This is a genomic window from Salinimicrobium profundisediminis (assembly GCF_026241755.1).
Lineage (GTDB): Bacteria > Bacteroidota > Bacteroidia > Flavobacteriales > Flavobacteriaceae > Salinimicrobium > Salinimicrobium profundisediminis.
Genome location: NZ_JAPJDA010000024.1, coordinates 1 through 57,671 on the forward strand (window position 1 = coordinate 1; position 57,671 = coordinate 57,671).

At 42.4% G+C, this 57,671-nt stretch carries 51 protein-coding genes and 1 other RNA gene (1 of these 52 running past the window's edge); 16 read left to right on the forward strand and 36 right to left on the reverse strand.

Translation table 11 applies throughout. The annotated features are described in order from the left end of the window. Positions 1-114 precede the first annotated feature (114 nt). The 3 genes from OQ279_RS13970 to OQ279_RS13980 form a co-directional block, all read right to left on the reverse strand. The gene (locus OQ279_RS13970; RefSeq protein WP_266070611.1) at positions 115-1,320 is read right to left on the reverse strand and encodes a DEAD/DEAH box helicase; all 1,206 of its coding nucleotides are present in this window, start codon (positions 1,318-1,320) and stop codon (positions 115-117) included. Between the two features lie 192 nt (positions 1,321-1,512). Next, positions 1,513-2,085: a pentapeptide repeat-containing protein gene (locus OQ279_RS13975; RefSeq protein ID WP_266070612.1), complete on the reverse strand. Its 573-nt coding sequence runs from the start codon at positions 2,083-2,085 to the stop codon at positions 1,513-1,515. 5 nt (positions 2,086-2,090) lie between these two features. Continuing rightward, positions 2,091-2,474, reverse strand: coding sequence for a hypothetical protein (locus OQ279_RS13980; RefSeq protein WP_266070613.1), 384 nt, complete (start codon positions 2,472-2,474; stop codon positions 2,091-2,093). Between the two features lie 268 nt (positions 2,475-2,742). On the opposite strand from OQ279_RS13980, the gene OQ279_RS13985 reads away from it, so the two are divergent. Further along, entirely contained in the window at positions 2,743-3,708 is a 966-nt protein-coding gene (locus OQ279_RS13985; RefSeq protein WP_266070614.1) for a L,D-transpeptidase, read from the forward strand. Positions 3,709-3,777: 69 nt separating this feature from the next. Here the strand turns inward: OQ279_RS13985 and OQ279_RS13990 are convergent, their stop codons facing one another. The 12 genes from OQ279_RS13990 to OQ279_RS14045 form a co-directional block, all read right to left on the reverse strand. Then, positions 3,778-4,683 (reverse strand): alpha/beta fold hydrolase, encoded by a 906-nt coding sequence (locus OQ279_RS13990; protein ID WP_266070615.1) that lies wholly within the window; start codon positions 4,681-4,683, stop codon positions 3,778-3,780. A 248-nt stretch (positions 4,684-4,931) separates the two neighbouring features. Then, positions 4,932-5,381, reverse strand: a complete 450-nt coding sequence (locus tag OQ279_RS13995) for an OsmC family protein (protein WP_266070616.1) — start codon at positions 5,379-5,381, stop codon at positions 4,932-4,934. 31 nt (positions 5,382-5,412) lie between these two features. Further along, the gene (locus OQ279_RS14000) at positions 5,413-5,637 is read right to left on the reverse strand and encodes a hypothetical protein (RefSeq protein ID WP_266070617.1); all 225 of its coding nucleotides are present in this window, start codon (positions 5,635-5,637) and stop codon (positions 5,413-5,415) included. Then, positions 5,634-5,951 (reverse strand): rhodanese-like domain-containing protein, encoded by a 318-nt coding sequence (locus OQ279_RS14005; protein WP_266070618.1) that lies wholly within the window; start codon positions 5,949-5,951, stop codon positions 5,634-5,636. The genes OQ279_RS14000 and OQ279_RS14005 overlap by 4 nt, the downstream gene beginning before the upstream one ends. A gap of 1 nt (position 5,952) precedes the next feature. Continuing rightward, positions 5,953-6,237, reverse strand: a complete 285-nt coding sequence (locus tag OQ279_RS14010; protein ID WP_266070619.1) for a rhodanese-like domain-containing protein — start codon at positions 6,235-6,237, stop codon at positions 5,953-5,955. Positions 6,238-6,373: 136 nt separating this feature from the next. Further along, the gene (locus tag OQ279_RS14015; protein ID WP_266070620.1) at positions 6,374-6,763 is read right to left on the reverse strand and encodes a DUF302 domain-containing protein; all 390 of its coding nucleotides are present in this window, start codon (positions 6,761-6,763) and stop codon (positions 6,374-6,376) included. A gap of 218 nt (positions 6,764-6,981) precedes the next feature. Continuing rightward, positions 6,982-8,586: a GMC oxidoreductase gene (locus tag OQ279_RS14020; protein ID WP_266070621.1), complete on the reverse strand. Its 1,605-nt coding sequence runs from the start codon at positions 8,584-8,586 to the stop codon at positions 6,982-6,984. A 27-nt stretch (positions 8,587-8,613) separates the two neighbouring features. After that, positions 8,614-9,822: an MFS transporter gene (locus tag OQ279_RS14025; protein WP_266070622.1), complete on the reverse strand. Its 1,209-nt coding sequence runs from the start codon at positions 9,820-9,822 to the stop codon at positions 8,614-8,616. Between the two features lie 41 nt (positions 9,823-9,863). Further along, complete coding sequence (locus tag OQ279_RS14030) at positions 9,864-10,112, reverse strand: YgaP family membrane protein (protein WP_266070623.1); 249 nt, start codon at positions 10,110-10,112, stop codon at positions 9,864-9,866. A gap of 214 nt (positions 10,113-10,326) precedes the next feature. Next, complete coding sequence (locus tag OQ279_RS14035) at positions 10,327-11,814, reverse strand: SDR family oxidoreductase (protein ID WP_266070624.1); 1,488 nt, start codon at positions 11,812-11,814, stop codon at positions 10,327-10,329. Positions 11,815-11,963: 149 nt separating this feature from the next. Further along, positions 11,964-12,341: a methylglyoxal synthase gene (locus OQ279_RS14040; protein WP_266070625.1), complete on the reverse strand. Its 378-nt coding sequence runs from the start codon at positions 12,339-12,341 to the stop codon at positions 11,964-11,966. Continuing rightward, positions 12,338-12,493: a hypothetical protein gene (locus tag OQ279_RS14045; protein WP_266070626.1), complete on the reverse strand. Its 156-nt coding sequence runs from the start codon at positions 12,491-12,493 to the stop codon at positions 12,338-12,340. The genes OQ279_RS14040 and OQ279_RS14045 overlap by 4 nt, the downstream gene beginning before the upstream one ends. Positions 12,494-12,635: 142 nt before the next feature. Between OQ279_RS14045 and OQ279_RS14050 the strand changes: the two genes are divergently transcribed. Further along, on the forward strand, positions 12,636-13,400 hold the full coding sequence (locus tag OQ279_RS14050; RefSeq protein ID WP_266070627.1) for a sterol desaturase family protein: 765 nt from the start codon (positions 12,636-12,638) through the stop codon (positions 13,398-13,400). Here OQ279_RS14050 and OQ279_RS14055 read toward each other — a convergent pair whose 3' ends face one another. The 3 genes from OQ279_RS14055 to OQ279_RS14065 all read right to left on the reverse strand — a co-directional run bounded on the left by OQ279_RS14055 (position 13,401) and on the right by OQ279_RS14065 (position 17,223). After that, positions 13,401-13,925 carry a hypothetical protein gene (locus OQ279_RS14055; protein ID WP_266070628.1) on the reverse strand — a complete coding sequence of 175 codons (525 nt, stop codon included), beginning with the start codon at positions 13,923-13,925 and terminating at the stop codon, positions 13,401-13,403. Between the two features lie 106 nt (positions 13,926-14,031). After that, positions 14,032-15,288 carry a hypothetical protein gene (locus OQ279_RS14060; RefSeq protein WP_266070629.1) on the reverse strand — a complete coding sequence of 419 codons (1,257 nt, stop codon included), beginning with the start codon at positions 15,286-15,288 and terminating at the stop codon, positions 14,032-14,034. Between the two features lie 66 nt (positions 15,289-15,354). Beyond that, positions 15,355-17,223: a DUF389 domain-containing protein gene (locus OQ279_RS14065; RefSeq protein WP_266070630.1), complete on the reverse strand. Its 1,869-nt coding sequence runs from the start codon at positions 17,221-17,223 to the stop codon at positions 15,355-15,357. Between the two features lie 159 nt (positions 17,224-17,382). On the opposite strand from OQ279_RS14065, the gene pyrR reads away from it, so the two are divergent. The 5 genes from pyrR (at position 17,383) to OQ279_RS14090 (ending at position 20,801) form a co-directional block, all read left to right on the forward strand. Beyond that, a complete protein-coding gene (gene pyrR, locus OQ279_RS14070) occupies positions 17,383-17,925 on the forward strand; it encodes a bifunctional pyr operon transcriptional regulator/uracil phosphoribosyltransferase PyrR (RefSeq protein ID WP_266070632.1) in 543 nt (180 codons plus the stop codon). Positions 17,926-17,927: 2 nt separating this feature from the next. Then, a complete protein-coding gene (locus OQ279_RS14075) occupies positions 17,928-18,854 on the forward strand; it encodes an aspartate carbamoyltransferase catalytic subunit (protein WP_266070634.1) in 927 nt (308 codons plus the stop codon). A 2-nt stretch (positions 18,855-18,856) separates the two neighbouring features. Continuing rightward, entirely contained in the window at positions 18,857-19,189 is a 333-nt protein-coding gene (locus OQ279_RS14080) for a ribonuclease Z (protein ID WP_266070635.1), read from the forward strand. A 28-nt stretch (positions 19,190-19,217) separates the two neighbouring features. Further along, complete coding sequence (locus OQ279_RS14085) at positions 19,218-20,126, forward strand: ribonuclease Z (protein ID WP_266070636.1); 909 nt, start codon at positions 19,218-19,220, stop codon at positions 20,124-20,126. 174 nt (positions 20,127-20,300) lie between these two features. Next, positions 20,301-20,801, forward strand: coding sequence for a CAP domain-containing protein (locus OQ279_RS14090; protein WP_266070637.1), 501 nt, complete (start codon positions 20,301-20,303; stop codon positions 20,799-20,801). A gap of 375 nt (positions 20,802-21,176) precedes the next feature. Here OQ279_RS14090 and OQ279_RS14095 read toward each other — a convergent pair whose 3' ends face one another. The 4 genes from OQ279_RS14095 to OQ279_RS14110 form a co-directional block, all read right to left on the reverse strand. Next, on the reverse strand, positions 21,177-22,988 hold the full coding sequence (locus OQ279_RS14095; protein ID WP_266070638.1) for an OmpA family protein: 1,812 nt from the start codon (positions 22,986-22,988) through the stop codon (positions 21,177-21,179). An 85-nt stretch (positions 22,989-23,073) separates the two neighbouring features. Next, complete coding sequence (locus tag OQ279_RS14100) at positions 23,074-23,979, reverse strand: PorP/SprF family type IX secretion system membrane protein (RefSeq protein ID WP_266070639.1); 906 nt, start codon at positions 23,977-23,979, stop codon at positions 23,074-23,076. A gap of 9 nt (positions 23,980-23,988) precedes the next feature. Continuing rightward, entirely contained in the window at positions 23,989-33,258 is a 9,270-nt protein-coding gene (locus OQ279_RS14105) for an HYR domain-containing protein (protein WP_266070640.1), read from the reverse strand. A 28-nt stretch (positions 33,259-33,286) separates the two neighbouring features. Further along, positions 33,287-33,793: a hypothetical protein gene (locus OQ279_RS14110; RefSeq protein WP_266070641.1), complete on the reverse strand. Its 507-nt coding sequence runs from the start codon at positions 33,791-33,793 to the stop codon at positions 33,287-33,289. 495 nt (positions 33,794-34,288) lie between these two features. On the opposite strand from OQ279_RS14110, the gene pdxH reads away from it, so the two are divergent. The 4 genes from pdxH to OQ279_RS14130 are packed head-to-tail and all read left to right on the forward strand — an operon-like array spanning position 34,289 to position 38,435. Beyond that, positions 34,289-34,933 carry a pyridoxamine 5'-phosphate oxidase gene (gene pdxH / locus OQ279_RS14115; RefSeq protein WP_266070642.1) on the forward strand — a complete coding sequence of 215 codons (645 nt, stop codon included), beginning with the start codon at positions 34,289-34,291 and terminating at the stop codon, positions 34,931-34,933. A gap of 2 nt (positions 34,934-34,935) precedes the next feature. Beyond that, complete coding sequence (locus OQ279_RS14120; RefSeq protein ID WP_266070643.1) at positions 34,936-35,421, forward strand: SixA phosphatase family protein; 486 nt, start codon at positions 34,936-34,938, stop codon at positions 35,419-35,421. Further along, a complete protein-coding gene (gene ppk1, locus OQ279_RS14125; RefSeq protein ID WP_266070644.1) occupies positions 35,422-37,530 on the forward strand; it encodes a polyphosphate kinase 1 in 2,109 nt (702 codons plus the stop codon). It begins immediately after the preceding gene. Beyond that, positions 37,527-38,435, forward strand: coding sequence for a Ppx/GppA phosphatase family protein (locus tag OQ279_RS14130; protein ID WP_266070645.1), 909 nt, complete (start codon positions 37,527-37,529; stop codon positions 38,433-38,435). The genes ppk1 and OQ279_RS14130 overlap by 4 nt, the downstream gene beginning before the upstream one ends. Here the strand turns inward: OQ279_RS14130 and OQ279_RS14135 are convergent. Both OQ279_RS14135 and OQ279_RS14140 read right to left on the reverse strand, forming a co-directional pair. After that, positions 38,422-39,003, reverse strand: coding sequence for a MiaE family protein (locus OQ279_RS14135; RefSeq protein ID WP_266070647.1), 582 nt, complete (start codon positions 39,001-39,003; stop codon positions 38,422-38,424). The genes OQ279_RS14130 and OQ279_RS14135 overlap by 14 nt on opposite strands. Then, positions 39,003-40,892: a DNA polymerase III subunit gamma/tau gene (locus OQ279_RS14140; protein ID WP_266070649.1), complete on the reverse strand. Its 1,890-nt coding sequence runs from the start codon at positions 40,890-40,892 to the stop codon at positions 39,003-39,005. Before OQ279_RS14140 ends, OQ279_RS14135 begins: the two co-directional genes overlap by 1 nt. A gap of 150 nt (positions 40,893-41,042) precedes the next feature. On the opposite strand from OQ279_RS14140, the gene rnpB reads away from it, so the two are divergent. Then, positions 41,043-41,385: RNase P RNA component class A (gene rnpB, locus OQ279_RS14145), an RNA gene on the forward strand. Between the two features lie 388 nt (positions 41,386-41,773). On the opposite strand, the gene OQ279_RS14150 is transcribed toward rnpB, so the two are convergent. From OQ279_RS14150 to OQ279_RS14160, 3 genes are read right to left on the reverse strand one after another with little or no spacing between them, the layout of a single operon-like run. After that, on the reverse strand, positions 41,774-42,307 hold the full coding sequence (locus tag OQ279_RS14150) for an RsmD family RNA methyltransferase (RefSeq protein WP_266070650.1): 534 nt from the start codon (positions 42,305-42,307) through the stop codon (positions 41,774-41,776). Continuing rightward, positions 42,304-43,134, reverse strand: coding sequence for a DUF3822 family protein (locus tag OQ279_RS14155; protein WP_266070651.1), 831 nt, complete (start codon positions 43,132-43,134; stop codon positions 42,304-42,306). Before OQ279_RS14155 ends, OQ279_RS14150 begins: the two co-directional genes overlap by 4 nt. Further along, positions 43,118-43,768 carry a hypothetical protein gene (locus OQ279_RS14160; RefSeq protein ID WP_266070652.1) on the reverse strand — a complete coding sequence of 217 codons (651 nt, stop codon included), beginning with the start codon at positions 43,766-43,768 and terminating at the stop codon, positions 43,118-43,120. Before OQ279_RS14160 ends, OQ279_RS14155 begins: the two co-directional genes overlap by 17 nt. A 116-nt stretch (positions 43,769-43,884) precedes the next feature. On the opposite strand from OQ279_RS14160, the gene OQ279_RS14165 reads away from it, so the two are divergent. The 3 genes from OQ279_RS14165 (at position 43,885) to OQ279_RS14175 (ending at position 47,073) form a co-directional block, all read left to right on the forward strand. After that, a complete protein-coding gene (locus tag OQ279_RS14165) occupies positions 43,885-45,324 on the forward strand; it encodes an ATP-dependent DNA helicase (protein ID WP_266070653.1) in 1,440 nt (479 codons plus the stop codon). Between the two features lie 48 nt (positions 45,325-45,372). Next, on the forward strand, positions 45,373-46,134 hold the full coding sequence (kdsB, locus tag OQ279_RS14170; RefSeq protein WP_266070654.1) for a 3-deoxy-manno-octulosonate cytidylyltransferase: 762 nt from the start codon (positions 45,373-45,375) through the stop codon (positions 46,132-46,134). Positions 46,135-46,227: 93 nt separating this feature from the next. Next, positions 46,228-47,073 carry a DUF2911 domain-containing protein gene (locus OQ279_RS14175; RefSeq protein WP_266070655.1) on the forward strand — a complete coding sequence of 282 codons (846 nt, stop codon included), beginning with the start codon at positions 46,228-46,230 and terminating at the stop codon, positions 47,071-47,073. 103 nt (positions 47,074-47,176) lie between these two features. Here the strand turns inward: OQ279_RS14175 and OQ279_RS14180 are convergent, their stop codons facing one another. The 9 genes from OQ279_RS14180 to OQ279_RS14220 all read right to left on the reverse strand — a co-directional run bounded on the left by OQ279_RS14180 (position 47,177) and on the right by OQ279_RS14220 (position 56,243). Next, the gene (locus tag OQ279_RS14180; protein ID WP_266070656.1) at positions 47,177-48,148 is read right to left on the reverse strand and encodes a Gfo/Idh/MocA family protein; all 972 of its coding nucleotides are present in this window, start codon (positions 48,146-48,148) and stop codon (positions 47,177-47,179) included. Further along, positions 48,145-49,845, reverse strand: a complete 1,701-nt coding sequence (locus OQ279_RS14185; protein ID WP_266070657.1) for a sodium:solute symporter family protein — start codon at positions 49,843-49,845, stop codon at positions 48,145-48,147. Before OQ279_RS14185 ends, OQ279_RS14180 begins: the two co-directional genes overlap by 4 nt. Positions 49,846-49,953: 108 nt before the next feature. Continuing rightward, positions 49,954-52,485: a PIG-L family deacetylase gene (locus tag OQ279_RS14190; protein ID WP_266070658.1), complete on the reverse strand. Its 2,532-nt coding sequence runs from the start codon at positions 52,483-52,485 to the stop codon at positions 49,954-49,956. 55 nt (positions 52,486-52,540) lie between these two features. Continuing rightward, entirely contained in the window at positions 52,541-53,080 is a 540-nt protein-coding gene (locus tag OQ279_RS14195) for a mechanosensitive ion channel domain-containing protein (protein WP_266070659.1), read from the reverse strand. 64 nt (positions 53,081-53,144) lie between these two features. Beyond that, positions 53,145-53,732: a Maf-like protein gene (locus OQ279_RS14200; protein WP_266070660.1), complete on the reverse strand. Its 588-nt coding sequence runs from the start codon at positions 53,730-53,732 to the stop codon at positions 53,145-53,147. Positions 53,733-53,734: 2 nt separating this feature from the next. Continuing rightward, entirely contained in the window at positions 53,735-54,637 is a 903-nt protein-coding gene (locus tag OQ279_RS14205) for a geranylgeranylglycerol-phosphate geranylgeranyltransferase (protein ID WP_306419791.1), read from the reverse strand. A gap of 22 nt (positions 54,638-54,659) precedes the next feature. Beyond that, positions 54,660-54,986, reverse strand: a complete 327-nt coding sequence (locus tag OQ279_RS14210; RefSeq protein ID WP_266070662.1) for a DMT family transporter — start codon at positions 54,984-54,986, stop codon at positions 54,660-54,662. Then, the gene (locus OQ279_RS14215) at positions 54,983-55,495 is read right to left on the reverse strand and encodes a KdsC family phosphatase (protein ID WP_266070663.1); all 513 of its coding nucleotides are present in this window, start codon (positions 55,493-55,495) and stop codon (positions 54,983-54,985) included. Before OQ279_RS14215 ends, OQ279_RS14210 begins: the two co-directional genes overlap by 4 nt. After that, positions 55,479-56,243 (reverse strand): Rossmann-like and DUF2520 domain-containing protein, encoded by a 765-nt coding sequence (locus OQ279_RS14220; RefSeq protein ID WP_266070664.1) that lies wholly within the window; start codon positions 56,241-56,243, stop codon positions 55,479-55,481. Before OQ279_RS14220 ends, OQ279_RS14215 begins: the two co-directional genes overlap by 17 nt. 126 nt (positions 56,244-56,369) lie before the next feature. Between OQ279_RS14220 and OQ279_RS14225 the strand changes: the two genes are divergently transcribed. Then, a protein-coding gene (locus OQ279_RS14225) for a cytochrome c biogenesis protein (protein WP_266070665.1) crosses the window boundary here: on the forward strand, positions 56,370-57,671 show its 5' portion. It continues 1,899 nt past the right edge of the window; 1,302 of the gene's 3,201 nt are visible here — the first part of the coding sequence; the start codon lies at positions 56,370-56,372; its stop codon lies beyond the right edge, outside the window.

The following is a 57,671-nucleotide window of genomic DNA, read 5'->3' on the forward strand; positions in this document are numbered from 1 at the left end:
GAAAAAGGAAAAACCCTCCTTGAAAATCTTATCATGAAAAAAGGCCACCTAAAAATTACTTTTTAGACGACCTCTTTCATTTAAAAATATTTTTGCGGGTTGTTTCCCTCTACACTACCTTCTTCTCCTTTGCCTGTTGTTATTGCGGTTGCGATTGTTTCCTGTAGCTACCGGTGCAGGTTCAGCGTTTAGATCCATAGGGTAGGGGTGTTCCTCTACCACCGGGATTTTAATAGCTGCCAGTTTTTCAATATCTTTTAATTCCTTGCGCTCATCGGCGGCACAAAACGAGATGGCAATACCTTCGTTTCCGGCACGGCCGGTACGACCAATTCGGTGTACGTAAGTTTCGGGAACGTTTGGGAGGTCGAAGTTAAACACATGTCCTAACTCATCAATGTCGATTCCGCGGGCGGCAATATCGGTTGCTACCAGTACATTCAGTTTTCCACTTTTGAAGTTCTTTAATGCGTTTTGCCTCGCATTCTGACTTTTATTCCCGTGAATAGCTGCCGAATTGATCTTTGCTTTATCCAGGAACCTCGCAACTTTATCAGCACCGTGCTTTGTACGGGTAAAGACGAGGGCGCTTTCAATGCCATTGCTTTCCAGGAGATGGAGCAGTAACTTTCTCTTATCAGGTTTGTTGGTAAAATAAACCCTTTGATCAATTTTATCTACTGTTGAAGACGGCGGAGTAACTTCTACTTTCACCGGATTTTTCAGCATCATCTTAGCCAGATTCTGTATTTCATCGGGCATAGTGGCCGAAAAGAAAAGGGTCTGCCTTTTTTCTGGCAGGCTCTTAATAACCTTTTTTACATCGTGAATAAAACCCATATCCAACATCCTGTCGGCTTCATCAAGAACAAAGATCTCGAGGGTTTTAAGGTTGATAAAGCCCTGGTTCATAAGATCCAGTAAGCGGCCTGGGGTGGCGACAAGAATGTCTACCCCTCGTTTAAGCTTTTCGACCTGCGAATGTTGTGAAACACCTCCAAAAATAACCGAATGCTTAAGCCTGGTATGCTTGCCGTATGCTGCAAGGCTCTCGTCTATTTGTATGGCGAGCTCCCTTGTTGGGGTAAGGATTAGGGATCTTACTCCTTTTCCAGAGAATTTTTTCTCATTTAATAACTGGAGGATAGGAAGGCCAAAGGCGGCTGTTTTTCCTGTTCCGGTCTGGGCTACTCCTAAAAGATCTTTTCCTGAAAGAACTACTGGAATGGCTTGTTTTTGTATTGGGGTGGGCGTATCATAACCCTGAGTTTCGAGCGCCTTAAGTAAGGCCTCATCTAAATTTAATTTTTTAAACGACATTAAATTGTTTTATGTGAAATGTTGGAAAAGACGTTGCACTTTCTTGAAACAGCTGCTGTTTTTTATTCTGAACCGGCTTACAACCTGCCGTGTATCTTGTAAAGAAGATGGCAAAGATAAGCTTTTTATCTGCCGGTTTTACAATCAGCAAGAATCGGGCCGCTAATAACAGGTTCAAAAATGGCAGAAAAGCTATAAGATCTGGATTTGATACTTCTCCAAAAGGCCCCGAATATTTTCTGCAGAAAAATGAGCCCCCTTGATGTTGTTATTTTCAGGATCTATGCTGAAGTTCCTGGAAGTGCTAAAATCGGCTTTTTCAAGCCTGGTATCTATAAAGGTGGCACCGCTAAGATCACAATTCTGGAAAGTGGCTGAAGTTAAATCGGCTTCAGAAAAATCTACCTGAATCAGCTTGCAATCTTCAAAAGAAATATTCTTCAGTTTTAATCTTGAGAAAGAAGAAAAGTTTAAAAGGCAGTTTTGAAAGGAAAATGAGAGCAAAAAAGGATCAAGCTCATGAAAATTTAAACCCATCAGTTTACAGTCTATAAACTCTGTGTCCCTGATGCAGGTTCCTCTGGTAATGCAGTTGCTAAGGTCACAGGCTTCAAAAACACATTCCGAAAATGTCATTTTTGACAGGTGAGCACCGGAAAAATTAATGGCTTTAAAAGTACAGTTGTCATATTCGCCTTCGGGAAGGTTGCCGTCACGAAGATTTTCTGAGGTGAAATCTTCGTCTCTAAAATAAGCTTCGTTCATGAATTTTAGCAGCCTTTGCCTTTCCCGCCTTTACAATTTGTAGATTCGGCTACCAGGTATGCAATGCTGCCACCAAGATCGATCTTTAGGGTTGTAGAGCCTAAATCTGAAGCCAGGCGTTTTTTTCCGTTTAGCATAAGCTCATTGAAACCGCTAATTGTAAATGTTTTGGTGTTCTTATCGTAAACTATTTTTTCGGCTTTCTCAATCTCTACTATAGAGGTAGTGAAATGTACATTGCCGGTAAGCTCTACAATTTGTTTATTCTCGCGCGTTACACTTTGATCTCCAGAGAAGGTAATTCCCTTACTTTCAAAAGTGACCGGGCTCTCCTGCGCCATTGCTCCCGTTCCTAATAGGGTGAAGAAAAGAAGGAAAAGAAATTTCATAATCAGCATTTTTTTGATGTTGACAAGGTAATTATTTATTGCTAAACATTTTAGTTTATTTTAAGGTTTTTTCAGGGAATACGGAGTATTTTCATCATGAGAAATGAACCTTTAAAATGACATTTTTCAGAAGAATTGATTTTCAGTTCATACAGGGAATGACCCAAAAATTGTCGAAATTAGTAGTAATAGAGTTAGGGGAAGTAATCTTATTAATATTTGATTATTAGTATCTTATAATTGTTTTTAATGCTTTGAGCAGAAGACCATGAAATGCATCCGGAAAAATATCGCTCATTTTCTTTTAATCCTTCTTGTACTTACAGGATGGACTTCCTGTGAACGATCTGAAACGGCTCTTCAGTCTCAAAATTCTAATCAACCAGCGGCTACAATTGAACCAACGGTCAGCCAGGAAGTCGAAAAGTTGCCCCTGTTCGTTACCTATCATCGCGACAGCCTTGAAAATACTGCCCAGATTGATAGTTTTAAAACCAGGTTCAACGAACTGGAGCAGGAATTTATTTTTGCTATCAACCGCGTGGACGCCTATCGGCTAAGGGCAGGTGATGTTTTGGTGATACCCGATACGCTCACCAAAAACTTTTTAGATTATTCTCCTTTTCCCCAAAGACTGGAAATGCTCGATTCCATACCCAAGACCGTGCTTATCTCGAGAAGAATACAGGGGTTTGCATTGTACGAGAATGGAAAACTTCTAAAATGGGGACCCGTGAGCTCGGGAAAAAAGTCTACACAAACTCCCGCCGGTCTCTTCTACGGAAACTATAAGGCCCGCAGTAAAATTAGCACGGTAGATGATTCCTGGCTTATGCCTTACTACTTCAATTTTATGAACTTTGAGGGCGTTGGTGTGCACCAATATTCCCTGCCTGGTTACCCTGCCAGCCACGCTTGTGTGAGATTGCGAAAAGATGATGCCATTAGCATTTACAACTGGGCCAAACAGTGGAAACTTGATGCTACAGGCCAAATTGTAGAACACAACGGCACTCCTTTTATGGTTTTTGGAGATTACAACTTTGAAGGGCCCGTGCCCTGGCTGCAACTGGTAGAGAAGCCTAACTCCAACTACCTGAATGCCCGGGAACTGGAAACCCTGAGCCAATATGTTGCGGAATATAAAAAGGATAAAAGAAACTTTGATCTTCCCGAACCTGATCTCGAGGAACTTGCTGTAACGCCACCCGAAGGGTTGGAGACGATCCGCTAAAATTGACCGGAATAAGAAAGGTTGCCAAAAACGCATTTTTGACAACCTGTTCTCCTCAAACAATTATTTTTAAACCCTGTACTTTTCTTTGTATGCCAGCACGGCCTTTTCGAGATCGTTACTGTCTTCTATGAACGGCACATGCCCGCCATTATTTTCCCATAAAAGTAGATTCGAAAATTCAAGATCCTTATAATGTCGCGGCCCCACCATATAATCATTGGTGCCGTAGAAGTAGAGCACCGGCATCTTCATACCACCACTAAGCAGTTTAAAGTTTTGCCAGTATTCGCTTCTGTTCATGATATTGTTGCTTAGGTCGTAATTGAAATTTTCGATTTCTCCAGACATTTGGTCGAGCTTTGGAAAAGTTTCAGGATCTCTGGAGCCCATTTTCCAGAAAAGGCCTTTTTCCTGCAGCTTTCCGCCATACTCATTCATTCTTTGTGCCAGGGTAACTGTGTCTCCCGCACAGCTATAGGTTTCCCCAACATATTCTGCTGCCTTTGGAAGCCAGCTTTCGCAAGCCGATTCTATAAGGTTGAGCGTGCAATTTATCATGAGCATTCCTTTTTGTGCTTCAGGATACCTTTCGGCATAACCCATTTGTAAAACGCCTCCAAAGGAGTGACCCAGGGTAAGCCAGTCTTTAAAACCCAAAGCTGCCCTTACTTCTTCAAAGTCGAGCGCCATACGGTCAAGGGAATAATCCTGGGTGGGTGAACTTTGTGATCTTCCAACCCCGCGTTGGTCCAGGTAGACTACGGTAAAATGCTGTTCTAAAAATTCACCAGTTAATTTCTCAAACCAGTAGCTGCCCGATCCCGGCCCGCCGTGAATATAAAGCAGTGGAGTGCCCTTGCCTTCTACTTTCACGTAAAGGTCAACCCCGTCTGAAGTAGTAATGGTCTTTTCACCGGCCAAAACATTCTGGCTTAAGAGCAACGTGACGATAATCAGGAATAATCTATCCATTTTTGAAAGGTTTACCTGCCTTAGAAAAGTGAGCAGGTTTTTGATTTGAAAAACCTGCCCTTAATATTTCTTCTTCAGCAATTTCTCCTATAGACTTTTCTGGAGATCATTTGTTACAGTCAGCCTTGTTGAAAATGAAATTATTTCTGGATTTGCCTATAATAATGGCTGAAACTGCGCAAAAAAAAAGATCCCGAAGAAGACAAAAAATCTTCAGACGGGATCTCCAGTGTAGGGGGACTGGAAACTTAGGATACCAAAGATTCTGCCAGATTTATCTTCGGAATTAAAATAACTTCAGCTTTTATAGAATTCGTGATGAGACAGGCTTTTTCGGCTTTAAAAAGGATCTTTTCGGCCTTCTCTTTATCTTCTTCATTGTAGATAGTAAGCACTGGCTCAAGTACAATTTGAGACATTATAAACTTACCTTCCTGTGTGCTCAGCTTTCCTTTTGCAGGGCAACTTAAACTTTCAAATTCCAGTTTTGAATTTTCGGCAATTGCCAAAAAAGTAGTCATAAAACAGCTGTTCACTGCAGCTGTATAAAGATGTTCCGGAGACCAGATGCCGGCAATTCCCTTCGGAAATTCGGGAGGTGTGGCCACTTCGATTTTCTCATCGAGTTCAGGAGAAGATATTTCCCCTTTGCGATCTGTTTTCCAGTGTAAATCGACGTTATAGATATGTTCTTCCATAAGTGTAATTATGTGGTAAATATAATTCTGTTTATTTTCTTAATTCCTGATCTCGATCAGGTTCCAGTGCACAATTTGTCCCCGTACAATTTCCTGCTGCACACCCAAAGCTAAAAAGCCCCATAGCAGCAACGTAAATACCTAAAGCAAGCCCCCACCACTGTGCTGCACTGGCAGCCTGAAAAATTATAAGCATTCCAATAATGAGGTAAGCAGCTCGTACCCATGTCCAGTTTTTTAAAAACCTGTTTTTCATCCTATTTTATTCTGAAGGTTTCTCCAGCCGCCGCCGTTATGTACTTCTGTGAATCCTGCCGATTTCAATATATTTTTTGCCGAAGCACTTCTCATGCCCGAAGCACAACAGGTAATAACTGGCTTATTTTTATCTCCAACTTTCTTCAGGTTTTGGGCCAGGCTGTTCAACGGAATGTTCTTTGACCCATTGATATGCCCGCTGCTAAATTCCCCTTTGGTGCGCACGTCAACAATAGTGGCGCCCTGTTCAAGTAATTGGGCATAATTTGTTTTCGGGCCAAGTCCCAGAATTCGTTTTAAACTTTCTATCATTTTAAGATGCTTTATTTTGTAGGTAATTTACTTCGAGCCAGGAACCCCCGTTCACACAATCAATTCCGGCACGTGTGAGATATTGTTCTGCTTGCGAACTTCTCATCCCCGATGCGCAACAAAGTATGATTGGGGCTTCCCATGATCTCAAATTCTCCATTTCATCGGGTAATTCTGTAAGGGGTATATTTTTGGAACCTGCTACATGGCCACCAGCGAATTCTGCTCTTGTTCTAACATCCAGTATGGTTCCTTTTCCTGCTTGTATGATCTTTTCCGTTTTCATAAGTGTTATCATTTAAAAACAGGACAAAAGTAATTCCTAAGTTGCGCCCGTACAGTTACTTTTGTTACACAGGGTGGTAGCAAAAAAATCCGGAGAATTTAGAAGTCCCCGGATTTTATTCATTTCTTTTTTCAATTTAGTTGATACTATCAATTACCTTTTTCAGCTTTTCCCGTACCTGCGTGGCAACATCCCCTAAAGTGTCATTTTTAACGGCTTGCATGGAAGCCACAGGATCAACGGCTGATACTTCAATCGTGCCGTCGCCGGTTTCCTGCACTATCACATTGCAGGGCAACATAGTTCCAATCTTGCTCTCGGCTGAAATAGCCTGGTGCGCCATTTGCGGATTGCAGGCACCCAGAATTCTATACTTTCTGAAATCTACATCCAGTTTCTTTTTAAAGGTTTCCTTCACATCGATCTCTGTTAGAATACCGAAACCTTCTTTTTTGAGTTCTTCGGTAACTTTTTGAATGGCTGTGTCAAAATCCTGTTTTAAAGTAGTGGTAAAATAGTAGCTCATGACTGTAGTTTTATCTGATTATCAATATACTACAAAAAAAGCTCTTTTGGAAGGAATAAACAGTGACAATTGTTACAGAAGGAAAAATGAAAAACCTGAAGGGAAAGGTGTGTAGGGGACATCCTAACCCTAAAGGTTTTCGATGTAAAAATACTTCAGTCTATTCTATTGAATATTAAACTTCTATAGATTTATCTTATTTAACTAACGGTCGTTTTTTAGCCTTTAATCTCTTCGGAATGATGGTTCAAAAATGCCATTTTTGACACCTCATTTTTCTGCGGAATAAAAGACATTGCCCTTTCGGCTATTGCAGTGATGGAAAGACTGGGGTTCACACCCGGGTTTGCCGAGATCATTGATCCGTCTATGACGTAGAGATTTTCATAACCAAAAACTTCATTCCTGGAATTGATCACGCCTTCTGAAGCATTTTTGCCCATCACCGCACCGCCTAAAATATGGGCTGTAGTGGGAATTCCGGCAATGCTTTCCAGTACAAAAGAAGTGGCTTTCCCATTGATGGCTTTGCTGTACCTTTTGGTGAGGTCTTTTGAGGCAGGAATGTCTGAAGTAGGTTTTTCTCCCGAACTTATCCCGCTGGACATACTTCCGAAGAAATTTCTCTTCAGTTTTATGGTGCTGTCAATGCTTTGCATAAAAAGCAGTACCGCAGTACTTTTTGACCAGCCATTGATAAAATATGTTTTAAACCAGGAAACCGGGGAACTTATTAGCTGAGAAATAACATTCAATATACGCTGCGGGGGAGTCTTTCCTGTGGCCATTGGCAGGTGTAATAACTTCCAGAAACCCGAACCTCTGGAGTAACGCACTACCTCAAGATGGCTGTTGTCATCTGTGTGCAGCAGGCTTCCTATGGCTACGCCTTTTGAAAGATCTTTGTCTTTATCGGCTGTAGAAACGCTGATGAGGGTCTCGTTATTTGTTCTGATTTCGTCTCCCACTTTATCGGATAACTTCGGAAGACTTTTCTGCTTCAGCTTGAGCAAAAGTTTTACCGTACCCAAAACTCCGCCGGAAAAGATCACTCCCTTGCTCCGCAGTTTTTTGGTCTTCCCGAAGTAGGAGGTACTCGATTTGAGTGTCACTTCATAAGCTTCCGAAGCAAGCTTTTTTACATCAGTGACTTCATTTTCTGCCAGTATTTTTGCCCCCAGCTCTTGTGCCAGCCAAAGGTAATTCTTGTCAAGGGTGTTTTTTGCATTATACCTGCAACCGGTCATGCAGCCGCCACAAAAATTACAGCCGGTTCTATCTGGCCCTTTGCCGCCAAAGTAGGGATCCTCTTTGGTTTCTCCCTCTTTTCCGAAGTAAACAGCTACATGAGGGTGTTCAAAATGCTCTTTTCTGCCCATGTCCTCAGCCATTTTCTCAAGGGCTTTGTCGGCATCAAACAATCGTGGATTAGGCACTGCCCCCAACATCTTTAAAGCAGTCTGGTAATGTGGTTTGAGATCCTCTTCCCAGTCTTCCAGCTGCCTCCACGAACCAGAGGTGTAAAATGCCTTTTTTGGCACCGGAAGGGTGTTGGCGTAGACCAGCGAACCGCCACCCACACCTGTGCCCGAAATTACTGCCACATGCCTGAAGATGCTCAGTTTCATGATGCCAAAAAATTTCAATGCCGGTATCCAGAGCCATTTTTTCAGGTTCCAGTTGGTTTTGGGAAAATCTTTGACTTTAAACCACTTTCCTTTTTCGACTACGAGTACTTTATAACCTTTTTCTGAAAGTCTCAGCGCACTCACCGAGCCTCCAAAACCACTGCCAATAATAATATAGTCGTAATCGTATTCCATTTGGTAATAGATGCTTACTGTATAAATTTAAACTTTTTCGGGGGAAATTGTAGGCAATTGATTTCTTGTTTTTCTGAAAAGAGCCAGCAGGCCCAGTAGAGGCCCGGGTGCCAAAAATAAAAGGAGATAAACCGGATCGAGGACTTCAAGCACAAAACCTGTCAATTCGATGCTCACAATAGTGATAGCAAAACCTATGCAGTTCACCACGGTCAATGCAGTACCCCTTGCTTCGGAAGGTGCATGTTTTGCGACAAGGGTAGAAAACAGGGGAGAATCGGCCACTACAACCATGCCCCAGAAAAGGAGAAAAATAATAAAGAACGTTTCTGAAGTTTGCAGAAACATAAGGGGAGAAATGATACAACACGCAGCCGAAAGTAGTAAAGCACCTGCAGCACTTCTCTTAGTGCCCCAACTTTGGGAAAGAAGACCAATGACCGCACAGGCGAGTCCGCCGGAGCCAATGATGAAAAAAGAAAGTAAAGGAATATTGAAATTGCTGTGAGGGTGAAGGACGCTGTACACCTTGAGTACCACAGGGACAAAGGCCCAGAAGGTGTATAATTCCCACATGTGCCCAAAATACCCAAATGCCGCTGCCCTAAACTTCGGAATTCTAAAAACCCTGAGCATGGCTGAAAAATCCTTTTGTAACATTGGGTTTCGGTAGGGGCCATCCTGCACAAGCAGTAAAATGAGGCTCCCTCCCAAAAATGCCAGAAATGAAGTAGTAATTAGAACGCTTTTCCACGGTAAACCCTGCAGCCCAGTTACTGTTAAGAGTAAGTGCGGGAGTGCTGTTCCAAGAACCAAAGCACCTACCAGGAAACCGAGAGATTTGCCAAGGCCTTCCCGATAATAATCGGATGCGATCTTCATTCCCACGGGATAAATTCCTGCAAGGGAAAATCCTGTAAGAAACCTAAGCATTAGCAAACTGCCGGAGCTGTTGCTTTCCACAAGCATCCCCAGGTTAAAAAAGGCGCCAAAAATAGCAGAATAGAAGAACACTTTTGAGGGGGAATACCGGTCTGCAATTCCCAGGAAAGCAAAACCCAGGGTGCCGGTAATAAAACCGAATTGTACTGCCGATGTAAGGTGCCCGAGTGCGGCAGGACCGAGATCAAAAGTCTGGATGAGATCGTTCATCACGCCATTACCTGCAAACCATAAGGAGGTGCAGCAAAATTGTGCAAATACAATGACCGGTAAGCTTAGCCGCGACGTGCCCATTCAGGAATTATCTACAGCTAAGAAACGAAAACTCCGCTAAATTAAACGAGGGCTTCTTTGATCTTTTTAATCGGACTTTTTTTCTTCTCCCTGGTGTCAACACCAAGAAATTCGTTTACCGGGCATACCCTGGTGATGGAACTTTCAGCAATCAGGGTTCCTGTAACTATGGCCGCAAGACCTGCAAGTTTTCCCTTGTTCCCGCCAAGGGCAAAAAAGCCTATTCCCATAAGGGCAGGGCCTGCAATACTTCTAATGAGCTGATCTTTTTTACCTACATTTTCTTTCATAATTCTTTTTTTCTGAATTTTCTATTTAAGATAACGTAAACCTGCTACTTTTCCAAGTTTTGGAGCACCTAAGTTCAGAGGGAATTCCGAATTTTAAAGACTTCAGGGAAGGTGAATTTTCAATTGAAAGAGAAGACTTCAGTTAGAGCTGAATTTTTCCGAAGTAAAAATCTTTAAAATGGCATTTCAGAAAGAAATTTTAGCGACCGGGTTTCTAAAGATTTTGTTCAGGATATTTTGTTTTTTCCTCTAAGTCTTTGTCAATGAATTTCACGAGGTTGCCGGCCATGCCTTCAAAAACAAAAAAGTGGAAGGGAAGCACGGTGTACCAATAGAGGCGACCCGCAAGGCCATGGGGTCGAAAGGTCGCGGTTTGTTGCAGAAAATGTTCCCCATTTCTTTCAGTGATCTTAAACTCCAGCCATGCTTCGCCGGGTAATTTCATTTCGGCATATAGCAACAAGCGGCGGTTCTTTTCATCGGCTGCCAGTACCCGCCAAAAATCTAAAGTGTCACCCGTATTGATATGGTATGGATGCGTGCGCCCGCGCCTAAGGCCTACGCCACCTACCATTTTATCCATAAAGCCTCTTATTTTCCATAGCCTGCTGCCGTAATACCAGCCACGTTTTCCGCCAATCGCCCAAATATTTTTTAGAACTGTATCGGGATCACCTGTGATCTTCTTTTCCCGGTAATCTTTAAAGCAGCCATCGGTAGGTACATTGATATGCTCCAGTAGCGAATTGTCTGAATAACTGGAGGCCAGCGAATCTTTCCAGCTGGAGATAACGCTGTTTTGCTCAATTTTTTGGAAAGCCAGCGCTACAGCCTCTTTATATGGAATGGATTTTATTCCCAGCATCTTTTCCAGATCATTGTCTTTGGCAATGACCTCAACTTTCATGCTATCTACGAGGTTTATGGCTAGCTTGTAAGAAGTTGATGTAACAAAATACAGCCAGTAGGAGGAAAGGCGGGGAGTCATTACGGGAACTGTAATGATCTTGCGTTTAAAACCTCTTACATCTGCAAACTGCAACATCATTTCTTTGTAGGTAAGCACATCGGGCCCACCAATGTCGAAAGCTCTATTGAAGGTGTCTTCCCGCAGAAGAACCCCTTCTAAATATTCGAGTACATTTCTTATAGCGATAGGCTGACTCTTGGTGGTGACCCACTTGGGAGTGATCATCACCGGCAGTTTTTCAACCAAATCGCGCATGATCTCAAAGGAGGCACTACCCGAACCAACAATAATCCCGGCTTTAAGAGCCGTAAGTGGCACACTGCTTTTGCCAAGGATCTCTTCTACATTTTGGCGGGAAGAAAGATGTTTGGAAAGTTCTTCTTCATTAGTGATCCCGGTGAGGTAGATGATCTGTTTAACCGAAGTTGGCTCCACAAGCTTTAAAAAATTGTGGGCCGAAGCAGCTTCCATTTCTGCAAAATCTCCGGTACCTGCACTCATAGAGTGGATGAGGTAATAAGCAGCATCAATATCCTTTATGATTTCCGATGAAGGCAGCGGCTTCAAGAAATCTACTTCGAGCAGAGAAATCCTGTCGTGTGCATATATCCCATCGGTAGGAAACCTGTTCCTGTCCCTAACGCAACACACCACCTCGTGGCCGCGGGAAAGCAGTATAGGAAGGAGGCGCTTTCCAATATATCCTGTGGCGCCGGTAAGGAGTATTTTCATAGCTTCAGCTTAATTTTTACTGAAGATATGAAAAGATAAGCAAAAGCGCTTTTTAGATCTGTTTCAATTCTTTAGCAGCCCTAAATGCACCAGGAAAGAATAACCGGTGGGGTGTGAAAAATGGCATTTTTCTTCCCTGATTTTCAGATCTATTCTTCCTGATCTCTTTCGTCAAGAATCAGTAAGTCGGCCGATGCCCGGTTTAGTGCGATTGGGATATTGTTGATCACTGCAGTCCTTATGAGGGTCTGGATATCATGTTCGTGACCGTGGGGAGTTTCGGCATCAATAAAAAAGATGATCATGTGCACTTCCCCCTGAAGTATTTTAGCTGCCAGGAGAATGTCGCCGCCGCTGGGGCCGTGGCCAAAACCCTTTACTTCAATGTCGAGCATTTCACTAAGTAGTTTTGAAGTGTTTGAAGTGCCTATGAGTTTGTATTTTAAGAGCGCTTCACGATGTACTTTGGCCCAGTTAAGCAGGTCGGTTTTGCGGCTGTTGTGGGCAATTAATGCAATGGTTTTCATGTTGTTGGTATAGTTTTATCAATAAAAAATTCAAGGGTATAATGAGCATATTCCGGTTGGCTAATGCCTTCGGAATAAAATATATTTTCTGGCTGATTGTATTTCCGGGTATATGCAATGAATTCTGAAGGGAATTCGGTTGATGTTGCCATTTATAGTGCTTGATGTATGTAAAATTAAAGAATAAAGGTTAAGCAAAGATGAAGGACTTGCTGAAAATATCGGGAAACTTAAAAAAATAGCTTCGGAATATTTTGACAGGAATTTAAGATTGTAATTAGTATTTTTATTGCTATGACTGAAATGCTTGTACCTGAAACAACCACCCCCGGAATTCTCCTGGTTTATACCATAATCTTCTTTTTTGCAATCCTCTTCAGGTATTTTGTGGCAGCAGGGGTCTTTTACTACTATTATTACGTCAAAAATTTTAAGAAATATGACGAAAGAAGGTTAAGTAAAAGGCTGGCTAACAAAAAGCAGTTGAAAAAGGAGATTGTGTGGAGCATAAAATCATCGGCAATTTTTGCCCTGGTGGGGGCGGCTACTTATTGGTTGTGGTTAAAGGGATATACCGCTGTTTACCTGGAACCCGATCTTTATGGCTACTGGTATTTGCCGGTGAGCCTTTTAGCCATTTTACTCATTCATGAAACCTATTATTACTGGGTGCACCGCTGGATGCATCATCCCAAAGTGTTCAGGATTGTGCATAAAGTTCACCACGATAGTCGAATTCCTACACCATGGACGGCTTTTTCCTTTCATCCGTGGGAGAGTTTGATCGAAGCGCTTATCCTGCCATTGATCCTCATCTTTTTACCTGTGAATATCTATGTTTTGGGTTTTTACCTGTTGGTCATGACGGTGAGTAGCGTAGTGAACCATCTGGATATAGAGATCTATCCGCTGTGGTTCCAAAAAAGCCGTTTTGGCAAACTATTTATTGGCGCCACCCATCACCACCATCACCACACAGAATTTATGACCAATTACGGCCTATACTTCACGTTTTGGGATAAATTAATGGCTACTGAAAGCCGTAAAATGAAATCCTGATTACTTTAACCTCTTAAAAATCTTTTTTTCTGAAAAAAGGTTTTTTCGCAGGAGTTGCCGAAACTCTTTATCTGTTGGTGCAAGTAGATAGTATTCGAATTTACCATCTTCAGATGTTATTTCTCTAACAGGTCTGGATTCCTGTACCTCCATTATGAGTTGTTCAGATTCTGAAGTTAAATTGGCGCAGTGGGTAACAATCTTATTCTTGGAAGCCTTAAAGGGGAAAACATTCCAGTTATCCTTATCATAAAGGTTTAAAATATAACTGCTATTCATTTTCTTTAGCACAGTTTGTGGCTTAGAAAGGTCTCCGTCAACACCTGTTTCTGTACCTCCGGAATATCGAAAATAATGCTTTTCGATAAAAAGGGTGTCTTCATTATTTGAAACAAATATGCCATGCATTTTTGAAGGAAATTCTGAAATTGAAGGAGCAGTAGATGGTTGTGGACTTTCAAATTTTACGGCTGTACATGATGAAAGAAATAAAGCCAAGATCGGAAAAAGGATCAGCTTTTTCATGGGGAGAGAATTTAGAAAAATATGAGGTATAAATTTACTGATTTAAAAAAAGATGGGGTAAATATTAAGTGCTTTTTTACTGTAAATTTTACATTTAAATACCTGGCTATCTACATTCAAAACACTTCTGCAAGTTTGCAGGTAGCTCAACATCTTCACTTCCCTTTAAAGGCCCTGAAAGGGGTTCTTTTTTATTGATCTCCTCATGAAATTCTATGGCATATTCCTGCAGTTTGTCCCTGCGATGTTTCAGTTTTGAAGCTATCTCATTCCCATTGAGTTGCACCAGGCTTTGAGGCCATGCTTCAAGGGCTTTATTGATTTCAGTGTCTGTTAAGTGTTGTTGCAGGTATTGTGCTTCCTCTATGAAAATCTGCCGGGGCACATCTTTCAGGAAGTAAACATCAAAAGGATACACAAACCCCGGTATATGATCAATATCCTTCTCAAAAGGCCTCACCATGGGCTGTACCAGGTGATTGGTGAGGATGGTGGGAATAACGCCATTAATCCTGAAAAAAGCATTATCCCTGTCTCCGGGCAACGGAATTGCCACTTTATTTTGCCCCCGTTGTTGTATCACCCAACCCCATTGTTTTGTATGCCGGTCCCAATCACCAATAAGGAGGTCGAAAAGCCGTGCCCGCACCAGTTTTTGGTGGTCAATGTGCAGAGCCTCCTTCAGGTTGATCTTCATTTCCTGGAGTTCATCGGTCTCCACGATTTTATCTACGTTATTATAAGAGGTCCAATTGACTTTACCTTCGGTTTCATATTCGCGAAGGAACAGACGATTTCCGTATTTTTTGGAATATTTTCCCATCGCATCGTGCCGTGGCACAAAGACAATTTTTGGGTGGGTATGGAGAATGCCTGCAGCATCGGCAAGAGCGGCTGCAAGAACAGCTCCATAAGGATGTTGTGCAGAAATACCATCTACCACAATGTTTTCGAGGCCAAGGGTTTTTGCAACTTCTGGAATTAAAGGGGAAGGATCTTTGTTGATACTGCGTAGACTGTAAAGAGCGCCGTCTTTACCTACAATTTTAAGAGACTTTGTTTGATTACCGCCGCCTTCTTCCTGGATTGTAAAAGAATCAAGAAGAAAAATTTCGGCCTGTACCGGGGCCTCCCAGGCCTCGCGGTAGTTATCGCCTTGCATAAAACGCTTAATGGCGTTGGCTTCGTATCTATTAGTCGCTACTGCCGTTACCCTGTCTCCATCCTGGAACCTGCCCGAAGAAATTTCGGAAGGAATGACTTTTGAAATAAATAATTCCGAAGGGCCTATTGAAATAGACCAGTAAGTGAGGCCAAGAAATACAAGGAGAAGAATTAGCAGTGCAAGTAAAAATTTTTTCATTTCAATTTTCTTCTGCGAAGAAAGTTTTATGCCATCACAATTGATGACTAAGTTCATTATCAAAGATTAAAATTCCATGGCCGAAACTACCTCGAGTCTTACAGGCTGGTCTATTTTCTTTTCAATTTCCTTTTTAACTTCCTGTATACGTTGAGGCGCAATATCTTGAGGGCCTACCAGCCGCAGTGATACTACCATGGGTGAACCGAATCTTATGCGCACATCTCTCAAAACCACATTCTGAATTGTTGCGCCTTCAAGAGCACGGGTGATATTGGCCTCTTGCATAATCCTGTCAAAAGAAAGGGTGAGGGGAACAGCCACCAGAACTACGATGACGAGGGTATAAACGAGTCCCATTTTTGCCCTTTTAAAGGGGGCAAAGCCCAGAAATAGGAAAGTGAGGCCTCCAAACAATATAATGCCCGCAAGGTTTGTGGCATATAATAAAATTGCACCCGAAAATACTTCCCAATCCCACCAGCCAATACCAATCCCGGCTACCGCAAGTGGCGGAACTAATGCAACTGCAATGGCTACTCCTGCCAGGCTTTTTGCAATGCCTTCATTGGCGTGGGCATAAGCTGCCGCAATACCCGATGATACTGCAATTCCCATATCAAGTAAAGTAGGGGAGAGCCTGGCTTCAATTTCGGGGGTGAGTACTTTAAGAGGGATCACAAGACTTACCCCCGCAGCAAAAGCGAGCGAAACCAGGGTGCCGGCGGTAATGGTGACAAAACTTTCCTTTAACATAGGTACATCATATCGCACCATTCCCATAGAAAAGGAGACAATAGGCGATATTACCGGTGCCAGTATCATAGCGCCAATAATTACCGGTGAGGAATTCCCAAAAAGCCCAAAAGTTGCAATAAGGGTAGATAAGATCATCATCACCATGAAAGAGGTGCTTATTGTCGAGTTGTTTCTAAGTACCTTAAACAGGTCCTGGAATTGCTCTGTGCTGGCACGGGGCAGGATTGGCAGGCTCCTTTTAATGAGTTCCTTTCGGGTTTCCCCTGTTGGCAGTCCTTCAATTTTTATACTTTTTCTTCCGTTTTCCTTTTCGGTTTTATCACTGTAAACACTTTGCTGTTTAAGAATAAGCGTTTGTTTAAGAACTTCAATATTGAGTTCTTCAGCTTGTTTTTTCTCTCCATCAATGGTGTAATCAACGGGTTCTTTCCCGGCCACCTGCAGGTTTGAAGTTTTTATTTTTCCGATGAAAGAAGGGAGCTTGGTGAGCGTCTTTTTGCTAGGCACAAGACTTCTAAGGAAGAACCACAACAGTACCATAAGGTTTTGCGGTGCAAGTACGAAAGCCTGAAAAGCCCCGTCGTTTATAGAGCTTTCCTCAAGCAGGCGTTTTGAAATTAGAGAACTCGATGCATGTTCTACTACAATAATTCCTAAAGCAGAGGTGTGAATTACCTTTTCTCCGTCTGTACTTATTTGATAGGAATGGTGAGAAAGCGAGGAAGCTTTGCGAATATTGCGAATAATATTCACCACCTCCTGAAAAAAGTTCTTTTTGCCGTGCCTTTGGGAAAGTAAAAAGATGTCTCCAATATTTATGGAGCTAAAAACTGGTATGTCGTTACAAAACAGGAGGTCAATATGATAAGGGTTATCACACTCGGTAAATTGAGTGATCACGTCTTCAATATCTTCTGAAACTCCCAGCCCTTTTGAGGTGAATTTATTTTCGGGATGAGGTAAGATGGCAATAGGCCATTTGTTTTTTGCTGCCACGGGAATGATCTCTCTCAATGCAGAATCGGGCAAAAAGAGGAGAAGGCATGAATCTGCGTCAATATCGAATTCTTTGTCCAGCGGAAAAGACACCGGTTCATATTCAATGTTCTTTAAAACCGGGAGGATATTTTCCTCTACAGATTCTTTTTCCTGGGATTCGTGTAAGAGGTAGAGCATTAAATTTTTACTGCAAGATAAACTTTAATTTGCCTATTTCTGAAGAAGGAAATTATAAAAAACTCTTTATTTATAGGTGTAGCCTAAATTTTATTTGATCCTTGCAGATGCAGTTCTCACAAAAAAAATCATACTTTTGTTATGTTAACTTCAGTTATTATGAGCCAAAAAGTGTTGCTTGCTTCAAAAGAAATGAACATCATTTTACAACGTTTGGCCTGCCAGTTGATTGAAAATCACGATACCTTCAAAGATTCGGTGATCATTGGCATACAACCACGGGGTGCTTTTCTCGCAAACCGCATCTATAAGATCCTTAGGGAAGACTATGGTATTACCACGATTAAGATGGGGCAGCTGGATATCACTTTTTACCGGGATGATTTCAGAAGAAGCGATAAACCTCTTGAGGCCAATAAAACCCATATAGATTTTGTAGTAGAAGATAAGCGGGTGATCTTTGTGGATGACGTGCTTTATACCGGAAGGAGCATTAGGGCGGCACTTACCGCGGTGCAATCTTTTGGAAGGCCACGTGAAATTGAGCTTCTTACGCTCATAGACCGCAGGTTTAGCAGGCATTTGCCCATTCAGCCCGATTATAACGGGAGACAGGTAGATGCTATAAATGAGGAAAAAGTTAAAGTGAACTGGAAAGAGAATGAAGGGGAAGATGCCGTATACCTTATTAGTAAATTATAAACATGAGTGAACTAAGTGTTAAGCATTTACTGGGGATAAAATACCTGAATAAAGAAGATATTGACCTCATATTTGAAACCGCCGATCATTTCAAGGAGGTGATCAACAGGCCCATCAAGAAAGTACCTTCCCTTCGTGATATTACCATAGCCAATTTATTTTTTGAGAATAGTACCCGAACCCGGCTTTCTTTTGAGCTGGCCGAAAAAAGGCTGAGTGCCGATGTGGTAAATTTCTCGGCGGCCTCTTCTTCAGTAAAAAAGGGGGAAACCCTTATAGATACTGTGAATAATATCCTCTCTATGAAGGTAGACATGGTAGTGATGAGGCATCCAAATCCCGGCGCAGGAATTTTTCTATCAAAACATGTAAATGCCAGTATCATCAATGCCGGGGATGGAGCGCATGAACATCCCACCCAGGCTTTGCTGGACAGTTATTCCATTCGTGAAAAGCTGGGCGAAGTGCAGGGTAAAAAAGTTGTGATAGTAGGTGATATTCTGCATAGCAGGGTAGCCTTATCAAATATTCTGGCATTAAAACTACAGGGTGCCCAGGTAAAAGTTTGCGGCCCTTACACCTTACTTCCTAAATATATAAGTTCGTTAGGGGTAGAGGTAGAACCAAACCTGCGCAAGGCTCTCGAATGGTGCGACGTGGCAAATATGCTGCGGGTACAAAATGAAAGAATGGACATAAGCTACTTCCCCAGTACGCGGGAATACGTGCAGTTGTTCGGATTAAATAAAGAACTCCTCGATTCCCTTGGCAAGAAGATCGTGATTATGCATCCCGGCCCAATTAACAGGGGAGTGGAGATAACCAGTGACGTGGCAGATTCCGATCAGGCTATTATCCTTGATCAGGTGCAAAATGGAGTGGCTATTAGAATGGCAGTGATCTATCTCCTTGCGTCAAAAATTAAATAGTTATGAAAATAACAGAAAAGGAGACTTATAAAATATTTGAAGACGAAAAAGATAATGTGACCCGGTTTGCCGCATTTTTGGAAAGTATTCATCCAAAGTTTAAAGATGACAATGTGGTGATAGATATCTTAAAATATGGGGAGCTGCGGCTTGATGAACTCCTAAAGTTCCTGGAGCTTTCAAATAGGCATAGAGAGGGAAACAGGTCTTTTGTTATTGCAAACGATACGATTAACATAGACCAGGTACCCGAGGAACTGCTGGTAGTGCCCACCCTCACAGAAGCCGAAGATATTATACAAATGGAAGAGATTGAAAGAGACCTGGGATTCTAGGTCTTTTTAATTTTAAAGACCCCAAGACATGAAATTGACCGTGCTGGGCTGTTATGCGGCTACACCAAGAACTTTTACAAATCCTACCTCCCAGGTGCTGGAGATCAACAATGAAGTTTTTCTTATTGATTGCGGAGAAGGGACTCAGGTGGAATTGCGCCGGCACAAGATCAAGTTCGGAAAGATTAAACACGTTTTTATTTCCCATCTTCACGGCGATCATTTTTATGGTTTGATTGGTCTAATTTCAACTTTTATGTTGTTGAACCGAAAAACCGAACTCCATATCTACGGCCCCAAGGGCATAAAGGAGATCGTGCTGCTGCAACTTAAATATGCTAACTCCTGGACCGGCTATCCGCTTTATTTTCATGAATTATCTTCTACCGGGCCTCAGGTAATTCTCAACACCCGTAAAGTTACTGTAGAGACCATTCCTTTAAAGCACCGCATTTATGCTAATGGGTACCTCTTTCGGGAAAAGCCAAAACCCAGGAAGCTGTTGATGGAAGAAGTTGAGAAGTACAATATTGATGTAGCTTATTATAAAGGCATCAAAAAAGGTAAAGATGCTGTTCTTGAAGACGGCCGAATCATCCCCAATGTTGAGTTGACCGAAGATCCCGAACCTCCCGAAAGTTATGCCTTTTGCAGTGATACTTCCTATACTCCCTCGCTGGCTGAGCAATTAGAAAATGTTACGGTGTTATACCACGAATCTACTTTTCTCGAGGAACACGCATATCTTGCTGCGCCCACGGGCCATTCTACTGCACGAGAAGCAGCTGCTATTGCCAGGGCGGCTAAGGTTTCTCATCTCGTGCTGGGTCATTATTCCACCCGTTATGAATCTATAGAGGCATTTAAAAAGGAAGCTAATGAGGTTTTTGACAGCGTGCATCTTGCCGATGATGGCAAAGTTCTTCACTTTGAATAGCTGCACTTTATCGATCTAATACGTCTTTTATCTTCAGAGTTTTAGCGCTATTTTTGTAGGGTTTGGAACCCTACTGTGTTAAATTTACCTTAATTTGTGTAGTTCATCGATTAAATGGTTTGTTAATCGGAAATAATTCTTAATTTTCCTATCCCAAACCTACTGACTACCATTATGAAGAATTTAACCTACTTGACATGGTTAATGTCTATTTGTGCGATTACTCTTACATCTTGTTCCAAAGAAAGTGTAGATGAAGTAGAATCGGCCAACCTCACCACTAAACTCGCTCCTGTTAAATATTCCTCAATTGAACTTGATGTACTCGAGCTGGTCAACGCCTACAGGGAACAAAATGGATTGAACAGTTTATTATACCTGGATGAAGGATCCCTCGAGGCTGCCGGTCATAATAAACATATGATTGAAGACGATGAGGTATGTCATCATTTCTTCGGAAGCAGATACCAGTCACTTGTTAAATCGGTTAATGCCAAGGCTGTGAGTGAGAATGTTGGGTTTGGTTATAGAACTGCCGAAGCTGTAGTTAATGCATGGATTAAAAGTGACGGCCATCGTGAAAATCTTGAAGGTGATCACACTCATTTTGGCATCTCGGTAAAGGAAGGAAAAGATGGTAAATTCTATTTTACCAATATTTTTGTAAGAAAGTAATAGTAAGATTTCATATCATAAATAATTTACGGTTGGTTAGGAGAGCCTGTCTTAAAATTTATTCAAGACAGGCTCTCTTTTTTATAGGCTAACCTTAAGGTAGATTATCATTTTATAGAATCACTCTAAGCTTCCTTTTCTTCTACTTCTCAAGCTACATACAAGCCATTTACTTTTTCTGAAGGTAACATTCCACCTCAATTTCCTGGAGGTATAGTACAAGAAAAGAGGCTGTCAAAAAGCCTCTTTTTGTTATCCTTTCGGTTCTTTTAACTTCTGATGTTCAGATTTAAAAGAATCTGAAAAATTACTTTCAGAATAACATTTTAGGAGCTTATAAGACAGCCTCTTTAATGGTTGGTTAGTTTGGTCGATCTATTCCATTTTAACCACTTTAAAAATGGATCTTCTGTTCAATTGGTGTTGAACTTCATTACAATTATTACAGTCTATCTCTGGCTGCTCTTCTCCATAACCTTTGTAAGTTACAATTCTTTCGGGAGCTATACCGTGTTGGACCAGGTAATCATATGTAGACTGGGCCCTTCTTTCTGCAAGGCGACGGTTATATTCAAGAGATCCTCTCCTGTCTGTATGTGAGCCAATTTCAATAACCAGTTCAGGGTAATCATTTTTCATCAGGTTCACCAGCTTATCCAGTTCGGCGGCAGCATCTGGGCGAATATTGTGCTTGTCAAAATCAAAATAGATCTTGTTAATTTCAGCTAAATATTCCACATCATTAACAGGCGACAGTTCGATATCGTAAACAAGTTCGGTTTGGTCATCCATCTCAAAAGTGTTTACTGTACCCAGTTTTTGGTCGTATTTAATATGTTTCGCTTCAATAGGATATTTAACATCTCTGCGAATTTCCAATTCATAATACCCAACACTGTCAGTCTTTAAAAAAGCTATTTGTTGCTCGTTTTCATCCATTAAGCGTACGGTTGCGTTGGCGATAGGTTTCCCATTTATAGAGTCGGTCACTGTTCCTTTTAGCACTAAAGGTGCCAACACACTTAGCTGGTAAATGTCATCACTTCCCTTTCCGCCGGGTCTGTTGGAAGCCACAAATCCTTCAGAAATATCTTCGGAAGAAATTGTAAAAGAAAAATCATCGAGATTGCTGTTGATGGGTTCCCCCAGATTGTAGATCTTTTCCTGATTTTGAAGATCTACTACAAAAACGTCCAGTAGGCCATAGCCTTTATGTCCGTCAGAAGAAAAGTAGAGCTTGCCATCTTCAGCAGCAAAAGGGAAAACCTCATTTCCGGGAGTGTTTATTTGTTCTCCAAGATTTTCGGGGGTTCCAAAAATGCCATTTTTGACACTGACTTTATAAAGATCCGATCCTCCAAATCCTTCAGGAGCTTCCGAAGCAAAATAAAGGGTTTGTCCGTCCTTCGAAAGGGCTGGATGGCCCACCGAATAATTGTCGTTATTAAACGGTAGCTCTTCAATATTCGTCCATTCCCCGTTTACCAAAGAAGCTTTGTAGATCTTAAGGTGATTAACACCTTCGCTGTCTTTTTTGCCGTTTTTATTGTTGATGTAATTATTGCGGGTAAAGTACATGGTCTTTCCATCTTTGGAGATCACCAGCGGACCTTCATGCCTTACGCTGTTCACTTCTCCGGAAAGCGATTCCAAAATGCCATTTTTGGAAGGTATGGAGTAAATATCCAGAAAAGGTTCACCGTTCCAGTCATAGATTTTAGGATTCCTGGCATCTTTGGCCCTGGCTGAAGTGAAATAGATGGTCCCGTTGCCTTTGTATGCACCAAAATCACTGAATTCCGAATTAAAATCGGCATTTTTAAGCCTGAAGGTTTCCAGTCCCGGGTAAATTGCAATTTTCTCCTCGTTAAGGAGGTCTTCTACCAAATTCTCATTTTTTCCCTCTTCAAGGTACTTTTTGAGCCACTGCCTTGATTCATCATAACGGCGCACGCCGCGTAAAGCCTGGGCATATTTGTAGTAATATTCGGGAGATACGCCGGGTTGCTCAACGACTTTAGCGTAAAGTGGCGCTGCATTTTCGGGATCCCTCAACAAAAAGTAACTATCGGCCAGCTTTCTTTGATTGTGTTCAACCTTATAGTCCTTTTCCAGCAGATCTTTGTAAACATCTATGGCTTTCGCATAAGCGAAACTTTCATATAACCTGTCTGCTTTTTTTTGCATGCCCGACTGAGCCGAAAGGAACAGGGACTGACAGATTAAAAGGAGGAGTAAACAGTAGTTTTTTTTCATCATCCTGGTAGTTTAATTAAAAGAACCTTGGGGATCTATATTTGGTGTTTTGTCTTCGGAATTCATATATCAACAGGATCTCGTGGGTGCCTGAAGTATAGGGCTGTAAGTCAGAAACAGAGTATTCATAGGCATACCCAACCCTAAAGGAAGGAAGGATTTGAAAATCAACAAATCCGCCTATGGCATCATCCAGCCGGTAATTTGCCCCCAGGTACACTTTTTCGTCATAAATGAATGTACTGGAAATATCTACAGAGAGCGGGGCTCCATTTGTCGCTTTCAGCAAAGTACTGGGGCGAAGCTTCCAGCTATCGTTGAGATCAAACACATACCCACCGGTTAAATAGTAATGCACCTGTTCAAGGGCTACATATTCGCTTTTTATGTTATTATCATTATTTAGCAGCTTTGGTGCAGAAAGCCCTACATACCAATCTTGAGAAGAGAGGAATAGCCCGGCTCCAAAATTGGGTGTCCACCTGTTAAATACATCATCATTAAAAAATGGATCATCTACATCTTGCAGCAAATCTTCATCTAGGTTGTAGTAGCTCATTCCGGCTTTAAGTCCAAAAGATAAAGTAGTGAGGGCATTCACATTGATGGTGTAAGAAAAATCTCCATACGCATAGGTGTAATTCTCATAACCGGCTTTGTCGTTGATCACCGAAACCCCAAGCCCAATTTTTTCGTTGCGAAGAGGGGAGTGGATAGACAGGGTCTGCGTTTGCGGTGCCCCTGCGAGTCCTGACCACTGACTCCTGTGAAGCCCAACTACCGAGAGAGCATCTCTATTTCCAGCATAAGCAGGATTTATCGAAATAGTGTTGTACATGTACTGCGTAAATTGTGGCAGCTGCTGTGCATTGGCACATACACCAATAAGTAGAAGAATTATGACGGGGTAGATTTTTTTCATGTTCATCGATTATTTGGTTCCTAAGTAGATATATCCCTGTATTGGTTCAAGTCCACTTTGTTTTATCTCAACAATGTAATAGTAAGTTCCTGCAGGTAATTGATCTCCGGTTATAGAGTTACTTGAACTTCCATCCCAGCCATCAGTATAATTACTTGATTTATAAACTTTATTCCCCCAGCGGTTAAAGATTTGAACAGCATAAGTGAAGCCACAGTCAATACCTTTCCCTACTTCAAATTTGTCATTAATGTTATCTCCGTTTGGAGTTACAGTTTTGGAAATGCTGTTTCGCACATCTTCTATTTCACAGGGAAGAACAATACAGTCATCGTTAATGCTAACCTGTACAGTTGTAGTTGCAGTACAGCCACCTTCGTTGATCACATAATCAAAGCTGTATAATCCCACCTGAAGTAGGCCCGGATCTATTGTTCCATTTTGTAGTGCACCTGTTTGATTGCTGTCTACCCAGGTTCCGTTCTCGTTGTATTCTCCTATTAAAAGATCAGAGAGTTCAAAAATGACATCTTCAGTACAAAGGTCTGCAGTGGTAGTTTCAATTACAGTTGAAGTTGGATTTACATTAATAGTTTGTGTAAACACCGCCTCATTCCCTGCACAGTCAGATGCGAACCAGGTTCTGGTGATTACAGAGCTTCCGTTTTCCCCGTCGGTTGTACTCTCATCAAACTCCACAGTAACCTCAGGAGAGCAATTATCGGTAAAAGTTAACTCTGGTGTTGCGGGGATTTCCTCACAGCTAATGTTGATCACTTCCTGAAGTTCGTTCGCCAATGTTGGTGCCGTATTATCTTCTACGGAAATGATCTGCGTATGGGAAATAGCATTTCCATTATTATCAGTCGCAGTCCAGGTTCTGGTTAAAATATATTCTGAAGCACAATCTGAAGCGACCATTTCTTCGGAAAATTTCACGTTCACCCCGCAGGCATCGGTCGCAGTTAAAGTAGCTGCTGCCGGAACCTCATTACATTCTACAGTTGCATCTGAAGGTAAAGCTGAAGCCCATACCGGTGCTTCATTGTCAGTTACAGTCACGGTAAAGCTGCAGGTAGCAGTGTTTCCTGAAGCATCTTCTACCTGAAAAGTCACAGTGGTAGTTCCCACAGGGAAAACTTCTCCTGACACCGGACCTGCAATCTGGGTAACAGTCACCTCACCTGAATTGTCAGAACCTTCCGGAGTTGAGAATTCTACCACAGCGCCACAGATGGCAGCATGAACATTTACATTGATAGGAGCAGGGCACTCAAGCGTTGGATCTTCATCATCTGTAATGGTCACGGTAAAGCTACAGGTAGCAGTATTTCCTGCACCGTCAGTCACTACAAAAGTGTTTGTTGTAGTCCCAAGAGGGAACTCAGCACCAGAAGGAAGTCCTGCAGTTTGTTCAACAGTAAAGGAACAGTTATCAGAAGCTACCGGTGCGTCATAACTCACTACAGCAGTAGTTCCATTCTCACCTACGGTGTCAAAAATGTCATTTGTGCAGGAGATTTCAGGAGCAATGTTGTCAACCACGGTTACGGTGAAAGTAGTGGTTACTTCATTTCCTGAAGCATCGGTCGCAGTGTAAGTCACTGTAGTTTCCCCTAGCGGGAATTCACTTCCTGAAGCTAATCCTTCAGTTAAAGTTACTTCCACACCTTCGCAATTATCAGTTGCAGTCGGTAGTTCATATTCCACAGTTGCTGAACAAGAATCAACATCTACATTCTGAGTAATGTTTGATACTGAAGTGATTGTTGGAGCTTCATTATCAGTTACAGTTACGTCAAAACTACAAGTTGCAGTGTTTCCTGAAGCATCTTCTACCTGGAAGGTCACAGTAGTAGTTCCAACTGGGAAAACAGCACCAGATACCTGACCTGCAATCTGGGTCACAGTCACCTCACCTGAATTATCAAAACCTTCCGGAGTTAAAAATTCTACCACAGCGCCACAAATTCCTGCATCAACATTTACGTCGATGTTATTAGGACAAGTGAGTGTTGGATTCTCATCATCAGTAATAGTTACATCAAAGCTACAGGTAGCAGTGTTTCCTGCACCGTCGGTCACAACAAATGTATTTGTTGTAGTTCCAAGCGGGAACGCACTTCCTGAAGCCAAACCTGCTGTTTGTTCAACTGTGAAAGAGCAATTATCAGAAGCTACAGGTGCGTCGTAAGTCACAACGGCAGTAGTTCCGTTTTCACCTACAGTCTCAAAAATGTCATTTACACAGGTGATTTCAGGAGCAATGTTGTCAACCACAGTTACAGTAAAAGTGGTGGTAACAGTATTTCCTGAAGCATCGGTTGCAGTGTAAGTCACGGTAGTTTCTCCAAGCGGGAATTCACTTCCTGAAGCTAAACCTTCAGTTAAAGTTACTTTCACACCTTCACAATTATCAGTTGCAGTCGGTAGTTCGTATTCCACAGTTGCAGAACAAGAATCCACATCTACATTCTGAGTAATGTTGGCCACTGAAGTAATTTCAGGAGCTTCGTTATCTTTTACAGTCACATCAAAGCTACAGGTTGCTTTGTTTCCTGAAGCGTCTTCCACCTGGAAAGTCACAGTTGTGGTTCCGACAGGGAAAACAGAACCAGACAGCGGACCTGCAATCTGAGTTACAGTCACGTCTCCTGAATTGTCAAAACCTTCCGGGGTTGAGAATTCTACCACAGCGCCACAAATACCGGCATCAACATTTACATTGATAGGAGCAGGGCACTCAAGCGTTGGATCCTCATCATCAGTAATGGTCACGGTAAAGCTACAGGTAGCGGTATTTCCTGCAGCATCGGTCACAACAAAAGTGTTTGTTGTAGTTCCAAGTGGGAATTCAGAACCAGAAGCCAAACCTGCTGTTTGTTCCACAGTGTAAGAGCAATTATCAGAAGCAATAGGAGCGTCGTAAGTCACCACGGTAGTAGTTCCATTCTCGCCTACAGTCTCAAAAATGTCATTTGTGCAAGAGATTTCTGGAACGACATTATCAACCACAGTTACAGTGAAAGTGGTAGTAACTTTATTTCCTGAAGCATCAGTTGCGGTATAAGTCACAGTGGTTTCGCCAAGAGGAAAAGTTTCTCCAGAAGCTAAACCTTCAGTTAAGGTAACCTCAACTCCTTCACAGTTATCAGTTGCAGTTGGTAGTTCGTATTCAACAGTAGCAGAACATGAATCCACATCTACATTCTCAGTAATGTTGGCCACTGAAGTAATTTCAGGAGCTTCGTTATCTTTTACAGTCACATCAAAGCTACAAGTTGCTTTGTTTCCTGAAGCGTCTTCCACCTGGAAAGTCACAGTTGTAGTTCCGACAGGGAAAGTTTCTCCTGACATCGGACCAGCGATTTGAGTTACAGTCACGTCTCCTGAATTATCAAAACCTTCGGGAGTTGAGAATTCCACCACAGCGCCACAGATTCCAGCATCAACATTTACGTTGATTGGAGCAGGGCACTCAAGCGTCGGATCTTCATCATCGGTGATGGTTACGGTAAAGCTACAGGTAGCAGTATTTCCGGCACCATCAGTCACAACAAAAGTATTTGTTGTAGTTCCAAGCGGGAATTCACTTCCTGAAGCTAAACCAGCGGTTTGTTCAACTGTGAAGGAACAATTATCTGAAGCAACAGGCGCATCGTAAGTAACCACGGCAGTAGTTCCATTTTCTCCTACGGTGTCAAAAATGTCATTTGTGCAGGAGATTTCCGGAGCGACATTATCAACCACAGTTACAGTGAAAGTGGTAGTAACTTTATTTCCTGAAGCATCGGTTGCGGTATAAGTCACAGTGGTTTCGCCAAGAGGAAAAGTTTCTCCAGAAGCTAAACCTTCAGTTAAAGTTACTTCCACACCTTCGCAATTATCAGTTGCAGTTGGTAGTTCGTATTCCACAGTTGCGGAACAGGAATCTACATCAACATTCTGAGTGATGTTGGCAACTGAAGTTATTTCAGGTGCCTCATTATCATTTACGGTTACATCAAAGCTGCAGGTAGCAGTGTTTCCTGAAGCATCCTCGACCTGGAAAGTCACCGTGGTAGTGCCCACAGAGAAAGTTTCTCCTGACACCGGACCTGCAATCTGGGTCACAGTCACCTCACCTGAGTTATCAAAACCTTCCGGAGTTGTAAATTCTACCACCGCGCCGCAAATTCCTGCATCAACATTTACATTGATAGGAGCAGGGCACTCAAGCGTTGGATCTTCATCATCGGTAATGGTCACGGTAAAGCTACAGGTAGCAGTATTTCCGGCACCATCAGTCACAACAAAAGTATTTGTTGTAGTTCCAAGCGGGAATTCAGATCCTGAAGCTAATCCTGCAGTTTGTTCAACAGTGAACTCACAGTTATCAGAAGCAACAGGAGCGTCGTAAGTCACCACGGCAGTTGTTCCGTTCTCGCCTACAGTGTCAAAAATGTCATTTACACAGGTAATTTCCGGAGCGATGTTGTCAACTACAGTCACAGTGAAAGTAGTAGTCACTTCGTTTCCTGAAGCATCAGTAGCAGTGTAAGTCACTTTAGTTTCACCTAATGGGAATTCAGAGCCAGAAGCTAAACCTTCAGTTAAAGTAACTTCAAATCCTTCGCAATTATCAGTTGCAGTCGGTAGTTCGTATTCTACAATTGCAGAGCAGGAATCCACATCTACATTCTGAGTGATGTTAGCTACTGAAGTAATTTCAGGAGCTTCATTATCAGTTACAGTTACATCAAAACTACAGGTAGCAGTGTTGCTCGAAGCATCTTTGACCTGGAAAGTCACAGTGGTAGTCCCAACAGGGAAAACAGTACCAGACACCGGACCTGCAATCTGGGTCACAGTCACCTCACCTGAGTTATCAAAACCTTCCGGAGTGGTGAATTCAACCATAGCGCCACAGATTCCAGCATCAACATTTACGTTAATTGGAGCAGGACACTCAAGGCTTGGATCTTCATCATCAGTGATCACTACATCAAAGCTACAGGTAGCGGTGTTTCCGGCAGCATCGGTCACTACAAAAGTGTTGGTAGTGGTTCCTAATTGGAACTCACTTCCTGAAGCTAAACCTGCTGTTTGTTCAACTGTGAAGGAACAATTATCTGAAGCTACCGGTGCATTGTAAGTAACAACAGCAGTAGTTCCGTTCACACCTACAGTGTCAAAAATGTCATTTGTACAGGAGATTTCAGGAGCGATGTTGTCAACTACAGTCACAGTAAATGTAGTGGTTACTTCGTTTCCTGAAGCATCGGTTGCAGTGTAAGTCACGGTAGTTTCTCCAAGCGGGAATTCAGATCCTGAAGCTAATCCTTCAGTTAAAGTAACTTCCACACCTTCACAATTATCAGTTGCAGTCGGTAGTTCGTATTCCACAGTTGCAGAACAGGAATCTTCATCTACATTCTGAGTGATGTTTGCCACTGAAGTAATTTCAGGAGCTTCATTATCAGTTACAGTTACGTCAAAACTACAGGTAGCAGTGTTTCCAGAAGCGTCTTCCACCTGGAAAGTCACGGTTGTAGTTCCCACAGGGAAAACAGAACCAGAAACCGGACCTGCGATCTGGGTAACAGTTACGTCACCAGAATTATCAAAACCTTCCGGAGTTGTAAATTCTACCACAGCGCCACAAATACCTGCATCAACATTTACATTGATAGGAGAAGGACACTCAAGCGTCGGATCTTCATCATCGGTGATCACTACATCAAAGCTACAGGTAGCAGTGTTTCCTGCACCGTCAGTCACAACAAATGTATTTGTTGTAGTTCCAAGCGGGAACGCACTTCCTGAAGCTAAACCTGCTGTTTGTTCAACTGTGAAGGAACAATTATCTGAAGCCACAGGCGCATCGTAAGTCACAACAGCAGTTGTAGAGCCTGAAGCTACAGTGTCAAAAATGTCATTTGTACAAACAATTTCCGGAGCGATGTTGTCAACTACAGTCACAGTGAAAGTAGTAGTCACTTCATTTCCTGAAGCATCGGTCGCAGTGTAAGTCACTTTAGTTTCACCCAGTGGGAATTCAGATCCTGAAGCTAATCCTTCAGTTAAAGTAACTTCCACACCTTCGCAATTATCAGTGGCAGTCGGTAGTTCGTATTCCACAGTAGCTGAACAGGAATCTACATCAACATTCTGAGTGATATTTGCAACTGAAGTAATTTCAGGAGCTTCGTTATCTTTTACAGTCACATCAAAGCTACAGGTAGCAGTGTTTCCTGAAGCATCTTCCACCTGGAAAGTCACAGTTGTGGTTCCCACTGGGAAAGTTTCTCCTGACACCGGACCAGCGATCTGGGTTACAGTCACGGCTCCTGAGTTGTCAAAACCTTCCGGAGTTTCAAATTCTACAACAGCACCACAAATTCCTGCATCAACATTTACGTTGATTGGAGCAGGGCACTCAAGGGTTGGATCTTCATCATCGGTGATGGTTACGGTAAAGCTACAGGTAGCAGTATTCCCGGCACCATCAGTCACAACAAAAGTATTGGTTGTTGTTCCAAGCGGGAACTCAGAACCTGAAGCTAAACCTGCTGTTTGTTCAACTGTGAAAGAGCAATTATCTGAAGTAACAGGCGCATCGTAAGTAACCACGGCAGTAGTTCCATTTTCTCCTACGGTGTCAAAAATGTCATTTGTACATGTGATTTCGGGAGCGATAGTGTCTTCAATAATCACTTTTTGAATTGCAGTGGTTTTGTTTCCACTTTTATCTGTGAAGGTCCAGGTTATACTATGTATTCCCTGTTCAGTGTAAGAAACAGGATCTGTTGTGGTTGCAGTAAGGTCCCCGTCGCAATTATCGGTAGTCACGGGAGCTTCAACATCGGCAGCACATTGTGCAGTCACGTCCTGTAGGCTTATGGCTTCAGGCGCAGTAGTGTCTTCGACCTTAATGACCTGTTGTACTTCAACGCTTCCGCATTCAGAAGTTATTCTGAAGGTCCTTGTAATAACAGTGGGTAAAGTACTTTCAGGATTGTCAAAATATTCAACTTTTTGGATATCTTTTTCCGAAGTAATTGTACCGCCAAGGCTTTCAAAAACATTTTGCGTTATTGCAGTCAGCTGAGTGGAATATCCGGGAATTGTGGAGCTTTCAAATTCAGTTCCGCAGCCTTCAATCTCTATATTGGAGGGTGGAGTTGCTTCAGGTTTACCGGTAACACTTACAGAAATTGTGGTTTTGTTAGGGCTTATACAGCTTAAAGATTCCCCTTCGGCTACGTAATAGGTAAATTCTCCTGCTTCTAAAGTAGATGGAGTGATAGAGCTTTGAGGCTCACCATCTTCCGAAGTATAATAGAAGAGCAAATAATTAGATTTACTTGGCGTGGCAGTGAGCGCAACCGCTTCTTCGTTAATACAATAGGAGATATCTTCGGCTGCAGGGATTGAAGTTATTTCGTCAATGGTAATACTGAAGGGAATGTAACAGGAATTTGAGCCTTTTAAAATGGCGTAATATTCTGTAGTTCCAGCAGTAGCAGGGAAATTTCCTGTAATTTGAGTAGAGCCTGAAGTTACAGGATAGCTATCGTAAAACCTGCTGCCCTGAGGGAAATACGACTGAATATCACTCACCGAAAATCCGCTTTGGGTATCGCAGGTTGAGAAACTCAGCTCGTCGGGGGTCGCCTGACAGTTATTCTGAATGAAATTTGATGCATCAATGTCGATAAGCAACGGACTGGTAATGGGTTGCATTTCACAGGTGCCGTTGTTCTGGTACCCCTGAATTAGGCCTTTATCTGTGAAGGTGGCACCCGTAATTGCCCCTTTTCCACTTAAAGTGCCTGTAAAAGGAATCTGGAATTGATGCCCGCAGCTGGAGTTTTTCAGAATGGCACAATCTTCAGTAACCTTAAAATTGAGGTTTAGGTTCCCCAGGATGTTACTCCTGTCGGCTGGAAGTTGAAGCGTACCAATACTCCATATTATAGAACCATTTGCCCCAAGTGACGGGTCATAGGTTACATTGTTGGGAGACGGAACCTGCCCGTTAAAATGGGTTTCGTTGCCCACATATTCCAGGTTGAAAGGTACCGGAATGATGATTTTCGCATTTTCAATTTCTTCGGAACCCTTGTTGTAAAGGTCTATATTATAAGTAATTTCTTCACCAGGTACTGCAGTTGTTTGGCCAATAGAGGTAACAGCTTCAAAATCGGGCGTGTAAGCGTCTACAGACATCGCCATGTTAAGAATGATGTAAGTGTCTTGTGTAGAACCATAACGGAAAGTAGTCGAAGTCTGGTTGTTTCCAATCACCTGGTTGTTCTGGTTGTCGATATTAAACATGCTGATGTCAACACCGGTATTGTTCAGGCGGTTTGGATTTCTGGCACCGCTGGTTTGTATAGAAGAATTAAAGAAGTTATCGGTAGAGTTCAAACTGTGACTTAGCGACTGCCATGAATTTCCATTTCTCTTTTTTATGCTGAAGTAATCCCCGCTAATTCCTCTATCGCCTTCACCGGCCATCATCCCAAGCTTCATGTTAATATCCCCGGCCTGGGCAGTATTAAATCCTGATACAGGAATTTCATACTGGCGGGTCGCATTGCCCTGCACATAAGCATACCCATTAAAAACAGTAACGTCCCGCAAGTTCATTTGCTGGTTCTCATAGATCACGATCATTCCCCAGCCGCCATAATAACCGGTAGAACCACCATTACCTTCAGAAACAGCCATATCGGCCACCCAGTATTCACCGGTACCTCCTGCTTTGACAATGTCGGTTACTTCGGCATAAGCGGCATACATATTATTGTCTCCCGGAACATTATAGGTAATAGCCTGTATATCTTGATAAGAAGAGCCAGGCCCCCTGAACTTTACTTTGCTTTTTTTGTAGTTTGGCACATTATCACTGGTTCTTCCGGTCCAATACAGTCCTGCAAAAAGTACGTTTGAGCATTCGGGACTGGCGCCATTTTCGTTAGAAAATGTAAGAGTGGCACTAGATGAATTGGAAGTATTTCCAACCTCATCGGTATCTACTTCCACCATGTAGTTGTTACTATTCATCCTCTCATTAGAGTAATCCCACAACGTCATGTTGGTATTCCCTATCATGGTAAAATCCCCCTTGATATTGTAGATCTTCCTGTTGGGAGAGTCTTCCGAAGTTGTCTGAATAAAAGGCTGTCTTACCTGGGCACTCATTTGAAGTACTGAACCAAATAAAACAAGGAACAGGGTAAAAAGGTTCCCGGGGTTTATTGCAGAAAATTGTTTTGCGTATTTTTGTTTCATAATGCCAAATTTTGGTGCCAGCGTCGTCTTATTCGGGGGTTGAGATTATATACAGGACCTTCAGGTTCCCAATATTCGAGAACATGTTTTCAATCCTTGTTGTACTACATTCAAAAGTGCACTCCACAAAAACATATTCAAGGTTTTCAAAACCCTGCAGCCTGCTTAAGTCAAAAGATGCATTGAAGTCTGCTTCACTTTCTATTTTCATTTTCAAAAGCTTCACATTATTAAAACCGGGATTGGCAGTAGAAAGCCTGTTGAAGTTGCCCGCACTTAATTCTGCTTTCACAGGAGCTTCTTCCCCTAAAATCTTGTACCCCGAACTTCCAATAAAAATGGTAGGGTTTAGGTCGTAGATCAAGCCTGAAAGCTCTTCGACATCATTTTTGCTAAACTGGCCCGAAGAGGTAACAGGTGAATTTAAGAGTTCACCAAAGTTTACTGCTGTATTTTGACTTAAGGCACTAAAAGATGCCGAAAAACAAAGGATGGTGAGTCCGATAATTTTACTAAAGGTTATATTCTTGATCATAGAATTGTATGTTATAATTGAAAAGAAAAAGGGAGCCATAGGTTGAAAGGAAGGAGTGAATATCTCCTGTAGGTGGTAGCCAAAGCTTGTAGGTTTTTTTTGAGGTTATAAATAAGTTTTGAAATAGATCTGGGGGGGAGGAATCTTATTTCTGAGGTAAATGTATTTTCTAATTTCTGTTAAAAAAAGAAAATTCAAATGTTTTAGATGTAGTGTGAGGTTTTACGGACAAACTGCACACGGACAGTAAATTATAGCAGGGATTAAGAGGGGTGTTGATTATATTTAATACTGCGTTATCTTTAATATAACTGTGAAATAAGTAAGAAAAATAATATTAAAAACATCTTATATTTTTAGGGGGTTATCCCATGAAATTAATGGGATGAAAGGAAAATTGAAGCCAGGTTTTAGAGTCAAATAATTCTTACAGGATTTGCCATTTTTGACCCTGTGTACTGGCGTTATAAAACCTATATTTTGTAAATTGGCAATATGAAAAATAAGCTTCACGATTACCGTAAACTCTATCAGAAACATGAGTTACTGGAAGAGGAAATCCCTAAAGATCCCTTTGAATTATTTCATGTTTGGATTAGGGAAATTGAAACAAACAAAGAAGTTGACGAAGTCAATACAATGAACCTCTCTACCGTTGGGCTGGATGGTTTTCCCATGTCACGCGTAGTGCTTCTTAAGGAATATGATGACGAAGGATTTGTGTTCTACACCAACTATGAATCTGAAAAGGGTAGATCTATAGCTAAAAATCCCCGGGTTTGTCTTTCTTTCTTCTGGCCAAAATCTGAACGACAGGTGATGATAAAAGGGCTGGCTGAAAGAACTTCTGAAGAAGAATCGACTACCTACTTTCATTCGAGGCCACGTGGCAGCCAACTGGGAGCCTGGGCTTCGCAGCAAAGTTCTGTAATTCCTTCCCGCGAATACCTTCAGAAAAAACTGGAGCTTCTTGAAGAGGAGTTTGATGGAAAAGATATTCCAAAACCTGTATATTGGGGAGGTTATAAAGTCATACCTTCGGAATTCGAATTTTGGCAGGGCAGGCCAAACCGCCTGCATGACCGTATCTATTACAGTAAGGAGGGAGAGGCATGGAAAATGGATAGATTAGCACCATAATTATGAAAAAACTGATTCTTGTTAGACATGGTAAATCTTCATGGAAAGAAGATTTACCCGATGCTGAACGCACTTTAAAAAAGCGGGCCTTCAAAGATGCCGGCCTGGTTTTGAATGCCTTTTCAGGTTTCCGGGAAAAACCATTGAAGATATGGAGCAGTTATGCAACGCGTGCGCTAGATACCGCCAGGATCTTTCAGAAAAGACTGGAGGTTGAAGACAAAGATTTTAAAGTTAAGAAGGAGCTTTATACTTTTGATGCCAAAACACTTCTAAACATTATTACTTCATGTGAAGATGATGTGGATTCTCTTATGGTGTTTGGTCATAACCCGGCGATTACGGGGGTTGCAAATCAATTAGGAGATCAGCATTTCTCTAATGTGCCCACTACAGGATTATGCGTGATAACATTTGAAGCTGAAAAATGGCAGGAGATAAAAGACGGGCAAACAATTTTATACCTGTTCCCAAAGAATTTAAGATAAATGGAAGAAAATCAGTACATCAACAGGGAGTTGAGTTGGTTGCAGTTTAATGCAAGGGTGTTGCAGGAAGCTGCAGACAAAACAGTGCCATTGATTGAGAGGCTGAGATTTCTTGGAATCTTTTCAAATAACCTCGATGAGTTCTTTAAGGTACGGTATGCTACAATTAAACGGATTGATCTCGCCGGAAAAGGCGGAAAGAATGTTTTGGGAGGAATAAAAGCCAACCAGCTTCTTGAAGAGATCACCGAAATTGTAATTGAGCAGCAAAGCCAGAGTTTAAAGATCCTGGATGCCATTCAGAATAAGCTGAAAGATCACAATATCTTTATTATAAACGAGAAGCAGGTTGCTAAACCTCAACAGGCTTTTCTTAAAAATTTCTTCCTTCAAAAGGTGAGTCCTGCCCTGGTAACCATCATCCTGAACGATCTTGATGAATTACCACGGTTAAAGGATAGCGCGGCATACCTTGCCGTAAAGATGACCATGAAAGATCCCGTTCCAAAAAGGGCAAATTCGGACGTGCTTCCAAATCAGGCGAAAGAGAAGAAATATGTACTTATAGAAATACCCCGGAGTATAGAACGCTTTGTTGTGCTCCCAAAAGATGGAGACAGGCAGTACATTATTCTGCTCGATGATCTTATCCGCTATCATTTGCATTCCATTTTCAACATTTTCGAATATGAGAGTGTCACTGCTCATATGATCAAAATTACCCGCGATGCAGAACTTGATATTGACAGTGATCTTAGTAAATCCTTTATTGAAAAAATTTCGGAAAGTGTAAAAGACCGTATTGAAGGGGAGCCGGTGAGATTTGTGTACGACATGAATATTGATCAGGACACCCTTCAGTATCTTATGAGTAAGATGGGTATTGATGCGACCGACAGTATTATACCCGGCGGGCGTTACCACAACAGGCGTGATTACATGAATTTTCCCAGCCTGGGGGGAGAAGAGCTGCAGTATAAACCGTATGAACCCCTGCCAATTCCGGGGTTGATCTTACAGGGTAGCTTGTTTAAAGAGATCGCAAAAAAGGATTTCTTGTTGCACACTCCTTACCAGTCTTTTTCCTATACCGTAAAGTTCCTGAGGGAAGCAGCACTTGATCCGGCAGTAAAATCAATCAAGATCACCATTTATCGCCTGGCTAAGATCTCTCACATAGCAAGTTCATTGGTCAATGCGGTCAAAAATGGGAAAAAAGTAACTGTACAAATCGAACTTAGAGCGAGATTTGATGAAGTGGCCAACATTAAATATGCCGAGCAACTACAGCAGGAAGGTATCAACCTCATTTTTGGGGTTAAAGGTCTTAAAGTGCATTCTAAAGGATGTGTTATAGAGAGACTTGAAAATGAGAAAATGATGCGCTACGGCTTTATAAGCACCGGAAACCTGAATGAATCTACTGCGCGGGTATATTCCGATCTCACACTTTTTACAAGTAATCAAAGCATACTCAAAGAAGTCAATAAGGTGTTCGACTTTTTTGAGGTAAATTACAAGGTGAGCCGGTACAAACATTTACTGGTCTCGCCACATTATACCCGTAGTGGTCTTGTTAAGTTAATTCAGACAGAAATTGACAACGCCAAAGAAGGAAAACCATCGGGAATCAGGTTAAAATTAAATAGTTTATCTGATTATTCTCTTATTGATAAGTTATATGAAGCCAGCAGGGCAGGGGTGAAAATGAAACTTATTGTACGTGGGATCTGTTGTCTCGTGCCCGGCGTAGAAGGGATGAGTGAGAATATTAAGGTGATTAGCATTGTAGATAAATACCTGGAGCACCCAAGGATCTATATTTTTGAAAACGAAGGAAATCCGAAAGTGTATATATCATCGGCAGACTGGATGACGCGGAATATGGATTACAGGGTTGAAATAAGCTGCCCTATTTATGATAAGACTATTCAAAAAGAGTTAATAGAAACTTTTGAAATTTGCTGGAGCGATAATGTCAAGGCCAGGGTGATTTCTATTAAGCAGGATAATGCTTACCGGCGCAATAACAAGCCGGCCCTAAGGTCGCAATTTGCATTATATGATTATTATTTAAAAAAACTGGAAACCGAAAAAGAGAAAGTTTGATCAACCAAAGAAAGTTTGCAGCCATAGATATTGGATCTAACGCAGTGAGATTGTTAATAATGACAATCACCGAGCAGGAGCACAGAGAACCCATCTTCAAGAAAACCTCCCTTGTGCGGGTGCCAATAAGGCTGGGAGCTGATGTGTTTCTTACTAAAAATATTTCCGAAGAGAATATCAAACGTATGGTTGATACCATGCAGGCTTTCAAATTGTTAATGCAGTCGCATAAAATAGAGAAGTTCAAGGCCTGTGCCACCTCGGCCATGCGGGAATCTGAGAATGGGGAAGAAGTGGCGCAGCTTATTCTGGAAAAAACCGGAGTAGAGATCAATATTATAGATGGTAGCGATGAAGCTGCGATCATTGCCGCGACCGATCTTCATGCGCTCATCCAGACAGATAAAACCTACCTGTATGTTGATGTAGGAGGTGGGAGTACCGAATTTACGCTTTATTCAAAAGGAAAGACCGTTGCTTCCCGTTCATTCAAACTGGGAACAGTAAGATTACTTGAAAACATGGTTTCGCAGGAAGTATGGGATGAGGTAGAAGAGTGGATCAAGAAGATTACCCGTAACTACACAAAGATCGATCTTATAGGCTCAGGTGGAAACATCAACAATATCTTTAAAAGTAGCGGTAAAGCCAATGGGAAACCTCTTAGTTTTTTATATCTGAGCTCTTATTATCAACTTTTGCAATCTTTTACCTACGAAGAACGCATCACCGAGCTTAACCTGAATCAGGATAGGGCAGATGTGATAGTGCCGGCTGCAAAAATATATCTCTCGGCTATGAAATGGACACGCGCCCGAAGGATCTATGTGCCTAAAATAGGACTTTCAGATGGGATTATTAAATCTCTGTACCAGGAGGCGCTGGAAGAGGCTAACCGTGCATAGTTTCCTTTTTGCCAAGCTCTTTCATGATTTCGGCCTCAAATTCAAGCAGATTTTGCCATTTTTGGTCCACTTCTTTGCGGTCTCCATATTTCCGGGCAAAATTGAGAAACATCGTGTAATGATTGGCTTCACTTACCATTAAGCTGCGGTAGAACTCCGCCAGTTCTTTGTCTTCAAGATTTTCTGAAAGTAATCTAAAGCGTTCACAGCTGCGCGCTTCAATTAATGCGGCGTAAAGTAGACGGTGCGTAAGGTTTGTAAGTCGGCTTCCGCCCTTAGGGAAGAAGGTTAGCAGCTTTAACACGTATTCATCTTTTCTGTCTCTGCCCAAGGTTAGCCCCCGTTCCAGGATACGATCGTGAACCATTTTAAAATGGCCCATTTCCTCTCTCGCCAAAGCAGTCATAGCCGTGACAAGTTCTGAATATTCCGGGTGGGTAACAATAAGGGAGATGGCCGTTGAGGCTGCTTTTTGCTCACAGTAAGCATGATCTGTAAGGATCTCCTCAATATTCTTTTCAACAATATTGACCCATCGTGGGTCTGTGGGTAATTTTAGACCTAACATTATATATCTAAATCAAATGTGGAACGTAATTTTTCGATAAGCGGGTTTTTCTCCCTTAGTTTCTCGAATTTTTCAATGGGCGTAAAAGCAAATTTCTTTTCAGCTTTTTCATTTACGGTAACCTTCAGTTGAATGTGGGTATTCTGAAGCTTTTCCTTCAAAAAGCCCATTAAATGATACTGCACTTTCTCCAGCTCAAGTTTCATGGTCTCGTTGGGAAGTTCAACACAAATATTCTTGCCCATCAAAGCAGGGGTGTCTGTTTGCATGATCGAAGCCAGGATCTTTTCCCCTTTATCGTTCTGCTCTTCGCTAAATTCCTGCCAGGCCGCCTGCATTTGTTCTTCTGTGAATTTGCCATTTTTGACAACCTCCTCTTCAGTTTTAGCCTCCCGCTTTTGAGCTTCCAGTTCTTTTTTCTTCTGAATACTCTTTAAAGAAAGCCCCGACACCTTTTTTGCAGCAGGTTGTTCAGCTGTAGCTGTTTTTTCTTCGGAATCTTTTACGGCTGTTTCTGCGGAAGAAACATCGGGAGAAACGTAGGTTGCAGCAGCATTGCTATGATCAGGTTTTTCTTCGGCTGAAGCTTCAGGTGCAGGAGTGTCTTCCTTTTTAAGTTCGGGAGTTACGGGAGCACAATCGGCAGCAGCCCCGGCCGGTGCCGGTTTTGGCAGCTGGGCTTCAGTGGGTGCAGCCGAATCTCCTTTAGCGTATTCGTTATTGACAATTACTTCTTTCTCCTTGGAAGAAAGCTTAAGTGCCGGAGCGGGAATGGGAGCTCCGGTAAAATGGTTTGGCGGAATTATGTAGCTGCTATCCTTTTTTTTTTCGTCGCTAAAAGTGACTGAGGCTAGTTGCATGAGGCAAAGTTCCACCAGCAGCCGTTGGTTTCGGCTGCTCTTGTACTGTAAATCACACTGGTTGGCCAGTTCTATGCCCTTCAGAAGAAAAGAGGAAGAAGCTTCCTGAGATTGTTTGTAGTATAAAGCTTTTGTATTGTCTCCTACTTCAAGAAGATTTATAGTCTTGGGATCTTTACACACCAAAAGGTCTCTAAAATGTGACGCCAGCCCCGCAATAAAATGATGCCCGTCAAAGCCGTGGCTCAAGATTTCATTGAATAATAAAAGTAGCTGCGGAATGTCATTTTTGAGAATTAAATCTGTAGCAGAAATATAGGTGTCGTAATCAAGTACATTCAGGTTTTCGGTAACTGCCTGCCTGGTGAGGTTTTTACCACTAAAGCTCACTACCCTGTCATAAATAGAAAGCGCATCTCTCATGGCACCATCCGCTTTTTGGGCAATGATGTGCAGCGCGTCATCATCGGCTTCTACGCCTTCCTGTTCTGCAATGTAACCCAGGTATTCTTTGGCATCTTTTACCGTTATCCTTTTAAAATCAAATATTTGACAACGGGAAAGAATAGTAGGGATGATCTTATGCTTTTCGGTAGTTGCCAAAATAAAAATGGCGTGCCTTGGCGGCTCTTCAAGCGTCTTCAGGAAGGCGTTGAAAGCGGCCTGAGACAGCATGTGCACCTCATCAATAATATACACCTTGTACTTGCCAACCTGGGGCGGAATCCGCACCTGGTCAATCAAATTCCGGATATCGTCTACCGAGTTGTTTGAAGCGGCATCGAGTTCAAAGATATTGAAAGCAAAATCTTCATTGGGATCCTGGTTCCCGTCCTGGTTGATCTTTTTGGCAAGAATACGGGCGCAGGTGGTTTTCCCCACCCCACGCGGACCGGTAAAAAGAAGTGCCTGTGCCAGGTGATTATGTTCAATGGCGTTGAGTAGCGTGTTGGTAATAGCCTGCTGGCCCACAACATCTTTAAAGGTTTGAGGACGGTATTTTCTGGCCGAGACTACAAAGTGTTCCATTGAAATGTTTTAGATGCACAAATATAAAAATACAAAACCGAAGCCGGGAATTATCACCGGGTTTTTATCCACAATTACCTGTTTACTTGCTTAAGTGAACCCCGGGATTTCATACCTCTCAAAAATGGCATTATAAGTGTATATTTGCAGCAAGCAGACCGCCTTATCGCTGCCCCAACTTCAATAATACTGAAATGGGGTGGAGGAAAGTCCGGACACCACAGGGCAGCATAGTGGGTAACGCCCATCACCTTCTTTGGAAGGGAGGACCAGTGCAACAGAAAGGATGTACAGATAATGCTGTAGTGAAATCAGGTAAACTCTATGCGGTGCAATGCCATGTATACCGGCTGTTAAGAATTGCCCGTTCGTTGCCGGAGGGTAGGCAGCTAAAGGCTTTTGGTAACAAAAGCTTCAGATAAATGATAAGGGCTTCATCCCGATAGCTATCGGGGTTGGAGTACAGAATCCGGCTTACAGGTCTGCTTTTTTATTTTTTTCAGCAATAAGATTATTTACCCATTTTAAAGCAGATTCGAGATCACGAAAAATTTCATAAGGGATCTTGGAAAATTGTTTTTCAAAGGTGGCAGATTTAAAAGCTGATTCCTTTTTGCAAATTATCCCAACTCCTGCAAGATTCTTCTCTTTGTGCAGATTGAGGTTAACTGTGGGGTTAACATTGTAGTCATTAATCCGGTTGGCAAGATAAACATAGTATTTTCCGTTGTAGAAACTTGAACAAGCTTCAACAAGATCGGTCATTTTCTTGCCTTCCAAAACCTGTCCTTCCCTGGGTTGGGAAAAAACATAGTTCGGATAGAATTGGAGTACGGTGAATTCCAACTCAACTATTTTAAGAGGTAAACACATCTTCTAATTTAAGAAAAAAAACTAAAAACCGAATTACCGTATTTTCTTACATTTTGAAAATGTTCTATATGGGAAAGATCTATTCTTTTACTATGCTCAATGATGAGGGAGCCGCCTTCTTCCAGAAGCCCTCTTGAAAATGTTGTTTCTGCAATTTGTTGTAGAACGTCAGCCTCAAAATCGTAAGGCGGATCGGCAAAAATGATGTTCGCAGTTTCGGTGGTAGCTTTTAAAAATTTGAAGACATCACTTTTTACAGTTCTAACGGGTAAATCGAGCTCTTCAGATTTCTTGTTGATGAACTTTACACATTCAAAATGGGCATCAACTGCAATGATCTCTACTGCACCGCGCGAGCCAAACTCGTAAGTAATGTTCCCGGTGCCACTAAAAAGGTCGATCACTTTTAAAGCCGAAAAATGGTATTGGTTGTTCAGGATATTGAAAAGCGCTTCCTTGGCAAAATCTGTAGTAGGTCTTACCGGAAGTTTTTTTGGAGCGATGATCTTTTTCCCTTTATGTATTCCTGAAACTATTCTCATTCGAGTGCTTTAAAAAGAGTGTAATGCATATAACCTTTTGGCGGTTCTTCTTTGCCGTTAAAAATGTAACCAAAAGAACTTTGAAGAAACTTTATTTCCTTCACATAAGTGTATGCAATTTCGTAATAATCTGATTTCTCTCTTATCCTTCCTAAGAGGATCAATTCAAAACTGGAGGGATCAAGATCAAGCTGTTCTGCGCAAAAGAGCAGGTAATAAATAAAATCTTCGCGGCTGTTGCAGTTAAAGCTGTTTGCCAGTATTAATTTTCCCTGTTGGTATACAAGCAGGTCATAGCCCCCGGGAAAACAGTTGAGGTAAACCCTTGTGCCTTCTTTTTGGAAGCGGTTTTGAATTTGAAATTCTTCTGCCAGCACACTTACGCTGTGGCGGTATTCAAATTCCCCATACCTGTCAAAAAAGAAGTTATTGATATTAGTGTAAGGGATATATACGTTCACAATTTCTGCGGAAACAATATCGTCCTTTGCTACATAATCGGTCTCCAGGATCTTTGTGTTGTACTTGAGATATTCCGAAGCATTTTCCTCTTCAAAGAATTCGGTAGGTACAAGACTGTACAATTCATTCGAAAAAAGCACAATAACCTCGGGGTTTCCACTACTCAAAAAAGGCTCCTGTTCGTACTGTTTTTCTATTTGCTGCAGCACCTGTGCCGGATTGAGTTTTCGGGAAAAGAGGATGTCCCTGAAAAAAACAATTCTTTTTTCTTCTTTAGACAGGGCACAAAAAGAAAGTCCATTCAGGCTAACCTGAATGGACAACTTTATATTTTCGTAGTTTATTTGCCTACTCTGCGTCACCATATTTTAAAGGCCAGTTACCGCTGGTTTTTACTTCTTCCATAGAACCAACGCTAATGGCAGGGCCGTTTACGTTGTCTACAGATACAACCTGCTGTTCCTGGTTTACAAGATCTTTGTCTTGATCGTGAAGTATCACTTTCTTAGAAACTTTTGCTTCAAAGACAGGGATTTGAGTACCACTCTTATCAAGAGTGCCTGCTTCAAGTTCAAACCTGGCATCTACTCCTTTAATAGGAACGTTCATCATTGTCTTGTAACGATCAGATCCTTTGAAAAGAGAGTCTTTTACAGATTTGTATCCAAGAGTGTCAACTACTACAATTTCAACTCTTCGGTCAACCCCGTATGTCTTTCTGTATTCTTCATCCATTACGGTGGTATCCCTTCTTTGGGTAAGGGTAAATTGTGCGGTATCAATAAACCGAACTAAATTTTCCCAATTGCCTTCAAATTCTCCCGTCACCGTACGGTGTGCGAGTTCGGCATCTCTAATATCTTTAAGCTTTTCTATTACTTTGGCATATCTTGCCTCCTTAACTTTATTAAATTGTATAGGCTCGTAAACAGAATTAAAAACCAGGTATCCCAGGAAGATGATCACAATCCAAAGAACTAACTGAATGACAAGTTTCATGCGGGTGCAGTTTAAGATTTATTTTAGTATCCACGCAAATCTACAATTTTTTTTTATTCACAAAAGATTCTTCAGAAAAAAACCTTGTTATCTTTGGGCTTCGACGGAAAATGATCATGGAAAAACTAAACGCTGCCACATTCTATAAACTGTTATTAAAAGATCTCAAATTTGAAGCTAAAGTAAAACAGGATATTGCGCTGCAGCAGCTGGCGACTTTTGTAATGGAAGGCAGTAAAGAATCTTTATTTCTTCTTAAAGGTTTTGCCGGTACAGGGAAGACTACAATTATAAGTTCTTTAGTAAAAAACCTGTGGCAGGTCAAAAAAAGTGGCATCCTGCTGGCGCCAACAGGCCGGGCAGCCAAAGTAATTGCCAATTATTCGGGCCGCGAGGCTTTTACTATTCACAAGAAGATCTATTTTCCGAAGAAAAAATCGGGCGCCGGGGTAAGTTTCGTGCTGCAGCCCAATAAACACCGCAACAGCATCTTTATTGTCGATGAAGCTTCAATGATCCCCGATGTCAATAACGACGCCCAGATGTTCGAGAATGGTTCGCTGTTAGACGACCTGCTTCAGTATGTCTATTCGGGCCACAACTGCAAATTGATCTTTATAGGGGATACTGCCCAGCTACCACCGGTAAAGCTTGAGGTGAGCCCCGCACTTGAGGAGCAAAAACTTCAGAATACATATTTAAAAGAAGTAACGCATATAGAACTTGATGAGGTGGTTAGGCAAAGTGAAGAAAGCGATATTCTGCACAATGCAACCTTGATTAGGGAGGCCCTACGGGAAGATTTTTATGAAAGCTTCAGGTTTGAATTGAGCAATAAAAAAGATGTGGTGAGGCTTATAGACGGGTATGAGATCATGGAAGCTATTGAAGATTCTTATCGCAACCTGGGGCACGAGGACACCACAATTATTGTGCGATCTAACAAGCGTGCAAACCTCTACAACCAGCAAATAAGAAACCGCATTTTGTTTCAGGAAGAAGAGATCTCTTCCGGAGATTATTTGATGGTGGTCAAGAATAACTATTTTTGGGTGAAGCCCAGTAGTGAAGCCGGTTTTATTGCCAATGGTGATATTATTAAGGTGCTGGAGATCTTTGCGATAAAAGAATTGTATGGCTTCAGGTTTGCCGAGATCAAGGCGCAGATGGTAGATTACCCCAACATGCAGCCCATTGAAACGGTAGTGCTGCTGGATACGCTTGAAAGTAACCATCCGTCGCTGACCTATGAGGAGTCAAATCAACTCTACCAGGAGGTGATGAAAGATTATGAGGAAGAACGTACCAAGTACAAGAAGTTTTTAAAAGTGAAGAACAACAAGTACTTCAACGCCCTGCAAATCAAATTTTCTTACGCCATGACCTGTCATAAATCACAGGGTGGGCAATGGAACACCGTTTTTGTGGAGCAGCCCTATCTTCCCAACGGGGTAGATAAAGATTACCTGCGGTGGTTGTATACTGCGGTTACCAGGGCGCAGGAGAAGGTCTATCTCATAGGATTTAAAGATGATTTTTTTGCCGCGGCTAATTAAAGTCTTTAATAAAATTTACTTCGGAAGTATAACAGAAAACACAAAATTATGTCTACGCAACAACCTCTTCGTATAATAGCCATGATCCCGGCGCGGTATGCCGCTACACGTTTTCCGGGGAAACTGATGCAGGATCTGCACGGGAAAACTGTCATTTTACGAACCTATGAAGCGGCCATGAAAACCGGCCTTTTTGAGGAGGTATATGTGGTGACCGATAGTGACGTGATCTTTGATGAAATAAGCTCCAACGGCGGCAACGCCATTATGAGCAAAAAAGAACACGAATGTGGCAGTGACCGTATTGCCGAAGCCGTAGAAGATATGCCGGTAGATGTGGTGGTGAACGTGCAGGGAGATGAACCCATGATAGATACCGAAAGCCTTAGGCTGTTGCTCGATGTTTTCCGCGGAAAAGATGCCGATCTCATAGACCTGGCTTCTCTAAAGGCTCCTCTGGCCGACAAAAAAGACATTTTAAACCCCAATAATGTCAAGGTAATTACCAATAAGAACGATTTTGCACTGTATTTTTCCCGTTCTCCCATTCCTTATCCTCGTGATGAGAATACCGGCGTTACCTGGTACAAACACATAGGGATCTACGCCTTTAGGAAACAGGCTTTGATGGATTTTTACCGCCTGCCAATGCTGAAGCTCGAAGCTACTGAGAAAATTGAGTGCATCAGGTACCTCGAGTACGGGAAGAACATAAAAATGGTAGAAACTGAAGTGAAAGGTGTAGGCATAGATACTCCCGAAGATCTTGAAGAAGCGAGAAAGATCCTCTCCAAAAAAAATGAGCACTAAAAATGCCATTTTTGACACCTTATGTCACAAAAAATATTTGAGTAGTTCATTCCGGAAATTCTATATATTTGGATAAACTCACTTAAAATATTTATGAAAAAAATCACTCTTTTTCTTTTTGTAGGGCTAATCAGCAGCTTTGTGAATGCCCAAATCCAGGTGCCGCAGCCCAGTCCTTCGGCTAAGATCGAGCAAGAGGTTGGCCTCACCAATGTAACGGTTGAATATTCCCGCCCGGGAATGCGTGGCAGGACCATCTTTGGCGACCTAGTGCCTTATGGCGAGAAATGGCGTACAGGCGCCAATAACAACACTAAAATTTCCTTTGATACCAAAGTGGTGATTGACGGAAAAGAACTCAAAGCAGGGACTTATGCCATTTATTCTATTCCGAAGGAAAACGAATGGGAAGTGCTCTTTTACGAAGATAGTAACAACTGGGGCTTGCCACAAGACTGGCAGGACAGTAAAGTTGCTCTGCGGGCCACCGCTCCTGTCCAGGAAATGCCAATGACCATGCAAACGTTCACTATTCTTATTGATGAGCTTCAAAATGACTCTGCCGTACTGAACTTTATCTGGGAAAATACTATTGCTACCCTGCCTTTTGAGGTGCCTACTGATGAGCGTGCCATGGCAAGTATTGAACGGGTAATGAACGGCCCTTCTGCAGGAGATTACTTTGCAGCAGCCACCTATTTTCACGATGAAAAGAAAGACCTTAATAAGGCTTACGAATGGATCAAAAAAGCGGTAGAAATTGGTGGTGAAGATGCCTATTGGGTAGTGAGAAGAAAAGCTTTAATTGAAGCCGATCTGGGTAAAAAGAAAGAGGCTATTGCAACTGCCAAAAAATCTTTGGCCGCTGCCGAAAAAGCCGGGAATAAAGATTATGTAAAGCTCAACCAGGACTCTCTTAAAGAGTGGGGAGCAATGTAAAATAACTCTTTCCTTACTTTTTAAAGAGGCTGTAAAAAGTAAGAAAAGCTATAAAAACCTGAGTGAATCAGGTGGCAAAAATGCCTTTTTACAGCCTCTTTTTTTAGTATTCCAGCCTAATCTTTTTCCTGATCTCATCGAGCATTGAAATGAGTTCCCGGCTTTTGTCAAAGCTCATCACATCGCTTTCCGTTTTGCCTTGTCTCAGCATTTCCTGCACATGCCGTGCTTCGTATTCATATCCAAATGAAGCAACATCAAAGGTCTTTGATTCTGTTCCTTCAGCCGTTGTGATCACAACTGTTGAAGGATTATGCCACTTTGATTCGATCTTTATGCTAGCATTCTCAAGCTCAAAATAAGCAGTTGTTGGCGTATCTTTAGTGACATTGCTGTGAAGTTCAGCTTTGGCCCCGTTGGGGTAAGAGAAAATCACGTCACAGACTTCATCTACTTCTGTTTTCCCCATTTGGGCAGTGGCTTCCACTTTTTCGGGCAAACCAAGGGTGTGCAGGGCAAGAAAAACAGGGTAGATCCCAATATCGAGTAAGCTGCCCCCGCCAAGACTCTTCCGGAAAAGCCTGCTGTTCTCATCAAAAGGAAAATAAAACCCGAAGTCGGCACTAAGATATTTCACCTTGCCGTACTTCCCCGAATCAAGGATCTCGCAAAGATATTTTATGTGAGGTAGAAATGGCGTCCACATGGCTTCCATTAAAAACACATTGTTTTCTTTGGCAGTCGTGATCATTTCTTCCACCTGTTGCCGGTTTATGGCAAAAGGTTTCTCGCATAGAACAGCCTTTTTGTGTCGCAGGCAAAGCAGTGTTTGTGCGTGGTGAAAAACGTGGGGAGTGGCCACATAGACCACGTCTACTTCCTCATCGCGCAACATTTCTTCATAAGAACCGTAAGCTTTTGTTGCGCCGTTCTCTTTGGCAAATTCTTCTGCCCGTTGCAGGTTCCGGCTCGCTACCGCATAAAGATTTGCATCTTCAACTTCCCTGAGGCTGGCAGTGAATTTTTTAGCTATTTTTCCGGGGCCAATAATACCCCAGTTTATTTTAGGTGTCATAAGTCAGTCAGTTTTTTTGACATTTTTGGAAGGATAATTTGCAGGATCACAGCCAAAGAAATAACGAGGAAACATCCCGACAGGTTGAGCCATAAATAAGGCATGACTTCCTGAAAATAAAGCCTGATAATGATTGCCTGCGTGATTAAAGCAGCAATGAAAACTGCAGTTCCTTTTACATACTTTATAAAGAATGCCAGCAGAAATATTCCGAGTACATTTCCGTAGAAGATAGATCCAATGATATTTACCAGCTGAATGAGGTTGTCAAAAAGATCGGCGATACTGGCCACAGAGATGGCAATAAGACCCCAGCAAAGTGTGAAGAATTTTGACATACGCACGTAATGCCGCTGGGTTTTTTCTTCCACATTTCGCTTGTAAAGGTCGATCATGGTGGTAGAGGCCAGGGCATTCAATTCGGAAGCTGTAGAAGACATTGCTGCGGAAAGGATCACCGCGAGCAGCAGGCCAATCAAACCGCGCGGCAGGTTGTTCAGGATAAAGTGGATGAAAACGTAATCTTTATCGTTGGTTTCTATCAAAGGGTCGGCTTCTTCAATAAGATGTGTGGCTTCCTGCCGCACCTGCAATTCGGCTGCATTCAGTTGTACCAGATCATTTTTAAAGCTTTCCCTGTCTCCTTCTGAAAATTTTCCGGCATTGGCATAACTCAAAGATTTCTGTTGTTTTTGATCCTGAATTTGTTTCAGCTCCTCCTGAAGCTTATTGTATTCCGAAGAAAATTCCGAAGTATTTACAGCATTTGTGGCCGCCGGATTAAAATTTAGCGGCGAATAATTGAACTGATAGAAAACAAAAACCATCACCCCAACCAGCAAAATAAAGAACTGCATGGGCACTTTTAACAAGCCGTTGAAGATGAGGCCCAACTGACTCTGCCGTACAGATTTTCCTGAAAGATAGCGCTGCACCTGACTTTGATCGGTTCCAAAGTAGGAGAGGGCAAGAAAAGTCCCGCCTATGATGCCGCTCCAAAAGGTGTACCTGTTGTCAAAATCGAATGAAAAATCTATAACGTCAAGTTTTCCGCTGGCACCGGCAATTTCAAGGGCTTCGGTGAAACTAATTTCTTCCGGCAGGTATTGAATGATCAGGATCAAAGCTGCGACCATTCCGAAGAAGATCACCGCCATTTGCTGTTTTTGGGTAACATTTACAGCTTTTGTGCCGCCCGAAACCGTATAAATAGTCACGAGTATCCCAATGATGATATTGAGGGTTGTGAGGTTCCAGCCCAGCACCGCCGAAAGTATGATTGCGGGGGCAAAAATAGTGATCCCGGCAGCCAGCCCTCGTTGGATAAGGAAGAGCAAAGCCGTGAGGGTACGGGTCTTGCGGTCAAACCTGGATTCCAAATATTCATAGGCGGTATAAACTTCGAGCCGGTAATAAATAGGAATGAAGACCATACAAATGATGATCATGGCAATGGGAAGCCCAAAATAGAACTGCACAAAGCCCATCCCGTCGTGAAAAGCCTGCCCGGGCGTGGAGAGAAAAGTGATTGCACTGGCCTGGGTTGCCATGACCGACAGTCCCACCGTCCACCACCTGGCTTCGTTGCCTCCCCGAATATAATCCTGGACATCTTTACTGCCGCGGGTTTTATAAACTCCATAGATCACGATGAACGCAAGAGTACCGGCTAAAATGATCCAGTCTATAGTTTGCATATCAGGTGAAAATTGTCATTAAAATGTAAAACAGGAGAATATAGGCGGCATTGGCGAGGAGCACAAGGCTGTATGCTTTTTTCCACTTGTATTTTTGAGGAGCTTCCATTACTTCTGATTGTCTTGTTGCAAACCGGAAACCGATGGCTCATGTTGTGGAAGAGAGAGCATATTGGCAAAAAGCCGGAATGCCCCCGGGACCCCTGCCGGAAATTCCCTGAAAAAGCTAAGGCCGGTATAGATAAAATTGCCCTTCCCGTATGGTGTTACTAAAAGACTGCCTTTGGTAGGCGCTTCATCTTTGTCGTTCATCGCAAGGATTGGCGTAAATTCTTTACCCCATTTGTCTGGAAAATAGAGTCCGCGTTCCTGCACCCAGCCCTCAAAATCTTTGGAAGTTATCTTATTTGGAAAATTGAGAACAGGATGGTTGGGTGCCAAAAATGTCACTTCTGCCGCTTCATTTGTCACCCTGTCGCGCGAAAGTTCGAGTTCGTAAGGCGCAAGTGTTTCAGTGACGAGTCCGCGGCTCGTGTTGTACTGCAGGATGAGATTGCCGCCCTGCTTCACGTATTCAAAAAGCGCAGGTTGCCTGTAACGCAACTCATCAATAGTATTATAGGCGCGGATTCCCACTACCACAGCGTCAAATTTTGCGAGGTTATTTTCTGAAATATACTTTGGGTCTATAAGCTCCACTTTGTAGCCCATTTGTTCCAGCGCCTGTGGTACCACGTCTCCCGCCCCCTGAATATAACCTACCAGATTTCCCCTTTTTTGGATATCCAGTTTTACCAGGCTGGTTTTATTCGGAAGCACCAGGGTTTGTAGCGGGATATGCGGATAATCAAGCTGAACAACAGACCTGGAATAAGTATTCCCGTTTACCGTAGCTACAGGTTTGAAAACGACTTTATCCTGAACTGCAGGTGGTTGTACTTCAAAGCTGAAGGTTATTTCTTCCCCTTTTTGCAGGGTGTCAAAAATGTGCTTTTCGGGAGAGATTTTCCAGCCCGGCATTTCCTCCGGATTTAACTCTCCTGAAATGCCATTGGCCATGGCTTTTACGGTCACTGTAATGCTGCCCGGCACCCCATTGGCAAAGACCATCACATTGGTGCCTGTGGTGACCGAAACTTTTGGCACCACTTCAAAAGGCCTGTAAGATTCCCCGGTAACGGGATCGTTGAATTTATAGGTGATGTTCCTCTCAAACGGGATTTTTACACCTGCAACATCAACCGTAAACTGAACCTTCAGCTCCCGGGGAGTTTCAGGAAGGCCAATGAGTTCATTTTGGGTTACCCTGTACATTCCCAGGCTGCCTTCTTCATTGAGCCAGTAAGGGCTGGTGAAGTTGATATTTTCAGGAATAACAAAATCAATCTCCTGAACCGAGGCGCGATTATTGGCCAGGGAAAGATTGACGGGAATAGTTTTTTCTTCAGGAAATAATTTAACAGAAAGCAGTTCGGTATTGATATCGCTGCGGTTTATGGCTTCAAGCTCCAGGTTCACCTTTTCGCCCGGTGTAGCCAGGGGTGAACCTGCCACAGCTTCCAGGTACAGACCCATAGCAGCAGCAATAACGTCTTTTATCTGTTCAGATTTTAGCTCTTTCCATTGCGGGTCTTCAAGGTTTTGAATGAGTTGATATGCTTTTACCAGTTGAGGTACGCTGGCCGCCGGATCTTTAAAATCGAAGTTCTCCTGTACCAGGTTCAGGATCTTTCCTATCTCTTTTCCTCCTTTTACACGGCTCCAGCTGGTGTTGATGCCGTGAAAGATATCTGGATTATTCTCCGGATGTTTCCCCTTGAGAAGTTCAATATATTCTGAAGCAGTGCCGCGGGTACCGGTGCTGCCAAATCCCTGCGACTGGTGCTGGCTGCGGCTTAAAGAAGCAATTTCGGTATTGGAAAGGCCCTTTAGCGGGAAGTACACCCCGGTGTCAAAACTGATAAAGCGGGATTTATCTGCTGCGTCAAATGCTTCCTGCGATTCGTAGAACCAGGGAGAGGTGTTAAAAAAGAGCTTTTTTGGCTGCCATGTTCCCAGCTCATCTGCCAATTGAGGGTAAGCTGAAGGTTTTCCCGCAAGATCAAAGGCACGGCTGCTCAAAATTGCGGAAGAGGTGTGATGGCCATGGGTTTCACCTGCCGAATTTGCATCAAAACGGTTGATGATCACATCGGGTTTAAACAATCTTATGGTGCGAACTACATCTTTAAGGACTTCTTCCTCATTCCAGATGTTCAGGGTTTCTTCAGGGGTTTTGCTGTACCCAAAGTCATTCGCACGGCTGAAGAATTGCTCTCCGCCATCAATTTTTCGTGCTGCGAGCAACTCCTGGGTACGTATTACGCCCAGAAGTTCCCTCAATTGCGGACCAATGAGGTTTTGGCCGCCATCACCACGGGTAAGGGAGAGATAAGCGGTACGGGCATTGAGTTCGTTGCTAAAGTAGGAGATAAGGCGGGTGTTCTCATCATCGGGATGGGCTGCAACATACAACACCGATCCCAGGAAGTTGAGTTTTTCAATTTCAGAATAAATTTCTGAGGAATTTAATTTTTCAGGTTGCTGGGCCTGAGCAAGCCCACTGATGAAAAGAAAAACAAGGCAAAAAAGCTTCCGCATAGGATATTCTTTTTGATAAGCCTTCAAATATAATAAGATTCCTCACTAAACCATGTTAGAGGGCATCTTTCCCTTCATCGGCATGATATTCTTTTTCAATTAAAGAAACCGCTTTTTGCAGGATGAGGTTATTGGGATAAGTGATCAATTCTCCATCTAGCGTACGCAAATGTAGATGAAAAGCCTTGATATCTTCAATTACGGCTTCTACCGGCATGTCTTTATCGTGGATTTTTATGCGGCTTCCAATTTTGTATGGGAAGGAAAAAAACAGGATAATCCCCGCTGTAATATTGCTCAAAATAGACCAGATTGCAAACATAGCAACCCCAATTATGGCGAAGAGAGATGAGAAAATGAGCGCAATCTCCTGTGCATTATAACCCCAGGTAAGAGAGAGCAAAAAAATGGCAATGATGGTGACCAGTATGTTAATATACTTGAACATTAGCCTGGTACGGGTAATGTGAATTTCACTGCGGTGCCCCACGCGGTGGGCGGCTTTTTTCATGATAAACTGCAGGATCCAGAGCGCCAAAAGAATGGCTGCAGTGGTAATTATCTGATTTTTGTTTAGAAAGAAAACATCTAACATTCCTGAAAATGAATTTTTGTAAAGATACCTTTTAGGATTAGGAAACCTGAAGTGTGGCTAAAAATTATTCGGCCATTTCAAGCAGGGTGCGGTAGACTAAATGAGTTGGGAGCCCCACTACATTAAAGTAACTTCCTTCAATATACTCAACCCCAATAAGTCCAATCCATTCCTGAATTCCGTAGGCTCCGGCTTTGTCGAAGGGCCTGAATTTTTCAATGTAATATTTGATTTCATCGTCAGCGAGCTCGCTGAATGTAACCCTGGTGATGGCATGTACAGTTTGCTTTTTTTCGGGAGTTTTAAAGCATACCGAAGTAATCACCTCGTGGGTTTTCCCGCCCAGAGCTTTAATCATCTCCAATGCCTGCGCCGGGTCAGCGGGCTTTTCAAGGGCCTTACCTTCATGCCATACAATGGTGTCGCTGGTAATAAGAATGTCGTTGGTATTCAATTCGCCTTCAAAGGCTGCAGCTTTAAGTTCGGCTAGAAAATTGGTGATCTCTAGATCCTTTAATTCTGATGGATATTCTTCTTTTACCGGCTTCAGCCTTATCTCAAAATTAAGGTCAAGTTCCCTGAAGAACTGTTGTCTACGGGGAGAAGCCGAAGCTAAAATGATATGGTGATCTTTTAATTTTTCCTGTAACATAATTATATCAAAACAAATTTATAAAGGCCGATAGAGAAGATCCCTGCAGCCAAAACTATTTTTAGAACCAGGCTAAGGTGATGGAATTCCTTTTTGTTCCCTGCACCCACAATTTTTACCATAAAGTAGAGCAGGGGTGCAACAACAGCGATCAATACATAGAGCATCGCGGCCCGGTTTTCATAAAGGTACGTATATAAATAATAAAGTATACCAATGAGGGGAAGCAGGGCAATGGCGAAGATGATGAAGTTGGTCCTGCTCCTGCCCAGCAGTACCGGCAGGGTTTTATAACCCGCATTATAATCGCCTGTAATATCTTCCTGGTCTTTTACAATTTCACGAAGAAAATTTACCAGAAAAGCAAAGATTGCGTAATCGACAAGGATTGAAAACATCACTTTTTGAGTGGTGAGATTTTCGGGAGTAATAGCAGGAACAAGATCAAAAATCCCCACCATTACAATGATCATGGCAACCATTATACTTACTACCAGGTTGCCAACAAGTACTGTGCCTTTAATTTGGGTAGCATAAAAATAGAGAAAGGCTGAAGGAATGATAAAAAGTGCCACAAAAGAAGGTTTGCCTACCAGGTTGCTCAGGTAAAAACCTATTCCCACTCCAAGAATGTTTAAGGCAATAAACCAGTTCCACGCAACTTTTTCAGAAATTTTGATTCCAATAAGCATTTTTTGAGGCTTATTCACCTTATCGGTGGCTGTGTCGTGAAGATCGTTGATGATATTACCGGCGGCAGCAAGGCATATCATTGAAAACACGAGCAGACTGAAGCTAAAATTACTTAAGGTAGTGTCTATGCCAAAGGGTTCGAATAGAAAATACTTCACCAGTACCTGCGTGAAGATGATCATCAAAAGATTGAAAGGCCTCACAAGCTTCAAAAATGGCAAAATTTGCATGGTGTTAAGCGGAAACAAATTTAAGCCCGATGATAGAGGCAATAAGGGTGAAAAGGAAAAACAGCCGCCAAAAATGCACAGGTTCTTTGAATACAAAAATTCCAATTAAGACGGTGCCAAACGCACCTATTCCTGTCCACACTGCATAGGCAGTCCCAATGGGCAGGGTTTGGGTGGCTTTGTACAGCAGAGACATGCTTATTGTAAGGCATAGAAAAAAGCCTGCCATCCACCAGAAGGCGGTGCTGCCTGTGGCTTCTCTGGCTTTACCAAGACAGGTTGCAAAGCCTACTTCAAACAAGCCAGCGATAACGAGGAGCAACCAATTCATTGGTGATCATTCCATTTCCCCTGCACTTTTAAGACCTGTTCAATAACGTCTCGCACACAGCCTTTTCCGCCTTTCTTGTGAGAGATATAGCGCGAGGCTTCCTTGATCTCGGGCGCGGCATCTTGCGGGCAGCAAGGCAGGCCAACTTTTTGCATGGCATATAGATCGGGGAGATCGTCACCCATATAAAGCACTTCCCCGGGTTTGATGTCGTAGATGTCAAAGAATTCTTCCATTTGCTCCACCTTATCCGGGCATCCAAGATAGATGTCGGTAATTCCAAGGCCTTTTAGTCGGGAACGGACCCCCTCATTGTTGCCGCCAGAAATAATGCAGATCGTATAGTCTTTTTCTCGTGCATATTTCATCGCGTAGCCATCTTTGATGTTCATGGTGCGAAGTAATTCGCCGTTGGTGCTTATTTGAATGGAACCATCAGTAAGCACGCCGTCTACATCAAAAATAAAAGTGGTGATTTGGGCAAGGAATTCTTTATAGCTTTTTTCCATGGAAGGTTTTAATTGCTGAAGTTAATAATTCGTATATCTTTTTGTTTTCGCCCGATTCCAATAGGTCCAGGTGGGCTTTTATAGTCGATTGATCATTCCTGATGGCAGGGCCGGTCTGTACCCCGGCAGGAGAAGCATGTTGTACTTTCCCGGCTGTTTCGGCAATGAGGGGTTTTAAAATGTCGAACGGAATATCGTTCTGTTTACAAATTTGCTCGCCCACTGCGTAGAGATGGTTGACAAAGTTGCAGACAAACACTGCCGAAAGGTGTAATTTTTTTCTTTGTTCCGAAGAGATCTCGTAGCAATTCCCTGAAACCTTCGATGCAAGCGTTTTCAGGATTTCCAGGTCCTGGGCAGTATTAGCTTCAAGGCAAAAAGGAATTTCGGAATAGTTGACATCATTGTCTTTAGAGAAAGTCTGGAGCGGATAATACACGCCTCTACGGGAGCAGGCTCTAAGGGCATCTAGGGCTACCGAACCCGAGGTATGGGCTATAAGCGCATTCAGGTCCTTCAGTTTTTCTGAAATTTCAGGAACCACGTCATCCTTCAGTGCCATTATATATATATCTGCCGGTGCCAGCTCAGAAATTTCAGTAGTTACATCACATTTACTTCGGAAGAAATCCAAAGTTTTTTCAGAATGATTATAGACCTGTTTTACACGAATTCCTTCCGAAGCCGAAAAAGCTTTGAAAAGGTGTGTGGCAACATTGCCCGATCCTAAAAGTACAATCTCAATCATATGGCTAAAATACAAATTTCTTTTACTCCCGTGGCTGCTCCTGTAGCCGCATAAATATGGAATTTAAGCAACTTTTAATCCCTATAAATTGCTTACTTTTGCGGCATTTATTAAAGCAAGCCCTCGATGCAGAAAAAAATAGCTTCCATCATCTTCTCCACCCGCCTTATGGCTTTCCTTTTTATCGTATTTGCCGTAGCGCTGGGAATGGGAACCTTTATTGAAAACTGGTACAGTACAGAAACCGCTAAAGTCTGGATCTATAATGCCCTGTGGTTTGAAGTGATCATGGCCTTGTTCGTGGTCAATTTTACAGGAAATATTTTCAGGTACCGGCTTCACAAAAAAGAAAAATGGTCATCTCTACTGCTTCACCTTTCCTTTATCTTTATTCTGGTAGGCGCTTTTGTGACCCGGTATATAAGTTATGAAGGCATGATGCCGATTAGAGAAGGTGCGACCGAAAATACTTTCCTCTCAGAAAAGACATTTTTGACCACCTTTATTGATGGCGAAATAGATGGAGAACCACGCCGAAGAGTAGTGGAAAATGAGGTGCTTTTGGCTCCCGGAGCTTCAAATGAATTCACTTTTAATACAGATTATAACGGACAGCCGGTAAAACTGGAGATTCTTGATTACATTCATGGTGCCGAAGAAGGCCTGGTAGAAGATCCTGAAGGAGAAAACTATCTCAAGATCGTAGAAGCAGGTGGTGGCGAAAGGCATGACCACTACATCAAAGAAGGGGAAGTGAGCAGTATTCACAATGTGCTGTTCGCCTTGAATAAACCCACAGATGGTGCCATAAACATCACTGTTGAAAATGGGGAATACAGTATTTCTTCTCCTTTTGAAGGTACTTATATGCGAATGGCCGATCAAATGCAGGGGCAGGTAGAAGCCGATTCTGTTCAAACCTTGCTATTGCGTTCTCTCTACAATATGGCGGGTATGCAATTTGTTTTGCCCGATCCTGTGGTACGTGGAAAATACGATGTTATTCCTACCGAAGAAAAGACTGAAGGCCAGCAGGATGCTGCTGTAGTAAGGGTGAGCACTGCAGGCGAATCACAAACTGTAAAACTTCTGGGCGGGAAAGGTATGGTTACCGATCCTATAAAACTCAATCTTGGCGGCCTCGAATTTTACGTGAGGTACGGCTCTAAAGAATACGAGTTGCCATTCTCTATTAAACTCAACGATTTTATTGCTGAAAGATATCCCGGTACAGAGAAAAGCTATTCCTCTTTTAAAAGTAAGGTGACGGTTATTGATGAGGAGACAACTTTTGATTACGAGATTTTTATGAACCACGTGCTCGATTACGAAGGCTACAGGTTCTTCCAGGCCTCTTTTGATCCCGATGAAAAAGGGACGGTACTCTCTGTAAACCACGATTTTTGGGGCACCTGGATTACCTATATC

Coding starts and splice junctions, on each gene's coding strand:
- OQ279_RS13970 (WP_266070611.1), bottom strand. CDS start 1,320: ATGTCGTTTAAAAAATTAAATTTAGATGAGGCCTTACTTAAGGCGCTC.
- OQ279_RS13975 (WP_266070612.1), bottom strand. CDS start 2,085: ATGAACGAAGCTTATTTTAGAGACGAAGATTTCACCTCAGAAAATCTT.
- OQ279_RS13980 (WP_266070613.1), bottom strand. CDS start 2,474: ATGAAATTTCTTTTCCTTCTTTTCTTCACCCTATTAGGAACGGGAGCA.
- OQ279_RS13985 (WP_266070614.1), top strand. CDS start 2,743: ATGAAATGCATCCGGAAAAATATCGCTCATTTTCTTTTAATCCTTCTT.
- OQ279_RS13990 (WP_266070615.1), bottom strand. CDS start 4,683: ATGGATAGATTATTCCTGATTATCGTCACGTTGCTCTTAAGCCAGAAT.
- OQ279_RS13995 (WP_266070616.1), bottom strand. CDS start 5,381: ATGGAAGAACATATCTATAACGTCGATTTACACTGGAAAACAGATCGC.
- OQ279_RS14000 (WP_266070617.1), bottom strand. CDS start 5,637: ATGAAAAACAGGTTTTTAAAAAACTGGACATGGGTACGAGCTGCTTAC.
- OQ279_RS14005 (WP_266070618.1), bottom strand. CDS start 5,951: ATGATAGAAAGTTTAAAACGAATTCTGGGACTTGGCCCGAAAACAAAT.
- OQ279_RS14010 (WP_266070619.1), bottom strand. CDS start 6,237: ATGAAAACGGAAAAGATCATACAAGCAGGAAAAGGAACCATACTGGAT.
- OQ279_RS14015 (WP_266070620.1), bottom strand. CDS start 6,763: ATGAGCTACTATTTTACCACTACTTTAAAACAGGATTTTGACACAGCC.
- OQ279_RS14020 (WP_266070621.1), bottom strand. CDS start 8,586: ATGGAATACGATTACGACTATATTATTATTGGCAGTGGTTTTGGAGGC.
- OQ279_RS14025 (WP_266070622.1), bottom strand. CDS start 9,822: ATGGGCACGTCGCGGCTAAGCTTACCGGTCATTGTATTTGCACAATTT.
- OQ279_RS14030 (WP_266070623.1), bottom strand. CDS start 10,112: ATGAAAGAAAATGTAGGTAAAAAAGATCAGCTCATTAGAAGTATTGCA.
- OQ279_RS14035 (WP_266070624.1), bottom strand. CDS start 11,814: ATGAAAATACTCCTTACCGGCGCCACAGGATATATTGGAAAGCGCCTC.
- OQ279_RS14040 (WP_266070625.1), bottom strand. CDS start 12,341: ATGAAAACCATTGCATTAATTGCCCACAACAGCCGCAAAACCGACCTG.
- OQ279_RS14045 (WP_266070626.1), bottom strand. CDS start 12,493: ATGGCAACATCAACCGAATTCCCTTCAGAATTCATTGCATATACCCGG.
- OQ279_RS14050 (WP_266070627.1), top strand. CDS start 12,636: ATGACTGAAATGCTTGTACCTGAAACAACCACCCCCGGAATTCTCCTG.
- OQ279_RS14055 (WP_266070628.1), bottom strand. CDS start 13,925: ATGAAAAAGCTGATCCTTTTTCCGATCTTGGCTTTATTTCTTTCATCA.
- OQ279_RS14060 (WP_266070629.1), bottom strand. CDS start 15,288: ATGAAAAAATTTTTACTTGCACTGCTAATTCTTCTCCTTGTATTTCTT.
- OQ279_RS14065 (WP_266070630.1), bottom strand. CDS start 17,223: ATGCTCTACCTCTTACACGAATCCCAGGAAAAAGAATCTGTAGAGGAA.
- pyrR (WP_266070632.1), top strand. CDS start 17,383: ATGAGCCAAAAAGTGTTGCTTGCTTCAAAAGAAATGAACATCATTTTA.
- OQ279_RS14075 (WP_266070634.1), top strand. CDS start 17,928: ATGAGTGAACTAAGTGTTAAGCATTTACTGGGGATAAAATACCTGAAT.
- OQ279_RS14080 (WP_266070635.1), top strand. CDS start 18,857: ATGAAAATAACAGAAAAGGAGACTTATAAAATATTTGAAGACGAAAAA.
- OQ279_RS14085 (WP_266070636.1), top strand. CDS start 19,218: ATGAAATTGACCGTGCTGGGCTGTTATGCGGCTACACCAAGAACTTTT.
- OQ279_RS14090 (WP_266070637.1), top strand. CDS start 20,301: ATGAAGAATTTAACCTACTTGACATGGTTAATGTCTATTTGTGCGATT.
- OQ279_RS14095 (WP_266070638.1), bottom strand. CDS start 22,988: ATGCAAAAAAAAGCAGACAGGTTATATGAAAGTTTCGCTTATGCGAAA.
- OQ279_RS14100 (WP_266070639.1), bottom strand. CDS start 23,979: ATGAAAAAAATCTACCCCGTCATAATTCTTCTACTTATTGGTGTATGT.
- OQ279_RS14105 (WP_266070640.1), bottom strand. CDS start 33,258: ATGAAACAAAAATACGCAAAACAATTTTCTGCAATAAACCCCGGGAAC.
- OQ279_RS14110 (WP_266070641.1), bottom strand. CDS start 33,793: ATGATCAAGAATATAACCTTTAGTAAAATTATCGGACTCACCATCCTT.
- pdxH (WP_266070642.1), top strand. CDS start 34,289: ATGAAAAATAAGCTTCACGATTACCGTAAACTCTATCAGAAACATGAG.
- OQ279_RS14120 (WP_266070643.1), top strand. CDS start 34,936: ATGAAAAAACTGATTCTTGTTAGACATGGTAAATCTTCATGGAAAGAA.
- ppk1 (WP_266070644.1), top strand. CDS start 35,422: ATGGAAGAAAATCAGTACATCAACAGGGAGTTGAGTTGGTTGCAGTTT.
- OQ279_RS14135 (WP_266070647.1), bottom strand. CDS start 39,003: ATGTTAGGTCTAAAATTACCCACAGACCCACGATGGGTCAATATTGTT.
- OQ279_RS14140 (WP_266070649.1), bottom strand. CDS start 40,892: ATGGAACACTTTGTAGTCTCGGCCAGAAAATACCGTCCTCAAACCTTT.
- OQ279_RS14150 (WP_266070650.1), bottom strand. CDS start 42,307: ATGAGAATAGTTTCAGGAATACATAAAGGGAAAAAGATCATCGCTCCA.
- OQ279_RS14155 (WP_266070651.1), bottom strand. CDS start 43,134: ATGGTGACGCAGAGTAGGCAAATAAACTACGAAAATATAAAGTTGTCC.
- OQ279_RS14160 (WP_266070652.1), bottom strand. CDS start 43,768: ATGAAACTTGTCATTCAGTTAGTTCTTTGGATTGTGATCATCTTCCTG.
- OQ279_RS14165 (WP_266070653.1), top strand. CDS start 43,885: ATGGAAAAACTAAACGCTGCCACATTCTATAAACTGTTATTAAAAGAT.
- kdsB (WP_266070654.1), top strand. CDS start 45,373: ATGTCTACGCAACAACCTCTTCGTATAATAGCCATGATCCCGGCGCGG.
- OQ279_RS14175 (WP_266070655.1), top strand. CDS start 46,228: ATGAAAAAAATCACTCTTTTTCTTTTTGTAGGGCTAATCAGCAGCTTT.
- OQ279_RS14180 (WP_266070656.1), bottom strand. CDS start 48,148: ATGACACCTAAAATAAACTGGGGTATTATTGGCCCCGGAAAAATAGCT.
- OQ279_RS14185 (WP_266070657.1), bottom strand. CDS start 49,845: ATGCAAACTATAGACTGGATCATTTTAGCCGGTACTCTTGCGTTCATC.
- OQ279_RS14190 (WP_266070658.1), bottom strand. CDS start 52,485: ATGCGGAAGCTTTTTTGCCTTGTTTTTCTTTTCATCAGTGGGCTTGCT.
- OQ279_RS14195 (WP_266070659.1), bottom strand. CDS start 53,080: ATGTTAGATGTTTTCTTTCTAAACAAAAATCAGATAATTACCACTGCA.
- OQ279_RS14200 (WP_266070660.1), bottom strand. CDS start 53,732: ATGTTACAGGAAAAATTAAAAGATCACCATATCATTTTAGCTTCGGCT.
- OQ279_RS14210 (WP_266070662.1), bottom strand. CDS start 54,986: ATGAATTGGTTGCTCCTCGTTATCGCTGGCTTGTTTGAAGTAGGCTTT.
- OQ279_RS14215 (WP_266070663.1), bottom strand. CDS start 55,495: ATGGAAAAAAGCTATAAAGAATTCCTTGCCCAAATCACCACTTTTATT.
- OQ279_RS14220 (WP_266070664.1), bottom strand. CDS start 56,243: ATGATTGAGATTGTACTTTTAGGATCGGGCAATGTTGCCACACACCTT.